Here is a 53,152-nt window from a genome sequence, read left to right as displayed (position 1 = left end):
ATGGCTGTAGCTTTTTTTAAGATTTCATTTTCCATCTCAAGTTCACGCATCTTCTTCTGAAGAGCATTATACTCTTTTAAGGAAATGGTTTTATTTTCATCAACCTTGATGGTTGCTGCATATAGCTTCTTCCATTTGTAGATGGTTTGCTCGACTAAGCCATATTCATCTGCGAGCTCTTTAACCGGTTTGCCAGATAGGTACAAATCGATAATCTGACGCTTGAATTCTTCAGAGTATCGGTTGCCGTTGTGGGCCATGTGAAACACATCCTTTCCTAATCAAGATTTTAATGTGTCGCACTTTTTGTGTCCACTAAATCATACTAACATCATGTCTTCTACAAGTATTAATTCAAGAGTTTCCCCTTTAATCAATTCGTGCATTTCAAATCGCAAAAAGAAATACATAACCTCAACTATTCCTTAAAGATTAACCTAAATCTTTTGTAGATCATCACTAATAACCTGCAAAAGATTTTTTAGTTCTTTTATTACTAATTTCATATCCGTTCCACTTTTGATAGCCCAAGATGACAGTTTTCCCCTGCAATCCCCATGATGTTCAATTCCTGATTTAGGGAAATTCATATAGTTTTCACCATAGTATTGTAGTAAATATTCTCGTCCATTTCTGGGAGCACATAACTTTGCCTCCTCAAAACTAATTGTTGTAGTTGGTAAAATATCCTCTATTTTCCATATGCGTTGATTTCCTGCTTCCTCAGGACAATATACAATTGATTTAGCCACTCTCACTTCACATATTTCCGATAAATACTTTTTCCTCATTCTAAAAGCTTCTTCTCGTGTAAGCTTCATTTCTTTCTTTCGCCATACTCTTTGATATTTGTAGCACCTATTTAGGAAATTATTTTTTTCGGTCTCATCACACACATTTATGGTCGTATATTCTGCTGGCAAAATGTCAATCCATACCCCTGTATCTTGATGTTTATAACCTATGCCAATCCTTCCAATTGTTTCCTTTTCAATAGCATCAATACCATATCTTGCCAAAATTTCCTGAAGAACTGGCCTTGCTTTTTCATATGTCTCCCGTAACATACAAATATCCACATCATCATCCCAAGGAATAAAACCATTGTGCCTAACTGCCCCTAAGTGTGTACCTCCATCAATCCAATACTCAAATCCGAAATGTCTACATACAACATCAATTATCATAAGCAAAATAGTATCTGCTTTTTGTAAATCCCCTAATCCACCAGTAGCTTTTGGGAACTGTTGTATATCACAATAATGACTCAAAATGTAATTTGTAGTATTTATCTGATCTTCTAGATATTCTACTCCTACTAGTCTTTGTGCGAAATAACGAATAACTCCTTTGTAACCATTTCTAAAAAAAGCATCTTTAATATTCTTTGCTATCATCGACCGCCAATCTCCTTAATAATAAACTTAGCCTGTGTATTCATTCCATACCATACCATGCCATATTCGTTTGCACATTTACAATATTCACTCAAATCTTTATATAATTTCTTTTTTTTCGCGCTTAATACACAGTGAGAATAACAAACCTATATATAAGTATTCTAGGTTGTTATATCCGCTAAAAGTACCCACAAGAACACCTACAATATACATCGCCGTAGATATATAAAGTGCTTCATTTTTCTCTTTTAACTTTATTAAGTTTTTAATATAACCAAAAATATATAAGGCAATACCCACAATCCCATATCTAATAATCAAAGTCCCATATCCACTATCAGGAGAAAAAACGCCTCTATTCGTCCCATATGTGTCAATTGTGTCAACAACAAGCGTAGATTGCCAATGATATGGACCAATTCCAAACAATAAAGACCCTTGATCTAATAGGTAGCTATATCTCACTAGCAATGTACTTACCCGCACCATCAAGGTAGTATCACTATCCAAATCAGTTATATTAAAAATAGCAACCACACCCTCTAACAAACGCATGAAGATACCATTTGCAAATAAAAATAAACATACCGAAATAGCAATTAAACCTCCAATAACTTTAAATATTTTTCTAAAACTCCCATATAGTGATTTTCTATTTGTCCCCCAATATACTAAAATTAAAATAATAAGAGTAGAAAACAACTCCGTTCGTCCTAGTTTTAAAATTACACCTAAAAATATAATCCCAAAGAAAATTTTATCTCTTAATAAACTACCAAATAATGTATCATGTTTTAATATTCTAATAAATAAATAGGGCAATGTAAAGTATTTAAAAAGAGCGCCTGGTGTCCAACAACGCCAAAGTGATATTCCCATTAATGTTTCATAACGATTTGGGGCGTGAAACTCACTACTAATGATAGGCCCCCCATTAGCCATCTCCATAGCATACACACATACTCCGATAACATCCAAAATAATAATACATTTAATAATCTTTTCAGTATTAAACTGAAACTGAATAAATAAATATGTAGTAAATATATATACTATATCTTTAATTGTTGCCAATGATAAAAATATGCTTTGCTGTCCTGTCCTATATAGCAATATCATATGAACGCAGGCTATCGCCAGTAGCAAACCATAAGGCCAAAAACATATATCACTTCTATGTATCTTGATTTTACCTTTGTTAGTGTATAGCGCAAATATAATCACACCTGCTACAATATAATCCGATAACACCCCTGGAAATAAAAGTGATGCCTCAAATAGTCCGAAAAAATTCGAACCAGCTAAATACAAACTTATCACTATAAGGGAGAATATCCCTATTCTGAGATTAAACGACATACATCATCATACCCCTAACACATATTTGAGAGTATTTTTCCACTTCGTCAAAAGATACTTTTTCCTACCAACTAAACCATTGTTATATCTTACTTCATTATCTTCTTGAACTCCTATATAAGTGCCAGACATCCCGCCTCTGGTAAAATTAGTAACAATTTCATAAACAGGAGTAAAATATACATCTTTTTTTATCATTTTCAGCATGAAATCAAAATCAGCCGCAGACTTATACCGTATATCATAACAGCCGCATTTTTCATATAACTTTTTTGTAACAAAGGACGCTGGATGATTAATTATTTCCTTTTCCATATTTCTATGATGGTTAAATCTAATAGCCAATTCCTCTTGCCGTTCATTAACAACCCGCATCATTCCATATATAATTTGCAATGGCTTTTGTGCATCATAATGATCCGCAATAACCTTCAAACACTTTGGTTCATAATAGTCATCACTATTTACTATTCCAACAATGTTCCCCTTAGCCATTCTGATACCTTTGTTCATGGCATCGTATATACCTTCATCGGGTTCAGATATCACCGTTAAATTATTTTTAAATTTATTTCTATAACCATTAATAATATCTAAAGTCTTATCAGTGGACCCGCCATCTATGATGATATATTCAAAATCCTTAAACGTTTGATTAAGCACTGAATTCAAAGTTCGTGCTATTGTTTTTTCACTGTTATAGCAAGGAGTTATAATGCTAAATAACATCTAATTCACCAATCCTATTAACTAAGTATCCAATAAATTACACCATTCATCTATAATTACTTTTTTTTCAAATTCAGCAAGACACATTTCTGAATTTTGTGAAAAGACACTGCGAAGCTCTTCGTGTTCTATTAAGTCACATATTTTATTTGCCATATTATCAATATCAAAGCATGATATTAAATAACCATTTTCACCATTGGCAATCACATCTGACGGTCCGCATTTACAATCAAAGCTAACCACGGGCAGGCCAGCCTTTTGTGCCTCAATAAGGACCATGCCCATACCTTCCATTCGCGATGTCATAACAAAAAAAGAATAATTGCCATATTTCTCATTAATATTGGGTTCATAGCCCTTTAAAACAACCTTTCCCCTCAGACTTCTTTCATTAATTAGTTGCTCTAATCTAACTCTTTCCTGACCTTCACCGTATATATCCCACTGCCAATCTGGATGCCGTTCAAATACTTTTTTTGCAACATCAACAAGCATATCAAATCCTTTTATTGGAGCTAAATATCCACAGCTAATTATTTTTTTTGAAGCTATATTATATGGTTTTCTTATGGCTTTAAACCCATTTAAATTATATATTTGGTTTATTTTACCCTTCGTATCAGTGTGTGTAATATATTGCATAGCATCTTTTTTTGTAATACACACTATTCTCTGCCAAAAAGCTAAGGCCCATCGTTTACCAAGCCATTCCAATCTAAATTTTGGACCTACATCAAAATTTAGATGTTCCCATTGGAACATCGAAATTGATTTTCCACTGCTCCAAACAGCAAAACTAAACGGAAGTACAAATTCCGCACCTGACACAACTATAATATCTGGTGTATAACTACTAAGAACCCTTCTTACACCTAAAATAATCTGCATCAAGTAGTTAAGCTTATTTCCATTGGCATTTGCACCAATATTGATAACTTTTATTTCGTCATTAAGGGCAATAGCATTATCTTCAGTGCCATCTACAGCCAACACTGTAATGTTATATTTACCTGTCCTGCATAGCGCATTTGTGATATTGGCCACTACCTTGGTGACCCCGCTACGCGAACTTATAGATGGTACTGTATAGCAAATCTCTTTTTTCAAAAAAAACACTCCAAATGATAAGGCTTAAATCCATATCTATATTTTCCTACCACCATTGAGCACTTTCAATAATTTAGGAGTGAATTTTCTCATGGTGTATATAACTGTAATAATGACTAATACTGTAAATAGTACGCCACCTAAAACATTTATCGAATAAATATAAATATTTCCAACTCCACCACATATCTTTGCAATAAGCTTGTTCCATAACTGCATTATTGGTTTATGCAGTGCATAAAGGAGAAAAGATACTTTAAGGAGCCATTCTGGCTTTATCTTTATCGCCACAAATAGTATTCCAAACAAGATATGGGGAAAGAATAGAGACGCTTCTGCTCTTTAATTTGTATAAATAACGCTGAATTATTGATGTAGAGTCATTCCAATCCTTGTACAGAAGAAATGCCGATATACAAAAAAACATTGGCATTGCAATACGTGTTAATCCGCTAGTAAACATATAGATTAGGTAAAAGAATATATTATCAACGATATATTTCTCTTGATGTACATAATGTATATAATCAAATGCATGATCAGATACAACCACTATCGCACATATAAATTGTGTCCATCGCAATTTCACACTCAAAGAATTGTCTATAACCATAGTAACCACCAACAACTAAAAATCTTCATATCTCATTCAATATCTGCATTCATGTATTATCGTTCCCCTGTGAACCTATAGACTATATTTCGGGGAGCAAATGTATAATTCTTTTTACACTCGTGGACCAGCAAAAGCCTTCTGTCACCCTACTTCTTATAACAAGTTCATTGCATGTGGCATTTTTAGCAACCAGTCACTTTACTTCTTCCGTATCCTTAAGCAAACAACCATTCTTTTCATGCTCTATAAGTGTGCTTGGCCCAGTTGCTTCAACAGCTCCCAAAAATATTTACAACACATAGTTAACCGCCAAACATATATCAATCACAATATTGTGCGAGAAACTATTCTTCAAATCATTCATAAACTTCATAATTACATTATAATTTCATCCATTCACCCCATTCTTTCAAATGAGTACTTGGAGTAAGTTTCATATTTCCACCAGTGGGAATGAATGTCAATTCCGAAAAATAAACATTTCCTGCTACATCATATAAATCCACTCTAACAAAAGGGAAATCCTTTGCAAGTATTCTTGAAATTTTGACCATCTCATCAAAACTTGCCGGTTTTTCATAACAATTAGGTTTATGTTGATGTCCTGCCAATGATATATCCAGCCAATTCCAGTTCATATCAAAATAATCAAGATATAAATCCTTCTCACCTTTTTCGCCATTAGCTGAAACATACATCACCTTTGGCTCTCCCCTAAAACAATAAAATTTATACGTTTTTATTGCATCCCCTAGATATTCCTCAGCCAAAATGCATTTCTTTATATCCATATACTGAGGCTCACAATAATTTTTCCACCAGTCTTCATTTAACCACTCTTTTAACTGATCAATAACATCATCTACCCGTATACTACTTTTATCATTAATTAGTATATTATAACCACAGCCATGATTACATTTTAATACCAACTTATCAGGAAATTTATCCCAATAATTCCGCAAATCATAAGGATTATCTACTCCACCAATATATAAATTGGGCAAAATATGTTCTAACCCTTTACTTTTTATATACTCACGTACCCTGTACTTATCCACGCATTTAGTAATAACTGGATTGTGATAATATTCCCTAAGTTTTAATCTTTGCAACCAATCATTAATATCTTTAGGATTATCAAAATCTGGTAACCGCTTGAAATTGTATAAATACATTAAATATGTTGTAAATCCTGGAGACAATGTAGACAAAATATTTTTTATTCTACTACGAATACCGTCTTGTTTATTTTTTGTACTCATATAATAAATACCTCAAATTTTACTCTATAGATTGATTATTTCTGCCTTCAGCTTTGTATCCAGTTAATTATCTTCTTAACTGTTGTTGCCCAACAAAAATACTCCAATACTCGACTTTGTGTTGCTTTTGCCTCACATGTGACACATCTATTTACCAGTAACTTTATCTCATCTAAATCTTCTACCAAATAACCATTTTTTCCATGCTCTATAATTGTGTTTGGTCCTGGAGCTTCTACAGCTATAACCGTTATACCTTGATACATAGCTTCTAGAATACTCATACCAAAAATTTCATGATCATTAAGGTTTATAAAATAATCACTGGCTTTATAGTACATATGAATATCCTGATTAGGAACAGATTTTATCCAACACAGCTTTGAACTTAAATTATCATTATCGATTGATTGCTGCAGTTTATCATTTAATTTACCGCTACCAATCATAACCGCGTAATAATTATCATTAAGGCTTTTTACTATTTTCAAAAATTCTAGTGGGCGCTTGTATTCATCAATTCGGCCAACAAATAAAAGTATCTTTTTATCTTGTGGTAACTTTAGGAATTCTCTGGCTTGTTCCTTGTTTTCTGCTATATCTGGAATGCAGTCCAAATCCAACCCAACGGGAACCACCTCACTATCTACTCCTAGCTGTTTTAATTCATCAGCAACAGCATTCGTTTTAGCAAAACATTTATGCTCTTTTAATACGCTGATATTACGCCTACAAAGAATATTCATAATCCAGCGCTTAAAACAGTTATCGGAATCGCTCTTAGTAGTACCGATATAATGATAGACTGAAATGCCATTTTTTTCGCAAAATTCTATACAATCATGTGCAAAAAGTTGGGTATCTGTATTACTTTGAACTATATCCACACTATATTTCTTCAGCAAATTCCAATCAAATTCTCCATGAACACCAATTTGCTTTCCTGGACAGTGGACGACCGTTACCTTGTCATTAACTTTTTCCAATTCTTCACTTGCGTTGATACCATCTGGATAGAATACAAAACATTCATATCCATATTGGGCAAATCCTTTGGCCATCCCCACTTCTTGCTGATTATAATAACTTTTTTTCCCAGAAGAACCAGAATACAATGCTACTATACCTATTCTTAACATTATTACAACCCTTATAAAAAACAACTTTTTACAAAAAAGAATCTTGTGGTTTCTTAACTAAAAAAGGTCAATGTACTCTCAATTACTTTATTTTGATCAGCCGGATCAATATTGTAATAAAGAGGAAGTCTTACAAGTTTATCGCTTTCCGAAGTCGTATATCTATCATTGCCACTAAAACGACCAAATTTTTTACCTGCTGGTGCACTATGAAGTGGAACATAGTGGAATACGCACATAATATCATGGTCTCTCATAAATTTGATATATGCCTGCCTTGTCTCTATATCTTTACATTTTATATAAAACATGTGGGCATTATGAACACATCCCTCAGGAACAGAAGGAACATCAATAATATTAGCGTCAGCAAGTGATTTAAAGGCATTGTAATATGTCGCCCATGTAGCAAGGCGGTTGTCATTTATTTCATCTGCCATCTGAAGTTGTGCCCATAAATAAGCTGCATTTAAATCACTTTGAAGATAACTGTCCCCAAAATCAACCCAATTATATTTTGCCACTTGACCTCGGAAAAATTGACTTCTGTTAGTTCCCTTTTCTCGTAATATTTCAGCCTTTTCAATGTATTTTTCATTATTAACTACAATTGCTCCGCCCTCTCCCATGGAATAGTTCTTTGTCTCATGGAAAGAATAACAACCAAAATCTCCAATAGTGCCTAAAGCCCTCCCCTTATAGGTACTCATTACTCCCTGAGCCGCATCTTCAACAACCATAAGATTATGTCGTCTAGCAATGTCCATAATTTTATCCATCTCACAGGCTACACCAGCATAATGAACGGGACAAACAACTTTAGTTTTTGATGTAATTGCCTCTTCCATCTTATTTTCATCAATATTCATTGTATCTGGACGAATATCAACAAAAACTAGCTTAGCACCTGCCAACACAAATGAATTTGCTGTCGATGAAAAAGTAAAGGAAGGCAATATAACTTCATCACCTGGCTCAATACCGCAAAGTAACGCTGCCATATCAAGTGCTGAAGATCCACTAGTTGTAAGCATTACCTTTTTTGCGCCAAAACGTTTTTCTAACCACTCATTACATTTTTTTGTAAATGGACCATCTCCACAAATCTTGTGATTCCTCACCGCTTCTTGCATATAGTCAAACTCTTTTCCCACATAGGGAGGAACATTAAAATGTATCATTATTATCTATCCTTCTAAATCTTATAATTGATTATAAATCTGCATTGTAAGTTTATATAAAGACTCTGGTGTATGGTTGGCAATGAAATACTTCTGAGCACCTAACTCTAATTCTCTTGCAAAATCAGGATGGTCATCCAAATATTGGATTTTTTTTATCAAATCAATTGGATCATCATATTGGAACCGCAGCCCGTTTTCACCATCCTTAATAATCGTTCCCACATTACCAATATTGCTTCCTATAATTGGAGTGCCAACTGCAAGACTCTCAACTATTGTCATTGGAAAACCTTCATACCACTGGGTGGGAAAGATAAGTGCCTTGGCATTATACAATAGTTCTAGCATTTCTTCTTTATTTTTAAAACCAAGAAATTCTATATTTTTTATATTATGCTTTTTTACAAAGTTATGAGATTTTTCCTCATCCGGTCCAACGCCCAGCACAAGTAATTTCTTTTCTGGCATAGATTGGAACGCTTTGAGAGCAACTTGGATACCCTTTAAATACTCGAGACGAGAAATGTAAATAAAATAATCTCTTTTTTTGTTTATAGGTGTCCTTGTTTTACTATCTGAATAATATGGTTTTAAAAAAATTTTTTTAGGATTCACGACTTTCTCTAGCAACTCGCGATTAAACTCTGTGGTAACAAAATACCCATCAACTTTATCATATGAACCTATTTTTCTATGAATACCTATTGAGGCAGCCAACACCAAACTATAAAGTGTAGAATCCTTATAACATCGATTCTTTACTGCACACTGTAATCCTTGTTTTACACAGTCATCGCACACTTTATTCTCTTTAATCATCATGCCTGATGGACACAACATTCGCATATTGTGTATTGACTGAATTAAAACACATTTCTGAGACTTTGCAGCATAATATGCAGAACAACTAATTAGAGGAACAGTATTATGTACATGAACAACATCAATTTGGTTATCTTTAATTATCTTTTTTATTTCTTTATATGTTTTTAACGAAAAAATTGTCCATAGCACAGATAATACTTTCTTGAAAAAATTCATATGCTGTATTTCTTTATTATTGCGTGTATAATAAAACACCTCGTGTCCATGCTCTTTTAAAAGATTTCCTTCATTTTCAGCAACGGTATCCTCACCACCTGCAAGCTGATAGAGATTATGAACAATTAAAACTTTTTTTTTGGGTACCACTTTTATCCCTCGCAATAGTAAAACATCTTTTCTTAGTATTTAATCCCGATAAAAAATATCCCTAGTATAGACCTTTTCTGCCACATCTTGCAGGCATTTGTCACATCTATTTGCAATAATGCATTGGCTCATATCCTTGAATTTCTCCAAATCACTAACAACTTTACTTCCAAAGAAGGTACTACCAGCTTCTAATGTAGGCTCATACACGATTACAGTTGCGCCCTTGGCTTTAATCCGTTTCATCACACCTTGTATAGCAGAATGTCGGAAATTATCTGAGTTACTTTTCATGGTCAGTCGATAAACACCAATAACACAATCCTTTTCCTTATCTTGGCTATAATCTCCACGACTGTAATAATCATAGTAACCAGCTTTTTTCAACACCTGATCAGCAATGAAATCCTTGCGTGTTCTATTGCTTTCCACTATAGCAGTTATCATGTTTTGTGGAACGTGGGCATAGTTGGCCAATAGCTGTTTGGTGTCCTTAGGTAAACAATACCCGCCGTAACCAAAGCTTGGATTGTTATAGAAATCACCAACTCTTGGATCCAAACAAACGCCCTTAATTATGTCAGTAGTAGACAGATTCTTTTGCTCAGCATAAGTATCAAGTTCATTAAAATAACTTACCCGCAGAGCAAGGTAAGTGTTGGCAAAGAGTTTTACTGCTTCCGCTTCTGTAAATCCCATGAACAAAGTATCAATATGCTCTTTTTCAGCCCCTTCTTGTAGAAGTTTAGCGAAAACCCTTGCCGTCTCCCTGCTGGACTCATCACATCCCACGATTATACGGCTGGGATAGAGGTTATCATATAGTGCTTTGGATTCTCTAAGGAACTCTGGGCTAAACAGAATTCTGTCTGAATTGAACTTTTTCCTTACACTTTCAGTGTAACCAACCGGTATTGTTGACTTAATGATCATTGTGGCTGTATTACTACTTTTAAGTACCAAATCGATTACTGACTCCACCGCACTACAATCAAAAAAATCCTTCTGCGAATCATAGTTAGTTGGAGCCGCTATAATGACATAATCAGCCTTACTATATGCCTCTACACCGTCCGTGGTAGCTATTAAGTCCAATTTTTTTTCTGCTAAAAATTTCTCAATATATTCGTCTTGAATTGGACTGATTTTTTTATTAATTTTTTCTACCTTTTCTGGTAGTATATCTACAGCCGTTACATGATGATGCTGAGCCAGTAATACCGCTAACGAAAGACCTACATAGCCTGTCCCAGCTACTGCAATATTCATAGTTATTTTCCCCTTATCACCGCATTCAAAACAAATTTGCTGTTAGTCACCACATATCTGCAAAAAAGCCTCACTGGATCTTGCATTAGTCTATATAACCATTCCAAATTATTCTTTTGCATCCATAGTGGAGCCCTGTTTATATTGCCAGCCAAATAATCAAAAGCAGCTCCTACACCAACCATAAAACCATGTACCTTTCCCTGATGTTGTGCCATCCATTGTTCCTGCTTTGGAGCTCCTAGCCCTACCCATATAAAGTGGGGCCTGACTTTATTAATGATCTCAATTATCTGTAAGTCCTCCTCATCTGTCATAGGACGGAATGGGGGACTGTACATTCCAACAATTTTTGCTCCAGGATATTTTTCATTTATTTTTGCACACAATTTATCTAAAGTCTCATCAGTAGATCCGTAAAAGAAGTGCGTATATCCCTTTTCTTGGCTGCTAGCTAAAATAGTATTTAGAAAATCTGGCCCGGTAGTACGTGACATTTCTTTACATCCACGTTTTCTTCCTACAGAAGATAGCGGACCGCCATCAGGAATAGCCATAATGCCACCATTTTGGACAGAACAGTATGCTGGGTCCTCATAAGCTGTAACAGTAGTGTGAACATTACTTACGCACATATAATCTCCAGAAAGTTTTTTTATATTTTCGTGCGTAAATCTAAGTAACCACTCCATATTGATGGCTGCAACATGAACCCCCAATATGTTACAAATTGGAATTTGATTTTTTTCAATTTTATGCTTATAGGACATTGTTTACAATTCTTCTTTTCTATACATCCAAAATCCATATATCAGGCAAATGACAATGCCTACTGCCATACCACCAAGAGTAATCAATGACCTTCTAGGGGCACTCTTCTGGACTGGCAGGTTAGCCTTATCAATAACTTGAATATCCATGCTTTCCATGGTGGCCTCAATCTTGGACTGCTCACTTTGCTTAACCAGAGCGATATATACCTCATTCTTTATTCCTGAATCTCTTTTAAGCTTCAAATATTCCAGAGCATCCTCGGAAAGCTGAGCCATGTCGGCATCGGCTTCTTTCATCTGGGCTCTTACAGCAGCTTCGCTGGCTTTGGCCACTGCCATATCCACCTGGGCCTGAGCCTGGGCCTGTACCAGTGCAGCCTGGGTAGGATTCATAGATGCTGTGCCACCGGCCACAGCATCAGCCACCTCTTGGGCCAGACTGTCTTTTAATGAAACAAGCTGCTCTCTGGCACTTATAAGGTCAGGATGTTCTTCTGTGTATTTCTGCTCCAGCTTTACTATTTCAACCTCTTTATCAGCAATCTGCTCTCGTAATTTTACTACTACAGAGCTGTCTGAAATATTAAACGCAGATAAATTTGCATTCTGTTTTCCCAGCTCACTGCCCGCAGCTTCAAGCTGGGCAGCAGAAGCCTGCTGCTTTACTACAAACTCACTTAAAGCCTTACTGTAAACGGCTTCCCGCTCAACCATGGCTTTGGATTGTTCTTCTGGTAAATAGACCTTGTGCTCTCTACCAAACTGCTCCAGTTTGCCGGAGGCTTCATCAGATTCCTTTTTAGCGGTATCTATACGCTCATTAAGGAACTTCACCATGTAGGACTGGCTGTTCTGGTTCATTTCCGTCATCAGCTTCAGAAAATTTTCCACTACACTATCAGCAATCATCTGAGCTTCTTCAGGACTACGTCCCTTACCAGTGACCTTTATAAGGTTAGTTCCTTTGACATTTTCGATATTCAAATGCCCCTTTGCAAAGCCTTCAGCCGTCATTTTCTCCCGTTCTTCCGGAGTAATATCCTCCAGCTGGTCCATAATAGGCTCCAACACAGCACGGGACTTCATTATTTCTATGTAGTTCATAGTTGCTGAAGATACACCACTGCCGCCCCCCAACATTGCCAAAGCAGCTGATGCCCCAGATATATCCAACTTGCTGGACTTATTTGTCTGCACCAGAGTATTTGATTCAAAGGTAGGTGGAATAATAAGGGAAATTATCATGGCAATAATGGTGCAGGTGGCTATTATGCCTCCTTCAATTTTTCTTCTGTCCCACAGGATGCCGAATAGCTTTCCTAAATCAATCTCTATTTCATCATCATCTCTGCGTTTGTCGTTCATAATGTATAACTCCTCTAATTATTTTACAATGCTCCTATATACAGCATAGACATTAATATAAGGTGCAATGTCCTCGCTCCAAATTACTTTGCCGGAATCCGGAACATAAATAATATCTCCATCTTCAATGGCAATATTCTGGCTCAAATCCTGTTTTTTCACGAAGGCATCAATGTTTACTTCTCTGAAATACAAGGTATCATCAATCTGGCGCATAATCTGCACATGCTTGGAGCGGCCTCTATTATCCACCCCACCGGCACTGGAAATAGCTGCATACACATTCATATTGTCTACCGACATTTCCTTAATCCCCGGGACATTAACATTACCCATCACATATACTTTCCGGACACCATAACTTTTTAGGTACACGTTAAATTCAGGAATCTTAAAGTATTTACTCAACTTTGAATGAATCAAATCCCTGGCTTCATCGAGGGTAAGTCCTACCAGCTTCACATTGCCAACGTATGGAATACAGGCCATACCATCTACACCAACAGTAACATCATTAACTCCTATACCATCACTGTGACCTAAAGCCATAAGATTAATAACATCATATTTAAAAAGTCTGTATTCCTCCAAGGTTCTTTCCGGTCTCAACGTAGCTACTTTAAATACACTATTGTCAGTAGATAATACCACTTTATTCTCAGATACTGGTGTGGCATCAGCCGTGCCACTCTGGAATCCAACAGCCACAGCTGCTCCCAGCATACATGTTATTATCATTTTTGATAATTTATTCATAATCAATACGCTCCGCTCTTTCCTAAAACGATTTTAAATGTCTTGGCAAGGAACATTATATCCCTTGCCAAGGACCAGTTTTTAACATACCAGACATCCATGGCCACCCGATCAGCAAAGGACACATCGTTGCGGCCATTTACCTGCCAAAAGCCAGTAATACCTGGCTTCGCCATGGTGATAATTTCCACGTCATCACCCATATCTGCCTTTTCCCTTGGCAGATATGGCCTTGGTCCCACCAGACTCATGGTACCCTCCAGCACATTCAATAACTGTGGCAATTCGTCCAGGCTGGTCTTACGCATCCAACGACCGGCCCTGGTTACCCGGGGGTCATAGCCTCTTAGCTTGGCAAATTCCTTCCATTCTGCCGCCGCCTCTGGATTTTCGGCCAAATATTTCTTCAGCCGCTCATCTCCATCAGTGTACATGGACCGGAACTTATAGCAGGTAAAGTTCTTACCGCCCTCGCCCAATCGCTGGGCATTATAGAAAACGCTGCCCTTGGAATCTAATTTTATAATAATTCCAAGTACAATGAGTATAGGAATTATCAAGGGCATAAATATCAGGGTAAAGAAAAAGTCAAAGAGCCTTTTCAGTACCTTGCTACGTAACCTGGCCAAATTATTATAGCTCTTAAGCAAAGTAACCTGTTCACTGAACAAGGTCTGTATCTGAACACTGCCCATGGGGGTTCCCACCAAATTTGGGGCAAACAGGATATTCCTGACATAAGGACGAATATCCGTCAGCAGCTGGTCCATTTTGTCTTTATCCATACCAGGGGCTGATACCAACACAGTGTAGATATCCATATCCTGCACTATTTTGGCTGTCTCATCCATCTTTCCCAGCAGTGGATACTCAGATGGCAATTCATCAGAAATAGGGTTATCATCGATAAGACCCACTATTTCATAACGGTAGGCCAAATCCTTGTCAAAATAGGCCTTGATCCGTTCAGCAGTTTTGCCGGCCCCGATTACTATTATTTCTTCCTTCAGCCAGCTCAAGCCCTTGATATACTTGGATACAGCATATCTCAGAGTTGCTACCCATCCCAATGAAGTGAAAACGAATATAAAGCAAAATAGTCTGGATACCCTGCCACTGACGTTGATTACAAACAGTATAATTAAGCTCATAACCATACCAAAGAGGAGTCCTTTGAACACTCCCTGGCTCACATCCAGGGAAGGCCGATTGAACTCATAACCACTTTGTACAGCAATGCATAAGATAAATACCAAAGGGATATATATAAACTGGTAGTTTATCGGCAATGCAAAAACAGTAGGCAAAAATCCCTGAAACAACGCCCTAATCTGATAAGCACTTTCCTGAGCCAGTACCAAGGCAATATAGTCTACTATGATGAAGATCAACATGGTAGCATAATGCTGCCTTGATGAGCTTCTTCCTTTTACATTGTATTGCAAATACTACCACATCCCAGCCTGCACTTTTAAATCAGCGCACAATTCTTTCATTATACATATAACCTTGGATATTGTATCACTTTTCGCTATTTCTATCAACGTATAACAGTCCTGCCTGTGTTAATAAGCTTAGTAATATTTCCTCAGCAACAAAAAAAGGTATGGTGCCAACACATCATACCTATTTTTTAACTCATATTTTATTTTTCCTGCTCACTATCTATTTTTTTCATTTTTTTTGTTGCCTTCGGTGTTGGCTCATCCTCCATGATGCCATTTGACACCTTGCGGAATTCCCTTATGGTTTTACCCAGAGATCTGCCTAATTCAGGCAGCTTGCCGGGACCAAACACAATAAGACCAATGATAAGAATAATAATAAGTTCTGGGACACCTATGCCAAACATCACGTTACCTCCGTGAAATAAACATCTCTCTTAGAATTCCCTGCCTGCAATGAAATCAGCAGCCATCACATAGGCAGCTCTCACATCCTCAGGAATGCTCTCTGGCAGGACATTTCTTGCTCGGTCCAGATATTCCTCAACCTTATTCTTGGTAAAATCAATACCATCAGTTGCCCTTACAATCTCCAGGGCTCTATCCAAGTCATCCTTGGTCATCTCGCGATTAGTGACTATGGAAAGAAGCTCATCCTTATCTGGAGAGGTTTCCAAAGCTCTGATAGCCGGCAAGGTAATAATGCCCTGAAGAATATCATTGCCTGCTGGCTTACCAATGGTCTTGGAATCACCAGTGAGATCCAGTAAATCATCAGTAAGCTGGAAAGCCATACCTACACAGTATCCATAATCGTACAAGGCCTGAACATCCTTTTCCGGCAATCCCATAACGTGGCCTCCAAGCTGACAGCTGATAGCCAGGAAATTGGCAGTCTTCATGGCAATACGCTCATAGTATTCCTCAGTATCACAGGACGCCTTGTAGATTTCCTTGTTCTGAATAAGCTCACCAGCAGAAAGGTCCGCCAGCAATCGGGAAAGCTGGTTGTTGACCCTCTCACCATAGCCATTTTCCGTTACCAGCACAAAGGCTTTCGCAAAGAGATAATCTCCTGCCAAAATAGCCAGCTGGTTACCCCACTTGGCATTGGCAGTAGCCTCACCACGACGGGTAGCGGCACTGTCCAAAACATCATCATGAACCAGTGAAGCCATGTGTATAAGCTCCAATGCCACAGCCAGTGGCATTACTCTTTTTAAATCGAAATTCTCGCTGCAACGGGCAGCCAGAAAAAACATTGCTGGGCGCAATCTCTTGCCCCCGGCCTTTATCAAATGATTGCCAATCTCGGTAATGGTGGCAACCGGAGATACAACAGATTCATGCAAAGCTGTTTCCAGCTCAGCCAAATCTGACTTTATTATTTCAAATAACTTGTTAGCCAATTCTATCCCTCACACAAATAAACTAAGCCTTAATAATTCTACTATATATTGCAGTGTTTTTCAAATAAAATGAGACTTATTCAGCAGTATACGTGTCCGCTGAATTTAGTCGAATTTTACCCAGGGCCTCACGGATGCTTAACTGCCACATTTAAAGTGGGAGTTGTAGCAGCCGTTGGCATCGGAAAAACTTTGATTATCATGCTATAGTCTTATTCGTGTCTCGTCACTTCAAACCGCTGTAATTTAATCTTTTCCTCTGGTGAAATCCCGCCTTTGCGTCGGGCAATGGATATTTGTTCCTCCACAGTATCTACGCCGTCCAGGTCTGGCAATAAAAGCCCCCGCCTGTAGCCATCCTCACTTGATACAATCACCCCATACCGCTTCACATCAAGCTGAGCAGGGCTGTCTATTTCCTCAGGCTCTGACAGTACATCCACATCATATACCAAATCTTCCAATTCATCCTCTGTTACCGCCGGGAAACGGGGGTCACCAGTTCCGGCTGATATAGCATTAGCAATAATTTCTGATGCCAGACTATCCCTCACAGGCAATATTGTGCCTATACATCCCCGGAGCTGACCTGCTTTTTTTATGGACACAAAAGCACCTGCCCGGGTATTAATCATTTCCTCCGGCAAGCCCTGAGGCACTTCTATATGTTTATGATAACGTACATAGCTTTCAAGACTTTTTCGAGCCAGCCTTAAATAATCGTCTTCCTTTCTTCTTAACTCTTCCATTTTCTTTTTATGACTATCCACAGCCTGTTCGCCTATGTTACGTTTAAGATTTTCTCCCTTAGGAATAAATCGTGCCACGCCGTAGCCAACGCCAAAAGGGCCCTCACATGATAGCAGCTCTGCATCCACATCCAGGCAATCAAAGGCTCCCGCCATTATCCAAAATGAACGCAGGCCACATTCTGCGGCACCTTCTGCCAGCTTGGGTGGAATGGTGAGCAATTCCAGAAAATCTCCTGAGGAAAAGCAATCTGCCATACGCTGGTCAAATACTGGTCCTTCCTTGGCAAAGCCATAAGGGCCATCTGCCTTTAGCTTATGGGATAAATCACCGCTTGCCACTATCATCATGCGGCGATTCATAATATCCGCCGTTTCCCTTAGAAGAACCCCTAAGGTGTAATGATGAATATTGGAAAGTCCGGAAAGACCTATCCGCACGATCTTGCCTTTATATCCAGCCTTTTGGAGAAAATACAGGGGAATCATTGTTCCATGATCCAAGTTTCTCTCCTGACGCCCCAGAGTCCCCGCAGCCAGTTTTATTTCTTCAGCGGTATCTGTCACCTTCTGAACAAATTCCTCATCGTAATCAACATGGAAGGCCAGTTCAGGATGTCCAAAATTAGCGAAGCCCCCCTCTGCTGAGTCACCTGAGGAAATTTGCATATAATCAGCATACATAGTTGCATGAGGACTGGTAATAATCACCAGATTAGGATTATTTTCCACAATCCATGCTGCTACACTCTTATATGCTTCTATAGTATCAGATATCTTATTTTCCTCACCCCTGCCAATCTCCGGCAAAATAAGCGGCGGATGAGGTACCACACAAGCTCCAAGAAAGGACATACAAACACCTCCAAATTTATTCTTTTATCATTATTACGACAGACACATTATTAATACCTTTATTTCTATAAAAAAAAGACTGCCGCGTTGAAATCAACACGACAGTCATTTCTATTCAACAAATATTCAATTACTTATTGAAAATGTTCTTAAGAGCCTGCTTATTTACATCGCGGTTCAGCTGTGCAAGATAAGTAGTCAGCTTAATGTTCTTAGGGCAAACCTCTACGCAGTTCTGGGAGTTACCGCAGCTGGTAATACCGCCCTTGCCCATAAGAGCTTCAAGACGCTTTTCCTTGTCGAACTTTCCAAGTGGATGGAGGTTGAACAAGTAAGCCTGTACAGATGGAGATGCACCAATGAAGTCGGACTGAGGACCAACGTTAGGGCAAGCCTCCAAGCAGCAACCGCAAGTCATGCAGTGAGAAATCTCATAAGCAGTGGTTGCAGTGTAAGGATTCTGAATAGGAGCATCCTTAACTTCCCAAGAACCATCAACCTCAACCCAAGCCTGTACGCGCTTGAGGGACTCGAACATTACGGAACGGTCAATAAGGAGGTCACGGATTACAGGGAATGTTCTGGCTGGCTGCAGACGAATTGGCTGCTCCAGCTCATCGATCAGTGCGCAGCAAGCCTGACGAGCACGACCGTTAATAACCATCATACAAGCGCCGCAAACCTTCTCCAGACAGTTGCACTCCCAAACTACTGGAGCAACCTTCTTGCCATCAGTAGTTACAGGGTTCTTCTGGATTTCCATCAGGGAAGCTACTACATTCAGAGCAGGACGATATGGAATCTCGAACTCCTGAGTGTAAGGCTTGCTGGTAGGGCTATCCTGACGCTCAATAATAAACTTAACTGTTTTCTTCTGTTCTGCCATTCTATTTTATCCCCCTATTACTCTTTCTTTGCAACAGCGTAGTTACGAGGACGTGCCTTAATGAGGGAGTGCTCAAACTCCTCATAAGTTACAACTGGCTCCTCAGTTGCTGCATCAAAGCTTACAACGGATGTAAACATGAACTTCTCATCGTTACGAGGATAGAACTGTAACTCGCCATCCTTCTCAATGCGCTTGCCATTTTCATCCAGCATAATCTTTGCATGTGCACCACGGGACTCATCACGGGAACGAGCAGACTTGGTGATAGCCATAGCATAGATAATCATGTTACGGAGCTGACGAACGAACATAGCCTCCTGGTTAGCCCAGTTACCATGGTCAGTTACGCCGATGTTCTCCCAACGCTTCAGGATTTCCTTCAGCTTGCCGAGGCAGATATCCAAACCGTTGTTATCACGCTCGATGGATACATACTCGTACATGATCTCGCCCATCTCCTGATGGAGCTTATGAGCATTCTCAGGACCGTTCATCTGACGAATCTTGTCATACTCATCCTGAACTTCCTTGCGTGCAGCCTCGATCTCAGCATCGGTGATTTCGCACAGCTTGGATACGTTCTCCTTAGCCCACTTCATAGCCTCTGGACCAGAAACGGTACCGGAGTAAGCAGCGGACAGCAGAGAGTTAGCGCCAAGACGGTTTGCACCGTGATACTGATGGTCGCACTCACCGGAAGCCATGAGGCCAGGAATGTTGGTGAAATGCTTTCTATCTACATAGATACCGCCCATGGAGTAATGAACGGAAGGGAAAATCTCCATTGGAACCTTACGAGGGTCCTTACCAACGAACTCAGTGTAGATCTCGATGATACCGCCCAGCTTGCGCTCCAGATAATCTGCAGGAATGTGGGACAGATCGAGGTATACACGACGGTCATGGTTGATACCAAGATCCATGTGAACGCAAACCTTGAAAATAGCACGGGATGCTACGTCACGAGGAACGAGGTTACCATAAGCTGGGTACATATCCTCAAGGAAGTACCAAGGCTTACCATCTCTGTAAACCCATACACGACCACCCTCACCGCGGCAAGCCTCAGACATCAGACGGTTCTTATCAGAGCCTGGGATTGCGGTTGGATGAATCTGAATGAACTCAGGGTTAGCAATCTTTGCGCCCTGCTGATAAACTGCAGAAACTGCAGAACCATTACAAATAGTGGAAGCGGTGCAACGGCCAAATACCTGACCAGGGCCACCGGTTGCAAGAATAACAACATCAGCCTTGAAAGCCTTGATTTCCATGGAGTTCATGCTCTGAGCAATGATACCACGGCAAACACCGTTCTTATCCTTGAAGATCTTTACGAATTCCCAGAACTCGTACTTGGTTACGCCGCCCTTAACTTCCCAGCGACGAACCTGCTCGTCAAGAGCATAGAGGAGCTGCTGACCAGTGGTGGAACCAGCAAAGCAAGTACGCTTGTTCTTCTGGCCACCGAAGTTACGGAGGTCAAGAACGCCTTCTGGAGTACGGGTGAAAGGTACACCCATACGATCAAACATCTTAATGAGCTTTGGAGCTGCCTCAACCATGCCCTTAACAGCCAGCTGGTCAGCCAGGAAGTCACCACCGTATACGGTGTCATCGAAATGCTCATAGATGGAATCGTGCTCACCCTTGGTATCCATGCAGGCATTAATACCACCCTGTGCACAGAGGGAGTGAGAACGCTTTACTGGGCAGTAAGAGAATAAATCTACTTCGCCGCCAGCTTCACAAATTTTAAGGGTAGCCATCAGACCTGATAAGCCGCCACCTACTACAATAATCTTATTTTTAGCCACGTAGGTTCTCTCCTTATAAATAAATCTTTACTACTACGACACTCTTACTCTATTACATGAAGTAAGAAGACATGAATGCCAAAGTGAACAGGCACATGAGTACGCAAAGACCCATAGCACCCTTGTCAACAACACACTGGGAACGAGGTCCCTTGGTGATACCCCAAGTCATGCAGAAGGTAGTGATACCATTGCAGAAATGGAAGATTGCAGCAAACATACCAATAGCATACAAAGCAAATACAACTGGGTTAGCCAAAGTGGACTGAACCAAAGCATAGCTGATATGCTCACCCATGATGCCCTTAGTGTAAATACGAAGGTAACCAACATGCCAGATGAGGAATGCTACGAGATACCAAGCAGTCCATCTCTGAAGAGCGAACTTCCAGTTACGGGAATAACCGTACTCACTAGGGTTGTTCTTAGCCTGCATAGCAATATATACACCGTAGATACCATGGAACAGGATAGGTACAGCGTAGAGGCAGATCTCAATGCCAAGGAAAATTGGCTGAGGAATCTGCTCCATCATTGCTAAGCCGTTATTGAACACCTCTGGGCCGCCCATTGCTGATGCATTTGTGAGCAAATGCTCAATCAGCACACCGCCGAGCAATACAAGTCCGCACAGGGAATGCAGTCGACGAAGATAAAAAGATACGTTAATCATTCTTGACCTCCTAAAATTTTCTTTCACACAGGAAAGTATTTAATATCATAACTTACGATATGGTTTCTGACCAATCTCGTAATAGTCATTACCCTCAGAATCGATAACTACGATTGCAGGGAAATCCTCAACCTCAAGAGCAGCGAGAGCCTCTGGGCCCAGCTCAGGGTAAGCAATAACGGTGTACTTCTTAACGGACTTTGCGATGAGGGCAGCAGCACCACCAACAGCAGCGAAGTAAGTAACGCCGTTCTTCTTCATGGACTCAACTACCTCTGGAGCACGGGAGCCCTTACCGATCATACCCTTGATACCCTGCTCAAGCATGGTAGGGGTATAAGCATCCATACGACCAGCAGTAGTAGGACCGCAGGAACCGATTGGATCGCCTGGCTTTGCAGGTGTAGGACCAAGATAGTAAACTATCTGATTATTCCAGTCGATTGGCAATTTCTCGCCACGAGCCAGAGCCTCAGTCATAACCTTGTGTGCAGCATCACGGGCACTGTAGATAGTACCGGTAATAAGCACGCTATCGCCAGCACGGAGCTTGCGGGAATCCTCTTCTTTAAGAGGAGTAGTTATACGAATTGTCTCAGCCATTATATAAACCTCCTATATTAAAGAACACGATGGGAATGACGGCAAGCATGGCAGCAGATGGTAACTGCTACTGGCAGGCCGGCAATATGAGTAGGACCCCACTCGATGTTTACAGCCAATGCGGAAGTAGTACCGCCAAGCTGAGGACCGATACCGGTCTTGTTAATAAGGCCGAGGAGCTCGTTCTCCAGTGCAGCGTAATCAGGATGAGCATTACGCTCAGTAATCTTACGCATGAGAGCGCGCTTGGAAAGATAAGCAGCCTGATCCATAGTGCCGCCGATACCTACACCAACAACCATTGGTGGGCATGGGTTGCAGCTTGCATGCTGGATAATATCCAGAACAGCTTTCTTAACACCCTCAACGCCATCAGCAGGAACCAGCATCTTGATACCGCCCTTGTTCTCGGAGCCAAAGCCCTTGCATGTCAGCTCAATCTTAAGCTGATCGCCTGGTACAATCTTGGTATAAATAATAGCTGGTGTGTTGTTCTGAGTATTCTTACGGTCAAATAAAGGCTCAGCAACAACGGACTTGCGAAGATAACCCTCAGTGTAGCCCTTAGCAACGCCAGCGTTGATAGCTTCTGTCAGATCGCCACCCTCGATATGAAGATCCTGACCTACCTCAAGGAAAATAATGGTCATACCAGTATCCTGGCAGATAGGACGATCCTCAGCTCTAGCAATCTCAGAGTTGCGAATGATCTGATCAAGAACAACCTGACCAACTGGAGACTCCTCTGTCTCACGGCCCTTCTTAAGAGCTTCATACACGTCCTGAGGTAAATAGTAGGCAGCTTCCTTACACATCTGCGCTACTTCTGCTGTGATCTGTTCAACATTGATCGTACGCAAATTAAACCCTCCCTAATATAATAAAAAAATTACACTCGCATACATATCTCATATTATCATACTTTTAATGTGCTTTCAAGCCAATAACCACAAGGGTTTGCCACTAAAAAGATGAATGGTATTCGTAATTTTTCTTTGGTCGTCTGACAATTCAGTGATAATCGGTGTTTATAGAATATTCGCCTTATCATTAGCATATTTTACCGACGAAAAAAAATTTTAAAACTTTTTTATTCCCGACCGACTTTCCAAACTAAATCATTACCCAAAATATCCTTTTCATAGGAAATCAGTTCATCGGTGCCCTTTTCTGCCAATGCCAGTAAATTGTCCATTTCTTCACGGCTAAATGGTCTGCCCTCGCCGGTCCCCTGAACCTCCACGAACTGTCCCATACCAGTACGCACCACATTCATATCCACAATGCAGCTGGAATCTTCCTCATAATTTAAATCAAGTACAGGCTCACCCGATGCAGAAATTCCCACACTGATGGCTGACAAGAAATCCTTTACAGGGAAAGGCTTAGTGCCGTCATAAATTGTTGCACAGGCCTCCACCACCGCAATAAAGGCACCTGTAATAGAAGCTGTACGGGTACCGCCATCAGCCTGAATAACGTCACAATCAACAGTAACGGTTCTTTCTCCCAAAGCCTTCAAATCCATTACAGAACGCAGACTACGACCAATAAGACGCTGAATCTCCTGGGTACGGCCAGTTTGCTTACCCCTGGCAGCCTCTCTGGAGGTTCGGGTATTTGTAGCACTTGGCAACAGGGAATATTCAGCTGTAAGCCAGCCCTCACCAGTCCCCTTTAAAAAGCTGGGCACACGGTCCTCAATAGTGGCAGCACAAATTACCTTGGTATTCCCCATCTCAATAAGCACGGAGCCTGCCGGGTGAATCTGAAAATGACGGTTTATCTTGTATTTACGAAGCTGGTCATTCTTACGGCCATCTTTTCTTTCCATATTTTTCCTCCTTAGAAAGCAAGATGAAAGCATACAGGCTTTCATCAGCCCTTACACGAAATCTAAAGTTCATCTGCATCCTTTGGATTTGATTCACTAAGATTTCTTAGCAAAAATCCCCGCCACCTATATGGGCGACGGGGCACAAAAATCTTAACTGTTCTGTTCCTGATACTGTCTAAAGTTCTTGATAATAACAATTGGGGTCTTCTGGGAAGCATTACCAAAAGGATTATCAATCAGAAGATTAGCCGCCATAAGACCATTGAGGCCCTTGGACTGACCAACCACCCGGGAACGCTTCAAATCATTTACGTCAGCAATCAGACCGCCAAAGCAGCCCAAACGTGCCTTGAGCTGTTCAACAACCTTGTCAGGATCCTTCGGACCATAAACAATGTGCTTATCAAATGGTGGCATAGTACCGGTAACGTCATCGATAAGAGCAGTCTGCTCACCGCCCCACTTGTAAAAGAGGCCTTTTAAACCCACAATTTTTCCCAAAAAGCCAGCAAAAAGTGCACCGGCCACACGCCACTTGCCCTCCACATCCATCAAGGACTGCATGCCGTGTGGGGTGGCCAAGGAGCCATAATCAGGGATAAACCGGCAACAAAACTTTGCCACCTTGGTAATTTTCAAATCCTCAGGACGCACGGCCCGCCCCTGGGTAATAGCCACAACACTTTCCGCTACAGAAATAACATCATCAGGACCAATCTTGTCCTTGGTATAACGCTCTACTGTATCAATAATATCATCCTTATCAGTAAGAATTCTGGTAGGGATTGGAATCAGTTCAATTTTTGCATCATTACTCATGTCAAATGCCCTCCTTATGCTTCAACCAGTTCAGTGCCGACAAGTTTGGCGATTTCCGCTGCCGGTACCTCAATACGAACCTGACGGTAATGAGCCTCCATGCGGCCAGCTTCCATCCAAATAATCAGGAAATTGAAGTCAGGCATCTTGGAAATGGCTTCCTTAATGGTCATGCCATGACGGGCAATGAGCTTAATCTGGGCCTTAATGGTAGCGCGGTCAAGATCCTTTCCATACCCCTTCCGCTGAATGATATAAGCCTCAAAATAATCATCCTCACGGGGAGCGGACAGGAGCTCCGCATGACCTCTTGTTTCAACACCATCATACTGCTCATAAGGGAGCTGTGGGCGAACAAAGCAGTCCATCACTACAGTACACTGCTTGCCCTCATTTACAAATTCAACATTGGTGCTGAAGGTCAAGCTATCCTCAGTCTGTTCATCCACTACAAAGGCGCTACGGCTATCCTTCTTTGCAATTACATTCTCCACTCCTAAATGCATAAAATACAATTTCGTAAAAAGTACAATCAGAATTGCAACAGCGACTATACACAATAACACGGTTCCCATAAATTATACCTCCAAATGTTTGAATGCCTTATGATTAATCAGTCCAGCATTGCTTTTAATTTATTGTAGTAGGTTTCCGGCAAGCGGGTAATCTTGCCAGTTTCCATTGAAGTAAAAACATTCTGTGTCCTGCCAGTTACCAGCAGGGTATCATCGGATGCCCGCAAAATACGGTATGTAAATGCCATCTTCGCCTTGGTAAGGGCTTCAGGGGTAGTTTCAATAATCAATTCATCATCAAATTTGGCAGAATTGACATATTTGGCACTAACCTCCGTAATTGGAAAAACATAACCGTCATCCATAAGCTGATTCAGAGTAATGCCAGCCTCACGAAGAAACTCCACACGACCGATTTCAAACCATCTGATGTAGTTGGAATGATGCACCACAGCCATGGCATCTGTGTCATAAAAGTTAACCTTGTGGCGTACTGTTGTAACCACAACATCATCTCCTCATTTTTTAATCTTCTACAACTTATTTAGAATAAAACTATACCAACTGAATGTCAAGGCGAAAATAAAACACCTGCGCAAAAAGCACAGGTGTTGTAATTATATAAAATTTAAAAATTAATGATCAACGTCAACAGGCTTAACCTTGGCACAGATTATAGCCATAACCACTGCCAAAATAGCCGCTGCCGCAGCCAGACCATACCAGCCGTTCATGGTATAACCATCAACCATATAGCCTACAAAGCTGGCACTGGCCACAATCAGCACATAAGGAATCTGAGTGCTTACGTGATCAAGGTGACTGCACTGGGCACCGGCAGAAGCCAAAATTGTCGTATCGGAAATTGGTGAAGCGTGATCACCGCCAACTGCACCGGAAAGAATAGCTGCCACTGTAATAGACAGCATATTTACATCGTTTGGTCCAATTACAGCTACGGCAATTGGAATAAGAATACCGAAGGTACCCCATGAGGTACCGGTGGCAAAAGCCAAAATAATCGCTACCACGAAGAAGATTACCGGCAGGAACATTACCACATCAGTATTGGCACTTACCAGCATTCCCACATAACCGCCAAGGTTAAGATACTTGTCACTGCAGATACCGGAGAGAGTCCATGCAAAGCAGAGAATCAAATTTGCAGGTGTCATGGCCTTGAAGCCCTGTACAAAGGTTTCACAGAAAGACTTAAAGGTAATAACCCTACGTGGCAGATACAGCAGAGCAGTAAACACAAATGCAGTAAAGGAACCAAATACCAAGCCCTTGGAGGAATCACAATCCGCAAAAGCATCAGCAATGGTCTTGCCCTCATTGATACCACCAGTGTAAAGCATACCATATACGCAGGCTGCGATAAGAACAATCAGTGGCAAAATGAGGTCGATAATACGGCCATTACCAGTCGGTCCCTCCTGCTCACTGTCGCGGTATTCCTTAGGCACAATGAAATTTTCCTGATTCTTCTTTACATAAGCTGCCATGGAGAAGACATCACGCTGAGAAATGATTATGAACACCATAAAGGCCATAGTCAACAAAGCATAAAGGTTAAACGGAATGGTCTGAAGAAACAGGGCAAAGCCATCAATTTCACTGCCCTCAGGCAGGGAAGAGCCTACTGCTGCAGCCCAGCTGGATACTGGTGCCAGAATGCAGATAGGTGCTGCTGTGGCATCAATAATGTAAGCCAGCTTAGCACGGGAAATCTTAAACTTATCCGTGATTGGACGCATTACAGTACCAACGGTGAGACAGTTAAAATAGTCGTCGATGAAAATAACAATACCAAGGATAGCAGTCAAAAGCATTGCACTGCGACGTCCCTTGATGTTTTCTGCTGCCCACTCACCATAGGCCCGGGTAGCACCGGAGCGGGTAATAGCCGCCACAATAATACCCAGAATTACCAGAAAGACCAAAATGTTGACATTGCCGCCTACCTTATCAGCCAGCACATCAAACATAGTCATAACAGCTTCGATAACATTGAAATTTGTATATAGCAAAGCACCGGAGAAAATACCGATAAGCAGTGACATATACACTTCCTTTGTCGCCAATGCCAGCACAATCGTGATTATAGGTGGCAATATTGACCATACAGATTCTACCATGTGTTTTTCCTACTTTCTTTTATTGAGAATAAATACTCATTTATTTTAATACAAAATACATTTTTTCTCAACTAAAAATATATATTTCGGACACTTAATATAACAATTAAGCATAACAAAAGTCCATTGACAGACTACATCAGGCAAAAATACCAGATTTCCTTACCTCATCCACAGCCCGCTGCATATCCTCCTCAGACTGTACCAGTGCCATACGGACATAGCCCTCTCCAGAAGGTCCAAAGGCACTACCAGGAGTTACCAGCACCCCAGTCTTATCCAGTAAATCCTTAACAAAGGCTTCGGAATTTTCATACGAGGCTGGAATCGGTGCCCATACAAACATAGTTCCAGGTGGCTTGTCCATCTGCCAGCCAGCTTCAATAAGGCCATCACAGAGGACATCACGACGACGCTCGTAAGCTGCTCTGGTTTCCGCCACAATGGACTGATCCCCGGAAATTGCCTCAATAGCCGCCGCCTGAATTGGCAAAAACATTCCGTAATCCATATTGGATTTCAAAGTCTTTAGCATACCAACAACTTTGGAATTACCAAGGCAATAGCCTATGCGGGCACCTGCCAGGCCGTAGGTCTTGGACAGGGAGTTGAATTCCACTCCAACCTCCTTGGCTCCAGGAAGCTCCAGAAAGCTACCCCATTCACGACCATCAAATACCAGCTCGCTGTAAGCATTGTCATGCAAAACAATGATGTCATATTTTTTCGCAAAGGCAATAAGCTCCTTGTAGAACTCTATTGGTGCCATAGCTGCGGTTGGATTATTAGGATAGGAAACCAACATGAATTTGGCCTTACGGGCCACTTCCTCCGGAATATCATCAAGCTGAATCACATAATCGTGCTCTTTTTTCTGAGGCATATAATAAAGCTCAGCCCCGGCAATTCGAGGACCATCTGCAAAAATTGGATAGCATGGATCGGGAACCATCATAATATCCCCTGGATCCAAAATTGAAAGGGCAATATGGGCCAATCCATCCTGAGAACCCAAAAGAGAGCAAATTTCCGTATCAGGATCCAAGGTTACATTGTAGCGACGCTGATACCACTGGGCCACAGCATCCAGCATAGCCTTTCTGTCAGAAATGGCATACACATAGTTAGCTGGATCCATTACAGCCTTGGCCATTGCTTCCATAATCCGCTTTGCAGGTGGAATATTAGGCGCACCGATACTCAGGTCAATGACATTTTTGCCGGCAGCCACACACTCCTTGCGCATTTCTGCTAATCTGGAGAATACCCCTTCTCCAAACTGTTCCATTCTTTTTGCAAATTCCATTATTATCACCCCAAAATTCTTGCTAAACGAAAAGGGCGAACCGAGATTCGCCCCTTGCATTATTTGATTATTATTTGAAGAGCTTACTTACAGAACCATTGTTGTAAATACAATCAATGAACTCAGCCAACATAGGAGCCAGAGAAATGGTTACAATCTTGTTGGAACGCTTCTCTGGAGCCAATGGAATAGTATTGGTAATAATAAGCTGCTTAATAACAGAGTCATTAATACGCTGTACAGCAGGATCAGTTAAAATACCATGGGAGCAGCAAGCATAAACTTCCTTGGCGCCCAGCTTCTTCAGAGCCTTGGCACCCTCACAGAGGGAACCAGCAGTATCAACCATATCATCAATCATGATACAGGTCTTGCCCTTAACATCACCAATGAGGTTCATAACCTCTGCACAACCAGGACGTGGACGACGCTTCTCCACAATGGCAATGCCAACATCAAGCAAATCAGCCATTTTACGGGCACGGGTAACACCGCCAAGGTCAGGGGATACCACAATAGCATCCTCAAGATTAAGCTCCCTGAAATACTCAGCCATTGCAGGAGCAGCAGCCAAATGGTCTACTGGAATATCAAAGAAGCCCTGAATCTGACCAGCATGAAGGTCAACAGTAACTACACGGTCCAAACCAGCAGACTGCATCAAATTCGCAACCAGCTTTGCGGAAATAGGCTCACGACCACGGGTCTTACGGTCCTGGCGGGCATAAGCATAATAAGGAACTACGGCAGTTACGCTATGAGCAGATGCACGCTTACAAGCATCAGTCATAATGAGAAGCTCCATCAGATTCTCATTAACTGGCTGGCTGGTAGGCTGGATAATGAAGATATCCTTACCGCGAATACTTTCACTGATCATAACCTGGATTTCACCGTTGTTGAAATGGCCCACCTGAGCCTCAATAAGGCTGATACCAAGGTGCTCGGCGATTTCCTGAGCCAGCTCTGGATTCGCATTACCAGCTAAAAGACGCATGTTACTCTTTGCAGATTGTGACATTTTTTATAAAGCCTCCAAACTTTAATAAAACAAATTTCTTTTTAGGTAAATTTTCCCACTAGGATTTCCCAGCAAAAAATTTCCGTATATATATTATCAGTAAACCACTGAAATATCCACTTTAATTTTTTCGTTTATCTGCCCATCCACTTATATTTTTTTGATGAGCTCTGGCAATAGCCAAATCAGAGGCTGGAATATCCTTGGTAATAGTGGAACCGGCACCAATATATGCGCCCTCACCAACTGTTACAGGAGCCACCAGAGCTGTCTGGCACCCCACAAAGGCATTATCACCAATAACAGTACGATGCTTGTTCTTGCCATCGTAGTTAACGGTAACAGTACCACAGCCACAGTTTACATGGCTTCCCACATCAGCATCACCGATATACTGGAGATGAGGCAGCTTGGTACCCTCACCAATGTTGGAATTCTTAACCTCAACAAAGTTTCCGATATGAACGTCCTTGCCAATATGGGTATTAGGACGAAGATGAACATACGGACCAAAGTCAACACCATCATCAACGATGCAGTCATGACCATAAGCGAAATGGCCTTTTACACCATCCCCAATGGTAACATTGCTAAAGCGGCAGTTAGGACCGATTTCGCAATTTGCACCAATCTTAGTATTACCTTCCAACCAGGTGAAAGGATAAATAACTGTATCAGGGCCTACCTCAACATCAGCATCCACAAAGGTGCTGTCTGGATCCATAATGGTTACGCCGTTATCCATCAGCTCAATATTCTTGCGACGACGGAGAATCTTCTCTGCCCCGGAAAGCTGAACGCGGGAATTTATGCCCAAAGTGGACTCATAATCATCTGCGGCCACAGCCCAGATTTTCTCCCCCTGCTCACGGAGAATACCCAATACGTCTGGCAGATAATACTCACCCTGGGCGTTATCACAGCCCACCTTCTCCAGAGCCTCAAACAAATCCTTGCACTCAAAGCAATAAATACCGGAGTTTACCTCCTTAACCTGGCGCTCCTCCTCAGTGGCATCCTTCTGCTCAACGATACGGGCAACATCACCCTCAGCAGTACGGATAATACGGCCATAACCAGTGGCATCTGGCATAATGGCAGTGAGCACAGTTGCCTTGGCGCCAGCAGCCTTATGTCCCTCGTAGAGCTTGCTGATAAGATCAGCAGTAACCAATGGAGTATCACCGCAAAGCACCATAACGGTACCATTCTCCTTTGAAAGCAATGGTGCTGCCTGCTTTACCGCATGACCAGTGCCCAGCTGCTCAGCCTGTACCACAAACTCAGCCTGGTCCCCAATAGCTTCCTTAACGGTGTCGCCACCAAAGCCCACGACTACAACATTGCGCTTTGAACCAGCCTTGGTTGCAGCATCAAGAACGTGCTGCAGCATAGACTTGCCCGCTACTTTATGTAAAACCTTTGGCAGCTTGGACTTCATTCTTGTGCCCTTGCCTGCCGCTAAAATTACTGTTACTAAATCCAGCATTAAAAATTGCCTCCAATATTTTTATACTCCAATATTTTTATATATAAGATTATTTTCCACGATTCTTCATGGCTTCCATGCTCTCCAAAAGAGTCTGCTCCGACTTTTCCATGTGATATTCAGCAGCCGCCCGGGCTTCTGCCACATCCCCCTGGGCTATGGCCTCCACGATGCGGCGATGCTCCTCCAGCGTTGCCTTCAGGCGGCCTGGAAAGGCCATGGAGGTGGAACGGAATCTAGTGAGCTGTTCACGAAGATTGAAAATTATACCTACCAAACGGGAATTGCGGCTTGCCTGATACAAAAGGTCATGGAACTCAGTATCGCACTCAACGATTTTGTCCATATCATTTTCTTCAATGTATCCTCCAATGGCAACCAACAGGCGCTGTAATCTTTCCAGCTCCTCATCAGTAATGCGCTCTGCAGCCAAACCGCTGGCCAAGGAATCGAGGGAAGTACGGATTTCAAAAACCTCATTTACATCCCTGATTGACAGATTAGCCACATAGGTTCCACGGCGGGGCATCATAATAACATAGCCCTCCAGCTCCAGCTTGCGGATTGCTTCCCTTACAGGGGTACGGCTGACACCTAAATCCTCTGCTAACTGGCTTTCCATAAGTCGTTCGCCGGGCTTCAATTTCCCCTTGCGAATAGCATCCCTGAGGGTTTCACAAACTACCTCACGTAGAGGCTGATAGCTATCCAATTTAATAGGTGATAATTTTGTGTCCATAATTAACCTCTATTTCTGCCAACAGTTTTCGCTGTAAACACAGCCGCCTCATTATCTATATTTTTTATCGCTGCTGCCATTTTCTCTGCCACAGACACATCAGGAGCAATGCCGAATACTGTAGGGCCGCTGCCTGACATCATACTGGCCAGTGCTCCCTTGTCCAACATTTCCTTCTTATATCTGTCGATAATGTCATGCTTTTCTATAGTAACACTTTCCAACACATTACACAACAATTTACTTGCAGATAAAATATCCCCCTGCTCTATAGCCTTTATCATGGCCTTATTATCAGGGTGAGGACCGGTATAGCCAGCATCGTAGGTCTTGTAGGCCCAAGCCGTGGATACTCCCACCTTTGGCTTGGCCAACACTATGTCAACCTCCGGAAAATCTGGCAGACGCTCCAAAATCTCCCCACGGCCAGTGGACAGCATGGTGCCCCCCATTATGCAGAAAGGAATATCGGAACCAAGACGTGCCCCCAACTCACATAGCTTTTCCTCTGAAAGATTTAGCTCATAAAGCTGGCTCATTCCCTTCAGAACAGCCGCCGCATCAGATGACCCTCCTGCCAGACCTGCAGCAATGGGTATATGCTTATCCAAGGTTATTTTCACCCCAGCATTAAGACCGCACTCCTCCATAATAAGTGCAGCTGCCCTATAGCACAGATTGGTATTATCCGCAGGCAGGTCAGAGCCCGGAATTTCAAGCTCAATACCACCATCTGTCTTTTCCATATATAGGTTATCGTGAAGGCTTACCTCCTGCATAACCATAGCCACCTCATGGTAGCCGTCATCTCTGGTACCCAAAATATCCAGTGTCAGATTTATTTTGGCATTAGCCTTGATTTCGATTTTTTCGGAACTCACTGTTCCCACTCCTTTAATTTATCTTTAAATATCCCAATGCAGATTATCAGGGTTAGGTGTTGCCTTGTCAATTTCTGACAAAATCCAGGAAATATTTTCATGGGTGGCCGCAAAGGCCTTATCCAATCTCTTTTTGTAGTGTTCAGTAATTTCCATATTATGAAGCGCCATGTGCATATAATCCTTGGCCACAAGAGGAACACCTCGCTCAGCCGCCAGCTGGGCCTTGAAACGGTAGCCATAATACAGATAGCTGTTATGTTCTATTGGAATATCCTTAAACACCTCAATACGCTCATCCACCTCAGCCTCAGCATCCTCGGTCTGTTTCATGAGGTGCATGATATTCCAGCGCTGAGCCCAAAGCTCACCTCTAAGTATATATTTGTATAGATAATCATAGGATTCTGCAGTTTCAATAGCCATATTGATGTGCTCAAGGGCCTTGTTATAAATCTTCTGATCCTTCTCCACCTGGCTGAGGTGCTGAAGGGCATAGGCCTTCTCCTCCACATCCTGACTATTTTCCTCATCGGGCTCCACGTCTAGCACAGACATAAACAGCTCCTTGGCAGCATCCAGACGATTAAATTCCGGCATGGCCAGAAAATGACCTAAACGGGCACGACAATGCCAGTCATCGTAGCCATTGGCAAAAAGCTCCTGTGGTGGACGGGCTGTATTATCAAGAACAATATTTACTAATTCTGAAAATTCTTCTTTATCCATAAAATATAACTCCTTATATATCTGACTCCATTTTTACATTAATAGCTATAAGTAAACTGATTGGCAATAATACCAATAAGGAAAAGCACTCCTGCCATAATCGGCAGCACTGGTGCAAAAAATGGTAGGGCTGACTCAGCCACAATGTAGCTGGTAATAGCACCTAAAACAAGATTAAACAACACTGTAACAATAATACCGGTTTTTCGCTTGCTGTATGTATATCTGGCAATATCCACTGCACTCATTATATTACCGAAATCAACACTGTCCACATAAACATCACACTGGTCCTTAATTGACTCATCAGTAATACTGAGAGCAAAGCTGATATCAGCTGACTGGGCCAAAACCTGGGTATTGCTGGTGGTGGCCACAGCTCCGATAAGGGAATCAGAAGTCTTCATAATGGTAATCTTCTTGGCCTTTTCCATGGTATCCATTTCAGCATTAACATTATTAATACCGGCCTGTCGGGCAATATTGCGGGCAGTGCTGCCGGCAGCACTGGTCATAATAGCAGTGGAAATCCCATAATCCCTAAGGGTTTGAACCGCACCTGGGACAGTTGGCCGCAGGGCATCACTGAACACAATAAAGCCACGGCAAAAACCACCAATGCTTACAAAGGAAACCACATTTCCCTTTCCTGCCAGCTGATCAGCCCTGGTGAGTATTTCCGCAGGGATTTTTACATCATGGTCCTGCAGAAAAGACGCTGTGCCAACTCTGACCTCCTGATGGTTAATGAGAGCCTCAACCCCCTTACCCGGAACCACATTGCTGGCAGATGCCTCAGATAACTCAAGGTGCTTTTCGTCAGCCCACTCGGCTATTGCATCAGCCAAAGGATGCTGGACACCCGCCTCAGCAGATGCTGCAAAGGTCATCATTTTAGATGGGGCTATACCGGCGGGAATAATATCATATACCATTGGCACGCCCTTAGTAACAGCACCAGAAAGGCCCATAACCAGCTGCCCTGTGAGATTTAACAACGGAAGCAGCTTGCGGCTTTTGGCACGAATCTTGAATTTCTTCAAGGTTCTCATGGCCTGCCAAGGAAGGATATACTTCAATAATAAATATGCCAAGCCGTTTACCACTATAAAAATACCGGCAATCATGCCATAAAATACAATTCTATTTTCAAGAAACATATCAAACATTATTACCAACTCCTACCAAATAATTATGGTAGCAGGTACCATAAAAGTCAATAGGTGAAGAAAAAGTCGGCCACCTTTCAGTAGCCGACTTAACTAAAAACACAGATTAAATTGTCAGTCAAGAGAATCCTTCAGATCATTGTTGGTCATAGCACATACACAGGAGTCAGACCAAACATTTTCTGCAGTTTCTATCATATCAATAATCGTGTAGATAGGAAGAATAACACCCATAATTCCCAGTGGTGCACCCATGGAGGACATAAGGGACAGGGTCAGAAAATAACATCCCATTGGTACGCCTGCATTCCCCACTGCGGCGAACACTGCCACAAAAAGCCAGGTGATCATAGTTCCCATTGAAAGCTCAAAGCCCGCATTCTGCATTACGAACAATGAAGTTACCAAAATAAATGCTGCGCAACCATTCATATTGATGGTAGTACAAATTGGCAAAACAAAACGGGAAACCTTCTTGTTTACCTTTAAGTTGTCCTCAGCAGATGCCATGGTAACAGGCAATGTTGCTGCAGAGCTCTTGGTAAACAGGGCCACTGCCAAGGCTGGGGACATCTTCTTAAATACAGTGAATGGATTGAGCCCTCTCAGGAGCAGGAAGATTGGCAAAACAATGAAGAACTGAATTACGTTTCCACCCATAACTACAGCCACATATTTACCAAGGGAGCCTACGATAACACCGGCCTCAATCTGGGCAGCCAGCTGACCAGCAAAAGCCACAATACCGATTGGCAACACATACACAATGCCCCTTATCAGAGTAAAGAGCAATTCCTGAAGGCCATTTATCACCTTTATAAGCATCTGTACATTTTCCGTTTTCGGCATATTGGCCAGACCAAGACCTACTGCAAAGGCAATTAAGAGAATAGATAATACATTGCCAGCTAAAAATGGCTGAAGCAAATTGTTAGGTATTACCGACAAGAAATGGTCATAATAGGACAGCTTCCCCAATTTATCCGGAACCTCAGCAACTCCTGCACCAATAACATCTGCCGGTAAATTTTCCGGTGCAATAAAGATGTATAAGGCCAATCCCACAGCCGCTGCCGCAATGGTTGTAAGCATGGTATATACCACAGCGTGACCAAAAATACGGCCTGTTTCCTTCTTGGTTCCCAAGGTCGCCAAGGTGGTTATAACTGCCAGAGCAATGGTTGGAACTGCCACAAACTGGAACAGCCGGGTAAATACGGTGGCAACGAAGTTGAACAGATCGTTAAGCACTGGAATATTGAGCCACCCCAGGGCTCCACCCACAATCAGTGCTGAAAACCATAAAACCATCTGCTTTACCTGAGCCTTTTGGTCAGTCTGTTTTATGGCCTCCTGTGCCTTCTTCTGAACATCATTTTCACTAGACATATCCTTCCCCCTCTTTCTCCGAATTATTACCGACCCATTTAGTTGGTAATAATTATAATATGAGTAGTATCATACTCAAAAAATATATAATTGTCAATTATTATTTTATCATTCTTTTTCAAGTGTACAAGTGTCTTTTTCTATTTTTTCACAACTCTGGGGAGTATTTTGTCTTTTCTTTTTATTCTGCTCCCTTCGCATCTTAAAAAAGTCCCTCATTATACCACAGCATCTGTCCTCCAGCACCCCGGCAGTAACCTCCGTCTGATGGTTAAGATTGCTGTTTGTCAGCACATTAAAAATGGAATGCACTGCCCCAGCCTTAATGTCTGCCCCGCCGTATACAACCCGATCAATACGACTGTTTACAATGGCCCCGGCACACATAGGGCAAGGTTCTATGGTCACATAAAGGGTAGTCCCGGAAAGGCGCCATCTGTCCAACTTTTTGTTTGCCGCCCGTATAGCCTCTATCTCCGCATGGGCTGTGGCATCCTTTGCTGTTTCACGCAAATTATGTCCCACAGAAACAGTAGTGCCGTCCTTGGCCACAAGGACGGCACCTATAGGAACTTCCCCGAGCTCGTAAGCCTTCTGAGCTTCAGCCAGGGCAAGATTCATATACTTTTCGTCATCTAATATCATTTACGCCTCAGCTCCTCCTCGAAAGAATCGCAAATCCACGCCACCCTCGTAGAACAGGGACTGGGTTACCTGCTGACAATCCAGCACATAAGCCTCTGAAATCGGAGCATCTTCCCGCTGCTGTCTCATCTTTTCGCTAAGCATCTTGTGGAACGGGGATTTACCATTATTCTGATCATCACGACTATTTTTCCGCAGGAATGGGCTGTTCACATCACAGTCAACACCCTTTACTCTTGCTACTCTTTCAATTTTCTCTAACATGATGATCACCTCACTTTATTAATTTACTAATCCATCAACCATAAGCCCCCAAATTTAACTAACTATATCTTCTTGCCACATATATCGTTACTATTTACCTATAAATTAACATTATTTTCTGAAAATTCCATGTATACTTTTCCGGTATACAAAAAAGGCCCACAGAAATCTGCAGACCTTTCATGTACATATTAAATGTGATGTTTAGAAGTAAAATTACTTCTTCAGTGCATCGCCCAGGTTGTTCTGAGTGTTGCGAGCTGCCTGTACGGACTCAGCGAAACGCTCTTTCTCCTTGCCCTCGAGCTTCAGCTCAACAATCTTCTCAATGCCGTTCTCGCCCAGAATTACTGGAACGCCGATGCAGAGGTCATTCTCGCCATACTCACCCTCGAGGTATACGCAGCAAGGAATGAGCTTCTTGCCATCAGTGATGATAGACTTAACCAGCTCGCCAGCTGCAGCACCTGGAGCATACCAAGCAGAAGTGCCCAGGAGACCGGTCAGGGTAGCACCGCCAACCTTGGTCTGTGCAATAGCATCCTCAAGCTCAGCCTCGCTGAGGAAGTGAGATACAGGAATACCCTTGTAAGTTGCGATAGATCCGAGTGGAACCATGGTCTTGTCGCTATGACCACCGATAACCATACCCTCAATGTCGGTAGGAGTTGCAGGATAGCCCTTCTTCTTCAGTGCGCAAGACAGGAAATAACGGAAACGGGAGCTGTCCAGCATGCCGCCCATACCGATAACCTTGTTCTTAGGAAGGCCGGAGTTCTTCAGTGCGAGGTAAGTCATTGCATCCATTGGGTTGGAGATAACAATGAAGATTGCATCTGGAGAATACTTAACAGCCTGCTCAATAACACTGCCTACGATGCCAGCGTTAACGCCGATGAGGTCTTCACGGCTCATGCCTGGCTTACGAGGAATACCGGAAGTGATAACAACAACCTTGGAACCTGCAGTAGCAGCGTAATCGTTAGTAACACCAGTGATGGTAGTGTTGAAGTTAAGGATCTGAGAGGTCTGCATCATATCCATAGCCTTACCTTCGGAAACACCCTCTTTAATATCGAGAAGTACTACTTCACTAGCATAACCAGCACTTGCAATAACATTTGCTGCGGTAGCGCCTACGTTACCTGCACCTACAACTGTAACTTTCATAATTTTACAATTCCTCCTTTTATTTACGACAGACTGCGTATGGTCACAATCTGAACATTGAACTAATGATATTATAACAAATACTTATGAAATAATCAATTAAATAAGGCGATTAGTCACTTTGAAATAAAAAATAGAGTGTGACAAAAATGCCACACCCTATTAATCATTTAGAATTTCTTTACATAATGCATGAAGTTAAACAAACCATCAGTTACATAGGTGAAAATACTGCTATAACCACTGTAGTACTCGCCGGAGCTGGTACGCTCATATACGCCATCCATTGCGCCATTCAACGGAGTATCAGTCAAATGGTTTTCGATATGATTTGCATCAGTAAACCACCGTTTGGCATAATTCATTATTGTTGCTCCGTCATTAGCATACATGGCAAACACATTTGTGGCCTTATCGTAGGTAAATGCAGTCCACTCGCTTGGATCATTTTCATTGGTCATCTTATACCACATAGCAGGCAGGTTTGGACGCGCTTCCACTTCCTTTTCAGGATACAGAGCTACCTCATATTTTACCCCTCGACCATCTTGCACCTCGTACTCGGCACCGATTTCACTGTCACCATTGAAAATAGTGTTACGTACCAAGGTTAAAATGTGTGGCTTAATGGTGTAATTCTGTGGATACAGAACATAAGCAGCCAATGGCTGACTGTACTCATATACGCCACTTTCCTGACTATTAACAAAATCTCTTACTATAACAGCCTCATTCGCATCGTCATAACGAACTGCCTGCTTTAAGCCGGCACCATCATAAATGAGATATTCATGGGTATCATAGTCGTAATCGAAGGAGAAGTCACCCCAAATATAACCATAATCCTGTTTAAACAGATATCTACCATGTGGACGGTCAACGAAATCCACAGTAGTTGGGCCATAATTAGCCTTCAGGTAATTGTAGGTCTTCATTGGGTCTTCATAGGAAAGGATATACCGCTGTCCCTCTGAGTAATACTTAAGGACAGTATTATTCAAGTTATAAATTTCCTCAGAACTATTAGTTGGTAACGTGGATGGTGCAGTGGCAATAGCACCGTCAGAAGCCAGCTGCGGACCGTTGCCGGTACCTGGCATAGCAGTAGGTACATTAACCTCTGAGCCCAGCTGTTCATACTGCTGCTGATATACGCCACTTTCATACTTGGATCGTACATCCTGTGGTACTACTTCCTTATAGAAATCATCAGTTTCGTTCTGCTTAATGCCACCAACAACAGATATAATAACCCCATCATTCTCCCATACAGTCTGAGCTGGGAACTGGGAAGAATTATTGGTAACGTATATAGCATCATTCAGCTTCTTTAAGTCATCCTTGTACTTATTCAGCTTGGCCTTATGACGCTGTTGCTTGGCGTTGGCGTGGTTCAAACGGGTATGTTGGAATTTGCCGATATCGTCTATGATATTAGGATCGTATTTCTCGGCCTTCCCGTAGTCAGAGTCCGCCTCACTATTCCTGCCCAATGCCTGATTGCACAGAGACCGATAATAATATGTATGAGCCGATTCATCATTTATTTCCAAGCTCTTATTAAAATCCGCCATGGCCTTATCATATTGGCCCAATGCGTAATAAATAGAGCCTCTTGTATCAAGAATATTGGCATCTTCCTTATCCTTCATTACTGCCCATTGGGCATCGTCAAGGGCCTGTTCATAATTTCCCAATAAGTAATTATGCCATGCCCTCTGGTTATACGCAGAAGCTATAGGTGCAGCCTCAATACGTCTGGTTTCCCACTCCAGGGCTTCATCGTAATTACCCAATTCCCAGCATGCCTTGCCTAAATCCCGGGCAATGGCCTGATCATGACAACCACCATCATAGATGTTTTTCAAATGTTTGTATGCCGTTTCCCAATCCTTTTCAGAAACAGCCTTTTCTGCTTGGTTAAAATCATTTTTATGGGCAGCATCGAAGGCCCGATTGTCCGCCGCCACCTCGTTGCACAGAGCTGGGAACATGCTTTTTACTGTGTCGTATACCGTAAGTGCATTACCGGAAATATTTACAAACTTGAATTTATACATTGTCCAATTATCAATGTCAATAGGAACACTATAATACGTTACCATATCGTCAGCTGTATCAAACAACACATAATCCTTACCGACTTCGTTTACCACAGGTATTCCATAAGGCAAATACTGCTCCTCGTGGGTGGTATAGGCACATCGAACATAACTGCGCCCGTAATAAGTAACCTTTTTGACATAAGGAACATCCATGCGTAAATAACCGTTTTGTGTGTCGGCTATAATTGGATTTTCCGTATTTTCCGCATAGGATGTTGCCGTCAGCATCAGCAATATCATCCAAAAAATTGCCAATACTCTTCGTAATTTCATAACCATTCCTCCATGATGTTATTTTAGCTTGCAACCCCACAAGCCGTTTACGATTATAGCACTATCAACTACCGCATACAATATAAACGGAGGATTCTAATAGGAGTATAATTGTTTTCTCATTTTATTCTAATTATTATGCACGATACTTATTAATTTAATAAGACAATAGGCCTATTTTAATTTATTACAATAAAAACTGCAGTTAAAATGATTTCTCATCTCAACCGCAGTTTTTGTACTCTTTGCACTTTTTATTAACTTAGTATTTTATTTACGCCCTATATGAGCCATTATCTTTTCATAAAATTCAAATGGCACATTCATATTGCCCTCGTGGCCAGTGCCCAGCTCTATGCCCCTGCGATTGGCGCCGTGGAAATCGGTGCCGCCGGTGGCCAGCATATTGTACTTCTCTATCATGAGGGCTGCAAATTCCCCGTCCTCCGGGGAATAATTTGGATAATACCGCTCCATGCCATCAAGTCCGAAGGACATAAGCTCTTTTAGCGATTCCTCCTTCTTCTCCCAGGACCAGCCCTTCATACCAATATCCTTATGGTAATGGGCCAAAGAAGTTACGCCACCTGCTTTTCTGATTACCGGCAGGGCTTCCTCAGCGGAAATATCACCATAAACGCCTGCTTCCTTAAGGCCTGGATTTAGATATTCATCCCACAGAGTCTGAATCTTACATGGCAGATTCATAGCTACCAGAGTACGCATAATGGCATAACGGTCCAAATGAACGGCAGCATGCTTCTTTACCTTATCCATGGTGATATCCAAGCCCTTATTCTGGATATATTCTACCACCTGGTCCATATTCTTTTCCTTGTTATGGCGAATCTTGGCATAAAGCTGTTTAAAGTCAGGATTTGCCTCATCAAAGCCCAGACACACAATATGGAGCTTATGGTCCTCATAGGCCACAGTCATTTCCATACCGTTTATGAAATTAACCCCCAGCTTTTTGGCTTCATCTGCCGCTTCCCCATTTCCCGCAATGGATTCGTGGTCGGTGAGAGTCACTGCCTCCAGGCCCTTCTCCTTGGCCAAATCCACTATATCCCTTGGGGTGTATGTACCGTCTGAAACGGTGGAATGAACATGTAAATCTATCATAAAAATCAATCCTTTTGTTGTTGACCTCATCCACCGCCCTTACAGGACTAGCTTCGCGTCGCAGGCGGTCCCCCTTCCCCAAGGGGGAAGGCAAGTGCGATGAAATTAGTGTTAACGAAACTTAAAATAATTATGTACTGCTTCTGCTGATGGGATATTCATACCGTCAAGGCCGGCCATTTCCTCCACAGAAGCCTGTTTTATCTTTTCTATGGTGCCAAAATGGTCCATAAGTATTTTTCTCCGTTTCGGACCAATTCCCTCCACATTGTCCAGTACGGAAACAAGATTCCGCTTGTTTCGTAGCTTTCTATGATAAGTAATAGCAAAACGATGGGCCTCATCACGGATACGCTGAATAAGATACAGGGCCTGACTGCTGCGTGGAAGTATCACCGGGTCGGATTCCCCTTCACGATAAACCTCCTCAAAACGCTTGGCCAAGCCTACCACGGGAACCGTAAGATGACCCGCTCCCCGGATTATTTCACAGGCGGAGCTGAGTTGTCCCTTACCGCCATCGATGATAATCAGATCCGGCATTTCCGCATCTGCCTTGCCATAACGGCGCATGGTGACCTCCCGCATAGACTTGAAATCATCCGGCTTCCCTTCCGCACTCCGTATCTTAAAGCGACGATAGTCAGATTTTTTCGGCACCCCATCCTCGAATACCACCATGGAGGCCACGGTTTCCGAGCCCTGGGTGTGGGAAATATCGAAGCATTCCATACGGGTTGGAGGATTTACCAGCCCAAGATATTTTCCCAGCTCCTGAACAGCTCCCACTGTCTGGGCATTGGCCTGCTTCAGGCGGGCACTCTCATCTGCCAGAGCCTTTTCCGCATTGCCAATGGCCATTTCCACAATATCCCTTTTTGTACCCCGCTTGGGCACATTGAGAGATACCTTGTATTTGGCCTGTTCTCCCAGCCACTGCTCCAGTAGCTCCTGCTCCTCCACTTCCATAGGAAGCAATATTTCCCTTGGAATAAAGGTGGCCTGATTATAATACTGCTTCAAAAAGGCTATGAGCAATGCTTCATCTGTTTCTTCCTCACTGCCATCAAGAAGGAAATAATCTCTGCCTACCATTTTACCACTACGGACGTAAAAAATCTGCATACAAACGCCCAAACCTGAACGGGCCATGCCAATGGCATCCTGATCCCCCACGCCGGTAATAATGCGCTGCTTTTCGGAAATCTTCTGCACTGCCAAAAGCTGGTCCCGCAGACGGGCAGCACGTTCAAATTCCAGATTGTCTGCTGCTGCTGTCATTCGTTGCTTAAGGTTATATTCCACCTGCTCCGTGCGTCCCTCAAGAAACAGCAACACCTCATCTATCATGAGCTTGTATTCCTCTGGGGATATTTTCCCAGCACAAGGGGCCAAGCACCTTTTGATGTGGTGCTCCAGACACGGGCGGTCTGAATCCATACGGCGACAGCTCCGCAAAGGGAACAGCTTTTTTAAGAGCCGCAGGCTCTCATGAAGAGCCGTAACATTGGTATACGGGCCAAAATACTTGGCGCCATCCCGTGCCACCCGTCTGGTTATATGAACACGGGGGAATACCTCGTTGGTGGTAACCTTTAAATATGGATAATTCTTATCATCCTTTAGACTAATGTTGTATTTTGGACGGTGCTTCTTTATAAGATTGCACTCCAAAATCAGGGCCTCCACCTCAGAGCCGGTGAGGATGGTTTCGAAATCCTCAATACGGGCCACCATGGATTTCACCTTGACAGAATGACTGCTGTTTTGGCGGAAATACTGGGTAACGCGGTTTTTAAGGCTGATGGCCTTGCCCACGTAGATTATTTTGCCCTTGGCGTCCTTCATGATGTAGACCCCAGGAGAATGTGGCAGAAGCACCAGCTTTTCCTCTATTGTGTTGTTCATTCTGTCACCTCCAAAGTAATATTATATATTAGGTCAGAGGCAGTTGGCTTCAGCCAATCTGCCCCTGACCTGATTTAATGCTTTTCCTCCAGCAGTGGCTTCAAGAACTTACCCGTATAGGATTTCTTGGTTTTTGCCACCTTTTCCGGGGTGCCCTCAACTACAATGGTGCCCCCCTTGTCGCCACCCTCAGGTCCAAGATCAATAATATGGTCAGCGGATTTTATTACATCAAGATTATGCTCAATGACAACTACAGTGTCTCCACCATCCACCAGACGCTGGAGAATAGCCAGCAGCTTATGTATATCCGCTGCATGAAGTCCCGTGGTCGGCTCATCCAATATATACATAGTTTTGCCGGTGGAACGCTTGGACAGCTCCGTGGCCAGCTTTACGCGCTGGGCCTCACCACCAGAAAGGGTAGTAGCAGCCTGTCCCAGCTTCACATAACCTAATCCCACATCCTGCATTATCTGAAGCTTATTGGCAATACGAGGCACATTCTTGAAGAACTCCACTGCCTCATCCACTATCATATCCAATACATCGGAGATGGATTTGCCCTTATATTTAACCTCCAAGGTTTCCGTATTATAACGGGCCCCCTTGCACACCTCACAAGGAACGTATACATCCGGTAAAAAGTGCATTTCTATCTTTATAATACCGTCACCACGGCAGGACTCACAGCGTCCTCCCTTTACATTGAAACTGAAGCGCCCTGGCTTGTAGCCCCGCAGCTTTGCCTCTGTGGTCTGGCTGAACAAGGTCCGTATCATGTCAAAGACCCCAGTATAGGTGGCTGGATTGGAGCGTGGTGTTCTGCCAATAGGGGACTGGTCTATATTGATAATCTTATCAATATTCTTAAGCCCTTTGATTTCCTTGAACTGGCCTGGCTTACCCTTGGTGCGGTACAACTTTGACGCAATACCCTTGTACAGTATCTCGTTTATAAGGGTACTCTTGCCAGAGCCAGAAACTCCAGTAACCACTATAAAGGTACCCAACGGAAACTTAACCGAAAGATTTTTCAGATTATTTTCCTTGGCCCCAATGACTTCCACAAAAAGGCCATTGCCTTCACGACGTTCCTGTGGTACCGGAATATACTTTTTACGGCTTAAATACTGGCCTGTTACGGATTCATCCACCGCCATTATTTCCTTGGCAGTACCCTGGGCCACCACTGTACCACCATTTGTCCCGGCTCCAGGACCAATATCTATAATGTGGTCCGCTGCAAACATAGTATCCTCGTCATGCTCCACAATAAGAAGGGTATTGCCCAAATCCCGTAGGTTTTTCAACGCGGAAAGGAGCCGTTCATTGTCCCTTTGATGAAGACCGATACTTGGCTCATCAAGAATATACAGCACCCCAACAAGACCGGAGCCTATCTGAGTGGCCAGACGGATACGCTGAGCCTCTCCTCCAGATAAGGTTCCCGCTGCTCTGGAAAGGGTAAGATAATCAAGACCAACTGTTACCAAAAATCCCAAGCGGGCATGGATTTCCTTTAAAATCTGGGCTGCAATTTTCTGCTCCCGCTGAGTCAGCTCCAAATTATCAAAGAATGTGGCGCAATCCCGTACAGTCATTTCCGTTACCTGCTGAATATTCCTTTCCCCCACAGTTACGGACAGGGACTCAGGCTTTAAGCGGGCCCCATTACATACAGGACACTTATGAATGGTCATGTAATTTTCCAAATCCTCCCGCATGGCATCTGAATCCGACTCCCGATAACGGCGATCCAGCAGAGGCATTACGCCCTCAAAAGGCCCAGTATGGATCTTGTACACACCAAACATATTCTCATAGCCGAAGCTATATTTCTTTTCCCCTGTTCCATAAAGAAGCTCCTCCTGAAGCTCAGGCTTCATATCCTCCCAAGGTGTATCAAGGGTAGCCCCATAGGCCTCACAAACAGAACCCATCTGACACATGGTATAGGATTTTGGATTATTGGTAAGAGGTGCAATAAGGCCCTCCGCCAAGCTAAGGGAAGTATCCGGCATCACCAGGTCTATATCAAACTCACTATGACTTCCAAGACCACTGCAAGCGGGACAGGCACCAAAAGGATTATTGAAGGAGAACATGCGGGGAGCAATTTCTGGCAAGCTGATACCACAGTCAATGCAGGCAAAATTCTGGCTGAACATAAGCATTTCCCCGTCCACTATCTGAACATAGGCCACGCCCTCGCCCAGCTTTAATGCAGCCTCCATGGACTCCGCCAAACGCTGACGAATTTCATCACGGATAACAAGACGGTCCACTACCACTTCAATAGTATGCTTCTTGTTTTTCTCCAGATTTATTTCCTCACTGGCATCCATGATTTCCCCGTCAATACGGACACGGATATAGCCCTCCTTGCGGATATGCTCCAGCAGCTTTTTATGCTCCCCCTTCTTTCCCCGAACCACCTGGGCAATTATCAGCAGCTTAGTACGCTCAGGCAGCTCCAACAGCTGGGCCAGCATCTGATCAATGGACTGCTGATTAACTGGCTTGCCACACTTTGGACAATGAGGCCGCCCAGCCCTGGCAAAGAGAAGACGCATATAATCATAAATTTCCGTTACGGTTCCCACTGTAGAACGGGGATTGCGGCTGGTGGTCTTCTGGTCAATGGAAATAGCCGGTGAAAGCCCCTCAATATAGTCCACATCCGGCTTGTCCATCTGTCCCAAAAACATACGGGCATAGGAAGACAGTGACTCCACATAGCGGCGCTGTCCCTCGGCATACACCGTATCAAAGGCCAGGGAAGACTTCCCTGACCCTGAAAGTCCCGTAACTACTACCATTTTATCACGGGGAATATCTACGTTTATATTTTTCAGATTGTGGACTCTTGCCCCCTTGATTCTGATATATTTTTCCATTTAAAAACCTCTTCTATATCCTATTATTTACTTATTTTTTCCTTCCAGCTCCCATATCATATCGCGGAGCTCTGCCGCTTTTTCAAACTCCAGAGCCCTGGAGGCCTGCTGCATTTCTCTGGTAAGGGTTTTGATAAGAGCTTCCTTGTTCTTGGCAGTGAGCTTCTTTTTCTTCTTACCATCATCAGTTTTATAGGCAGCAGCTGTCTCCGCCACCAGAGTGGTTTCAATCAGTGCTTTTACAGGCTTGATAATAGTTTTTGGTACAATGCCATGCTCCTTATTATAGGCCTGCTGAATTTCCCGACGGCGTTCTGTTTCATCCATGGCCCGCTTCATGGAATCAGTGATTCTATCAGCATACATAATAACCTTGCCTTCGGCATTGCGGGCAGCACGACCAATGGTCTGAATCAGGGAAGTATCTGAACGGAGAAAGCCTTCCTTGTCCGCATCCAAAATAGCCACCAAGGACACCTCCGGCATATCCAGTCCTTCACGGAGAAGGTTAATGCCCACCAGCACGTCAAATTCGCCGGCACGCAAATCATGGATAATTTCCGCCCTCTCAAAGGTGGCAATATCCGAGTGAAGATATCTTACTCTGATACCGGTTTCCTTTAAATACTCCGTAAGATTTTCTGCCATCTTTTTGGTAAGGGTGGTTACCAGCACCCGCTGGTCCTTCTTTACACGGAGCTTTATCTCTCCCAAAAGATCATCAATCTGTCCCTCCAAAGGACGAACCTCCACCTCCGGGTCAAGGAGCCCCGTTGGACGGATAATCTGCTGTACCACCTGCTGGGCCCCTGACAGCTCATACTTGGCAGGAGTAGCAGATACATAAACAATCTGATTTATTCGCTGCTCAAACTCCTCAAATCTTAATGGACGATTATCAAAGGCAGATGGCAGGCGAAAGCCATTATCCACCAAGGATTCCTTTCGGGAGCGGTCCCCGGCGTACATAGCCCTGAGCTGTGGCAAGGTAACGTGGGACTCATCAATAACCATCATAAAATCTTCCGGAAAATAATCCAACAGCGTATATGGTGCCTCCCCGGGAGCTCGCTGAGTCAGATGACGGGAATAATTCTCGATACCCGAGCAATAGCCCATTTCCTGTATCATTTCCAAATCATAGTTAGTGCGTTGTTCAATGCGCTGGGCCTCAATGAGCTTGTCGTGCTCCTTGAAAAACTTGACCTGCTCCTCCATCTCTGCCCTGATGGTGCCCATGGCAATCTCCAGATCTTCCTTGGGGGTTACATAATGGGATGCAGGGAAAACCATGGAGTGAATGCGCTCGCCAAATATTTCTCCCGTCAGCACATCAAATTCCACAATACGGTCAATCTCGTCACCGAACATCTCAATGCGTACCCCGCGGTTATTGTAGCCAGCCGGGAAAATCTCCACCACATCACCACGAACCCGAAAATGGCCACGCTCCAGTACCACATCATTGCGGTCATACTGCATATTTACCAGCCTTCGCAGAATATCGTTTCTGTCTATCTCCTGCCCCTTATGAAGGGACAGCACCATTTCGTGATAGCTCTCAGGGGAGCCAAGGCCATAGATACATGACACACTGGCCACAATAATAACATCACGCCGTTCAAAGAGAGAGCAGGTGGCAGAATGGCGCAGCTCATCGATTTCATCATTTATGGACGCATCCTTCTCTATGTAAGTATCAGTGGAAGCAATATATGCTTCAGGCTGATAATAGTCGTAGTAGGAGACAAAGTATCCCACATAATTGTCGGGAAAGAATGTCTTAAACTCGCTGGCCAGCTGGGCCGCCAGTGTCTTATTATGGGCAATAACCAGCGTAGGCTTCTGCACCTTTTCAATGAGCTTGGCGATAGTAAAGGTTTTTCCGGTACCAGTAGCGCCCAACAGCACCTGGGCCTCCTGACCATTTTCGATACCTCCGGCCAAATCCTCAATAGCCTGATTTTGGTCACCCATAGGCTCAAATGGAGCTACCACCTTAAAGGGAATTCCCTCACCAAAATCCATATTATTTAATTTAGGGACCTCTGCCATTTCCTTACCTCCCTAACTAATAACAGAACATACTCTCGTTATTATACTCCATCCATTAAAATTTTGCCACCCTGAAGAAATCTATTTTTTTAAGAAAATCATTATTAATAACTAAAAAGACAGGAAACAGCCACTTACCGAATTACTGTCTCCTGCCCCATTATTCACGCAATATCAAAGGACATGGTTACGGTTACGATGGTTCCCAAATCTACGGCACTGTATACTGCTATGGTACCGCCGATTTTTTCCAGCAACTGCTTTGCCACATAAAGCCCCAAGCCTTGTCCGTTGGCCCAAGGGTCCACCTGGCGATTCTCCTGGGTATAGGCATCGAACATATTATTCTGGAATTCCTGTGATATTCCGATTCCTTCATCAGATATTTTTACCTTGCAGTTAATCCTGCCACCATGAGCCTTAGCCTCAGCCGAGCAATGAATTTCCGTTCCCTCCGGACTATATTTTAACGCATTATGCACTACGTTATACAGAATACGCTTCACATAGAGCATATTTCCCACCACTTCTGAATACTTAAGGGAGCTGATATTCTCATCAGCATACAGCCCAATATTTTTCTTTTCAGCTATAGGCTCAGCAAAGGTCTTCACATATTTGTATATGTCATAAAGATCAAAGGTTTCAGGTTTAGATTTATCCTTTACACTCTTTAGCTCGCTGGCCTTCTTAATATCCTGAGCCAGCTCCTCCATAAGTGCAAAATTCATACGAAGATTACTTATATCTTCCGCGTTAAATGATTCCTTACCGTCAATAATATGCTCCAGAATGTACACAACATCGGACATATTGTCCCCCATATTATTGATAACCGCATTATTCACATCCATATCATCACTAAAGTTCTGAATATCCAGCCTCAGCTTATCCTCAGTTTCCATCTTCAGCTTCATCACATCATCCACATTGCGGATAGCGATAATGGCACTCTTTTGATCAGCCATGTTAAAAAGACGGCACTGCATATATACTGTCTTTTGTTTCCGGACAATACGATAGCTATGGGTGAAATCATGCTCGTTTGCCAAAATATTCTTTATGGAATCAAGAGAAAACAATTCCTTCATTTTAGGAACATCGGCATCAAACACATAATTCTCCAAATAATCCTCTCTTATATCCTCGAAGCTGAAGGTTTTGTTTTCATAATACAGATTCTGAACCTGAACTGAGGAATCATGCCCAACATTAAGCACCTCAGTTTCACCTGAATCCAAATCAACCTTTAATACAGTAGCGTACTTCATGGTAAGGGATGAAATTATCTCCCGTAGCTGTGACTCCTTTTCGTTGTCAACAGCAAGGGTAGCTGAACCGTAGGCCTTTATAGGCTTTCCATCCTTGTCAAATTCCGTGATATAGCGAACATGAAAGGGGATCCTGTCAGGTGTCAATGGGATAACTCCTTGAATTTGTGCCTCTCCCTGTGCCAGCCTCTCGTGCCAGTTGCGGTACATATCCTCGTAATCCCGTGGGAAAATACCATTTTCAAAAACAGGATCAGGATAATTTTCCACCACTGGCGGCAATCCCAAATCCCTCATACATCTGGTACAAGGACGCATTTCATGGGTGGCAATATCATATTCCCATGCATATATATTGGCCTGCTCTGCTGCCATACGGAATTTTGCTTCATTGTCGGATATGCTCTTAAAGGAGTGCTGCATTTCCGTGTCATTGTACAATAAAGCACAGTACAACACCTCATTGCCCTGCTTGGCAACCATACGAAGCTGGAAGTTCAAACAGCATTCCTGATAACCACAACACTGAGAAAATGAGCGGAACCATATTTCCTCTGTTTCGTAGCTTTTACTCCTCTCAGCACGCTTTAACAGCCTTTTAAATTTCTGCTTTTCCTCATCATCAGAAAACTGCCACTGCCCATCAACCCCTACCCTGTCAAGAGAAGCCTGGGGAAGAATATTTTCTTCATATTTGTCATTTGTCATTTCCAACCGCATAATATCATTGTCATAGGTGAAGTAAATCACTGCATCCATATACTGGTTCAGCAGATAACTAACCGTATCATCCTCACCGGAAAAAATCTTGAATTCCTGAGGATTAATAAAGGCTTCTGGTCTGCTCAGCCACACAGAACTTGCACTTGAAACACTCATGATGACCTCTCCTGTCCTACCCGAATATATTTAATAATTCATTTCATTCTTAATAACATTTTACTTTCGAAAATATTTTTCCAATCAAAAAGGATTTTCTACCGCCAAGATAGAAAATCCTTCTTTTTTCTTATTAAATTTCAAATGAATTTATACATTAAAAATTCATGTTTACTTCCTCACCACGATTAAGGCGTTCCTTAAATTCCGCAGTTGCTGCAAAGAGAGCATCCGTGGAAGAATTAAGGGCCGTCTCACAGGAATCCTGAATTACGCCAATGATGAAGCCTACACCTACAGCCTGCATGGCAATATCATTGGAGATACCAAAGAGAGAGCATGCCATAGGAATCAGGAGCAGTGAACCACCGGCAACACCTGAGGCACCGCAGGCACCCACAGTAGCCAAAACAGAAAGAATAATGGCAGTAGGAATATCTACCTGAATACCAAGAGTATGAGCCACAGCCAGAGTCATAACAGTAATGGTGATAGCAGCCCCCTCCATATTGATGGTAGCTCCAAGAGGAACGGATACAGAATAAAAATCCTCATCCAATCCAAGTTCCTTGCACAGCTCCATATTAACCGGAATGTTGGCTGCAGAGCTTCTGGTGAAGAAAGCAGTCACACCGGAGGTACGGAGACATTTCCAGTTCAGAGAATATGGGTTCTTACGCAGAAACATAAACACAATCAGCGGATTCACTATAAAGGTCATAATAAACATGGTACCCACCAAAACTACCAGCAGCATACCATAATCCACGAATATAGACATACCGTTCTCTGATACAGCAGAATAAACCAGGCCCATGATACCGAATGGAGCCAGCTGAATAATCCAGGTTACGGCACGGGATACTACAGCAGCAAGCTCTGCCACCATTTCTCTGGTGCCATCAGAGGCCAATTTCTTGAAGCCCATACCGAAAATTATAGCCCAACAGAGAATACCTACATAGTTTGCATTCATCAATGCTGCAACAGGATTCGCAACCATATTGGCAAGGATGGTCTTGATAACCTCCCCAATACCACCTGGAGGGGTGTTGGTTGCTGCATCAGTAAGTACCATCCCCACAGGCATAGCAAAGCTGAAGCAAACTGCAGCCGCAGCTGCCAAAAGTGTTCCTACTACGTAAAGGAATACTACTGTTTTGAAGCGGCCACCAATGTCACCAGAGGCATTGGCCAAAGCACTGATTACCAAAACGAATACCAATATAGGGGCAATACCCTTCAACAGTCCTACAAACAGGTTACCAAAAATTGGAACCACACCATTGTCCGGCAAGGAAAGAGCCAAGATAACGCCCACAGCCAGACCACATACAATACGCAGAATCAAGCTAATGCTCTGCCATTTTCTGAATGCTGTTACCATAAAAAATAAACTCCTTATATTTAGAATATAAAACCTAGGTGGTACACCACCTAGAAACATATTCTAGTGGTACGAGACATCTATGTCAAGCAAAATCCACTCTATATGGACACATATACTAAAAATCTTTTCTATGTGGATATCCTCCACAAAAACAAGTGGCCCTGCCAAAGATACACATTCTTGGCAGGGCCCATCTATCAATGTTTTCAGGTAGCACTCATTACTTTACAACTACGTTTACAAGTTTATCAGGAACGCAAATCATCTTTACAATATTTTTGCCCTCGGTAAGCTCCTGAACACGGCTGTTGTTTTTGGCAGCCTCCTCCATTTCCTCACGGCTGATGCCAGTGGCAATCATAATGCGGTCACGAACCTTGCCGTTAATCTGGAGAACGATCTCCACCTCAGACTTAACAGTGGCAGCCTCGTCACATACAGGCCACTTCTGGGCATGAACACTGCTGTCCTCACCAATAAGCTCAGACCACAGCTCCTCTGTCATGTGTGGAGCAAATGGAGCCAGCATCTTGAGG

General features: G+C 42.6%; 47 protein-coding genes and 1 pseudogene (1 of these 48 only partly in view). All 48 read right to left on the bottom strand.

Annotated features, from left to right (window positions below):
* Positions 1-260, bottom strand: a 260-nt coding sequence (locus T355_RS0108255; protein WP_027397343.1) for a transposase, incomplete at its 3' end; no start/stop codon positions are given.
* 177 nt (positions 261-437) lie between these two features.
* Entirely contained in the window at positions 438-1,397 is a 960-nt protein-coding gene (locus T355_RS0108250) for a LicD family protein (RefSeq protein WP_027397342.1), read from the bottom strand.
* Positions 1,398-1,496: 99 nt separating this feature from the next.
* Positions 1,497-2,759, bottom strand: coding sequence for a hypothetical protein (locus tag T355_RS0108245; protein ID WP_027397341.1), 1,263 nt, complete (start codon positions 2,757-2,759; stop codon positions 1,497-1,499).
* 6 nt (positions 2,760-2,765) lie between these two features.
* Positions 2,766-3,488, bottom strand: coding sequence for a glycosyltransferase family 2 protein (locus T355_RS13985; protein WP_051555473.1), 723 nt, complete (start codon positions 3,486-3,488; stop codon positions 2,766-2,768).
* Between the two features lie 21 nt (positions 3,489-3,509).
* The gene (locus T355_RS14775; protein WP_051555472.1) at positions 3,510-4,598 is read right to left on the bottom strand and encodes a glycosyltransferase family 4 protein; all 1,089 of its coding nucleotides are present in this window, start codon (positions 4,596-4,598) and stop codon (positions 3,510-3,512) included.
* Between the two features lie 36 nt (positions 4,599-4,634).
* A complete protein-coding gene (locus T355_RS15425) occupies positions 4,635-4,889 on the bottom strand; it encodes a hypothetical protein (protein ID WP_027397340.1) in 255 nt (84 codons plus the stop codon).
* Positions 4,855-5,211: an acyltransferase family protein gene (locus tag T355_RS15600; protein ID WP_071997186.1), complete on the bottom strand. Its 357-nt coding sequence runs from the start codon at positions 5,209-5,211 to the stop codon at positions 4,855-4,857. Before T355_RS15600 ends, T355_RS15425 begins: the two co-directional genes overlap by 35 nt.
* A 383-nt stretch (positions 5,212-5,594) precedes the next feature.
* Positions 5,595-6,479 (bottom strand): ATP-grasp fold amidoligase family protein, encoded by an 885-nt coding sequence (locus T355_RS13975; protein ID WP_051555471.1) that lies wholly within the window; start codon positions 6,477-6,479, stop codon positions 5,595-5,597.
* 47 nt (positions 6,480-6,526) lie between these two features.
* Positions 6,527-7,618 carry a glycosyltransferase family 4 protein gene (locus T355_RS0108220; protein ID WP_027397339.1) on the bottom strand — a complete coding sequence of 364 codons (1,092 nt, stop codon included), beginning with the start codon at positions 7,616-7,618 and terminating at the stop codon, positions 6,527-6,529.
* A gap of 53 nt (positions 7,619-7,671) precedes the next feature.
* Entirely contained in the window at positions 7,672-8,799 is a 1,128-nt protein-coding gene (rffA, locus tag T355_RS0108215; RefSeq protein WP_027397338.1) for a dTDP-4-amino-4,6-dideoxygalactose transaminase, read from the bottom strand.
* A 21-nt stretch (positions 8,800-8,820) separates the two neighbouring features.
* Entirely contained in the window at positions 8,821-9,993 is a 1,173-nt protein-coding gene (locus tag T355_RS0108210) for a glycosyltransferase family 4 protein (protein WP_037330029.1), read from the bottom strand.
* A 39-nt stretch (positions 9,994-10,032) separates the two neighbouring features.
* Positions 10,033-11,262, bottom strand: a complete 1,230-nt coding sequence (locus T355_RS0108205; RefSeq protein ID WP_037330028.1) for a nucleotide sugar dehydrogenase — start codon at positions 11,260-11,262, stop codon at positions 10,033-10,035.
* Between the two features lie 2 nt (positions 11,263-11,264).
* Positions 11,265-12,032: a WecB/TagA/CpsF family glycosyltransferase gene (locus tag T355_RS0108200; RefSeq protein WP_027397335.1), complete on the bottom strand. Its 768-nt coding sequence runs from the start codon at positions 12,030-12,032 to the stop codon at positions 11,265-11,267.
* A gap of 3 nt (positions 12,033-12,035) precedes the next feature.
* Entirely contained in the window at positions 12,036-13,400 is a 1,365-nt protein-coding gene (locus T355_RS0108195) for a GumC family protein (protein WP_027397334.1), read from the bottom strand.
* An 18-nt stretch (positions 13,401-13,418) separates the two neighbouring features.
* Complete coding sequence (locus T355_RS0108190) at positions 13,419-14,156, bottom strand: polysaccharide biosynthesis/export family protein (RefSeq protein ID WP_027397333.1); 738 nt, start codon at positions 14,154-14,156, stop codon at positions 13,419-13,421.
* Positions 14,157-14,158: 2 nt separating this feature from the next.
* Entirely contained in the window at positions 14,159-15,601 is a 1,443-nt protein-coding gene (gene wbaP / locus T355_RS0108185; protein WP_027397332.1) for an undecaprenyl-phosphate galactose phosphotransferase WbaP, read from the bottom strand.
* 242 nt (positions 15,602-15,843) lie between these two features.
* A pseudogene (gene tatA, locus T355_RS13970) lies at positions 15,844-16,008 on the bottom strand (twin-arginine translocase TatA/TatE family subunit); the annotation flags it as partial.
* Between the two features lie 30 nt (positions 16,009-16,038).
* A complete protein-coding gene (locus tag T355_RS0108175) occupies positions 16,039-17,010 on the bottom strand; it encodes a polyprenyl synthetase family protein (protein WP_027397331.1) in 972 nt (323 codons plus the stop codon).
* Between the two features lie 212 nt (positions 17,011-17,222).
* Complete coding sequence (gene amrA / locus T355_RS0108170) at positions 17,223-18,614, bottom strand: AmmeMemoRadiSam system protein A (protein WP_027397330.1); 1,392 nt, start codon at positions 18,612-18,614, stop codon at positions 17,223-17,225.
* Positions 18,615-18,744: 130 nt separating this feature from the next.
* Positions 18,745-19,500, bottom strand: coding sequence for a succinate dehydrogenase iron-sulfur subunit (gene sdhB / locus T355_RS0108165; RefSeq protein ID WP_027397329.1), 756 nt, complete (start codon positions 19,498-19,500; stop codon positions 18,745-18,747).
* Positions 19,501-19,517: 17 nt separating this feature from the next.
* Positions 19,518-21,272, bottom strand: coding sequence for a succinate dehydrogenase flavoprotein subunit (sdhA, locus tag T355_RS0108160; RefSeq protein WP_051555479.1), 1,755 nt, complete (start codon positions 21,270-21,272; stop codon positions 19,518-19,520).
* Positions 21,273-21,372: 100 nt separating this feature from the next.
* Positions 21,373-21,993, bottom strand: coding sequence for a succinate dehydrogenase (locus tag T355_RS0108155; protein ID WP_027397327.1), 621 nt, complete (start codon positions 21,991-21,993; stop codon positions 21,373-21,375).
* Between the two features lie 45 nt (positions 21,994-22,038).
* Positions 22,039-22,596 carry a Fe-S-containing hydro-lyase gene (locus tag T355_RS0108150; RefSeq protein ID WP_027397326.1) on the bottom strand — a complete coding sequence of 186 codons (558 nt, stop codon included), beginning with the start codon at positions 22,594-22,596 and terminating at the stop codon, positions 22,039-22,041.
* A 17-nt stretch (positions 22,597-22,613) separates the two neighbouring features.
* Positions 22,614-23,456, bottom strand: coding sequence for a fumarate hydratase (locus T355_RS0108145; protein ID WP_027397325.1), 843 nt, complete (start codon positions 23,454-23,456; stop codon positions 22,614-22,616).
* A 230-nt stretch (positions 23,457-23,686) separates the two neighbouring features.
* The gene (gene rph, locus T355_RS0108140) at positions 23,687-24,430 is read right to left on the bottom strand and encodes a ribonuclease PH (RefSeq protein WP_027397324.1); all 744 of its coding nucleotides are present in this window, start codon (positions 24,428-24,430) and stop codon (positions 23,687-23,689) included.
* Positions 24,431-24,583: 153 nt separating this feature from the next.
* The gene (locus T355_RS0108135) at positions 24,584-25,252 is read right to left on the bottom strand and encodes a coenzyme F420-0:L-glutamate ligase (protein ID WP_027397323.1); all 669 of its coding nucleotides are present in this window, start codon (positions 25,250-25,252) and stop codon (positions 24,584-24,586) included.
* Positions 25,253-25,266: 14 nt separating this feature from the next.
* A complete protein-coding gene (locus tag T355_RS0108130) occupies positions 25,267-25,827 on the bottom strand; it encodes a hypothetical protein (protein ID WP_027397322.1) in 561 nt (186 codons plus the stop codon).
* A gap of 38 nt (positions 25,828-25,865) precedes the next feature.
* Positions 25,866-26,273, bottom strand: coding sequence for an acyl-CoA thioesterase (locus T355_RS0108125; protein ID WP_027397321.1), 408 nt, complete (start codon positions 26,271-26,273; stop codon positions 25,866-25,868).
* Between the two features lie 129 nt (positions 26,274-26,402).
* On the bottom strand, positions 26,403-27,908 hold the full coding sequence (locus tag T355_RS0108120) for a Na+/H+ antiporter NhaC family protein (RefSeq protein ID WP_027397320.1): 1,506 nt from the start codon (positions 27,906-27,908) through the stop codon (positions 26,403-26,405).
* 139 nt (positions 27,909-28,047) lie between these two features.
* Complete coding sequence (locus tag T355_RS0108115) at positions 28,048-29,214, bottom strand: aminotransferase class I/II-fold pyridoxal phosphate-dependent enzyme (protein WP_027397319.1); 1,167 nt, start codon at positions 29,212-29,214, stop codon at positions 28,048-28,050.
* A gap of 70 nt (positions 29,215-29,284) precedes the next feature.
* Positions 29,285-30,235: a ribose-phosphate diphosphokinase gene (locus tag T355_RS0108110; protein ID WP_027397318.1), complete on the bottom strand. Its 951-nt coding sequence runs from the start codon at positions 30,233-30,235 to the stop codon at positions 29,285-29,287.
* 121 nt (positions 30,236-30,356) lie between these two features.
* Positions 30,357-31,724 carry a bifunctional UDP-N-acetylglucosamine diphosphorylase/glucosamine-1-phosphate N-acetyltransferase GlmU gene (gene glmU, locus T355_RS0108105; RefSeq protein WP_027397317.1) on the bottom strand — a complete coding sequence of 456 codons (1,368 nt, stop codon included), beginning with the start codon at positions 31,722-31,724 and terminating at the stop codon, positions 30,357-30,359.
* Between the two features lie 49 nt (positions 31,725-31,773).
* A complete protein-coding gene (locus T355_RS0108100; RefSeq protein WP_027397316.1) occupies positions 31,774-32,463 on the bottom strand; it encodes a GntR family transcriptional regulator in 690 nt (229 codons plus the stop codon).
* A 2-nt stretch (positions 32,464-32,465) separates the two neighbouring features.
* Positions 32,466-33,344 carry a 4-(cytidine 5'-diphospho)-2-C-methyl-D-erythritol kinase gene (gene ispE / locus T355_RS0108095; RefSeq protein WP_027397315.1) on the bottom strand — a complete coding sequence of 293 codons (879 nt, stop codon included), beginning with the start codon at positions 33,342-33,344 and terminating at the stop codon, positions 32,466-32,468.
* Positions 33,345-33,368: 24 nt separating this feature from the next.
* Positions 33,369-34,073 carry a hypothetical protein gene (locus T355_RS0108090; RefSeq protein WP_027397314.1) on the bottom strand — a complete coding sequence of 235 codons (705 nt, stop codon included), beginning with the start codon at positions 34,071-34,073 and terminating at the stop codon, positions 33,369-33,371.
* 38 nt (positions 34,074-34,111) lie between these two features.
* Positions 34,112-35,242 (bottom strand): HAD family hydrolase, encoded by a 1,131-nt coding sequence (locus tag T355_RS0108085; protein ID WP_027397313.1) that lies wholly within the window; start codon positions 35,240-35,242, stop codon positions 34,112-34,114.
* 114 nt (positions 35,243-35,356) lie between these two features.
* On the bottom strand, positions 35,357-36,631 hold the full coding sequence (locus tag T355_RS0108080) for a dicarboxylate/amino acid:cation symporter (protein WP_027397312.1): 1,275 nt from the start codon (positions 36,629-36,631) through the stop codon (positions 35,357-35,359).
* 108 nt (positions 36,632-36,739) lie between these two features.
* Positions 36,740-37,276: a tRNA adenosine(34) deaminase TadA gene (tadA, locus tag T355_RS13965; RefSeq protein ID WP_071997185.1), complete on the bottom strand. Its 537-nt coding sequence runs from the start codon at positions 37,274-37,276 to the stop codon at positions 36,740-36,742.
* Positions 37,277-37,540: a hypothetical protein gene (locus T355_RS0108070; RefSeq protein ID WP_027397311.1), complete on the bottom strand. Its 264-nt coding sequence runs from the start codon at positions 37,538-37,540 to the stop codon at positions 37,277-37,279.
* Positions 37,541-37,756: 216 nt separating this feature from the next.
* The gene (locus tag T355_RS0108065) at positions 37,757-38,710 is read right to left on the bottom strand and encodes a malate dehydrogenase (RefSeq protein WP_037330027.1); all 954 of its coding nucleotides are present in this window, start codon (positions 38,708-38,710) and stop codon (positions 37,757-37,759) included.
* A 170-nt stretch (positions 38,711-38,880) separates the two neighbouring features.
* Positions 38,881-41,088 carry a tetratricopeptide repeat protein gene (locus tag T355_RS0108060; RefSeq protein ID WP_027397309.1) on the bottom strand — a complete coding sequence of 736 codons (2,208 nt, stop codon included), beginning with the start codon at positions 41,086-41,088 and terminating at the stop codon, positions 38,881-38,883.
* Positions 41,089-41,358: 270 nt separating this feature from the next.
* Entirely contained in the window at positions 41,359-42,213 is an 855-nt protein-coding gene (locus tag T355_RS0108055) for a PHP domain-containing protein (RefSeq protein ID WP_037330025.1), read from the bottom strand.
* 111 nt (positions 42,214-42,324) lie between these two features.
* The gene (uvrC, locus tag T355_RS0108050) at positions 42,325-44,121 is read right to left on the bottom strand and encodes an excinuclease ABC subunit UvrC (RefSeq protein ID WP_027397307.1); all 1,797 of its coding nucleotides are present in this window, start codon (positions 44,119-44,121) and stop codon (positions 42,325-42,327) included.
* Between the two features lie 74 nt (positions 44,122-44,195).
* Positions 44,196-47,021 carry an excinuclease ABC subunit UvrA gene (gene uvrA, locus T355_RS0108045; protein WP_027397306.1) on the bottom strand — a complete coding sequence of 942 codons (2,826 nt, stop codon included), beginning with the start codon at positions 47,019-47,021 and terminating at the stop codon, positions 44,196-44,198.
* A gap of 27 nt (positions 47,022-47,048) precedes the next feature.
* Complete coding sequence (gene uvrB, locus T355_RS0108040; RefSeq protein WP_027397305.1) at positions 47,049-49,076, bottom strand: excinuclease ABC subunit UvrB; 2,028 nt, start codon at positions 49,074-49,076, stop codon at positions 47,049-47,051.
* A 164-nt stretch (positions 49,077-49,240) separates the two neighbouring features.
* The gene (locus tag T355_RS0108035) at positions 49,241-51,226 is read right to left on the bottom strand and encodes a sensor histidine kinase (RefSeq protein ID WP_027397304.1); all 1,986 of its coding nucleotides are present in this window, start codon (positions 51,224-51,226) and stop codon (positions 49,241-49,243) included.
* A 157-nt stretch (positions 51,227-51,383) separates the two neighbouring features.
* Entirely contained in the window at positions 51,384-52,613 is a 1,230-nt protein-coding gene (sstT, locus tag T355_RS0108030) for a serine/threonine transporter SstT (protein WP_027397303.1), read from the bottom strand.
* A 223-nt stretch (positions 52,614-52,836) separates the two neighbouring features.
* On the bottom strand, positions 52,837-53,152 hold the end of the coding sequence (gene leuS, locus T355_RS0108025; protein WP_027397302.1) for a leucine--tRNA ligase. 2,168 nt of this gene lie beyond the right edge of the window; 316 of the gene's 2,484 nt are visible here — the last part of the coding sequence; its start codon lies off the right edge, out of view — the gene reads right to left on this strand; it ends in the stop codon at positions 52,837-52,839.

It is taken from the genome of Anaerovibrio lipolyticus LB2005, from assembly GCF_000621545.1.
GTDB lineage: Bacteria > Bacillota > Negativicutes > Selenomonadales > Selenomonadaceae > Anaerovibrio > Anaerovibrio lipolyticus_A.
The sequence above is the reverse complement of the archived record's forward strand: the minus strand, read 5'-3'. Positions and strand labels throughout refer to the sequence as shown.

Coding starts and splice junctions, on each gene's coding strand:
- T355_RS0108250 (WP_027397342.1), bottom strand. CDS start 1,397: ATGATAGCAAAGAATATTAAAGATGCTTTTTTTAGAAATGGTTACAAA.
- T355_RS0108245 (WP_027397341.1), bottom strand. CDS start 2,759: ATGTCGTTTAATCTCAGAATAGGGATATTCTCCCTTATAGTGATAAGT.
- T355_RS13985 (WP_051555473.1), bottom strand. CDS start 3,488: ATGTTATTTAGCATTATAACTCCTTGCTATAACAGTGAAAAAACAATA.
- T355_RS15600 (WP_071997186.1), bottom strand. CDS start 5,211: ATGGTTATAGACAATTCTTTGAGTGTGAAATTGCGATGGACACAATTT.
- T355_RS13975 (WP_051555471.1), bottom strand. CDS start 6,479: ATGAGTACAAAAAATAAACAAGACGGTATTCGTAGTAGAATAAAAAAT.
- T355_RS0108220 (WP_027397339.1), bottom strand. CDS start 7,618: ATGTTAAGAATAGGTATAGTAGCATTGTATTCTGGTTCTTCTGGGAAA.
- rffA (WP_027397338.1), bottom strand. CDS start 8,799: ATGATACATTTTAATGTTCCTCCCTATGTGGGAAAAGAGTTTGACTAT.
- T355_RS0108205 (WP_037330028.1), bottom strand. CDS start 11,262: ATGAATATTGCAGTAGCTGGGACAGGCTATGTAGGTCTTTCGTTAGCG.
- T355_RS0108200 (WP_027397335.1), bottom strand. CDS start 12,032: ATGTCCTATAAGCATAAAATTGAAAAAAATCAAATTCCAATTTGTAAC.
- T355_RS0108195 (WP_027397334.1), bottom strand. CDS start 13,400: ATGAACGACAAACGCAGAGATGATGATGAAATAGAGATTGATTTAGGA.
- T355_RS0108190 (WP_027397333.1), bottom strand. CDS start 14,156: ATGAATAAATTATCAAAAATGATAATAACATGTATGCTGGGAGCAGCT.
- amrA (WP_027397330.1), bottom strand. CDS start 18,614: ATGTCCTTTCTTGGAGCTTGTGTGGTACCTCATCCGCCGCTTATTTTG.
- sdhB (WP_027397329.1), bottom strand. CDS start 19,500: ATGGCAGAACAGAAGAAAACAGTTAAGTTTATTATTGAGCGTCAGGAT.
- sdhA (WP_051555479.1), bottom strand. CDS start 21,272: ATGGCTACCCTTAAAATTTGTGAAGCTGGCGGCGAAGTAGATTTATTC.
- T355_RS0108155 (WP_027397327.1), bottom strand. CDS start 21,993: ATGATTAACGTATCTTTTTATCTTCGTCGACTGCATTCCCTGTGCGGA.
- T355_RS0108150 (WP_027397326.1), bottom strand. CDS start 22,596: ATGGCTGAGACAATTCGTATAACTACTCCTCTTAAAGAAGAGGATTCC.
- rph (WP_027397324.1), bottom strand. CDS start 24,430: ATGGAAAGAAAAGATGGCCGTAAGAATGACCAGCTTCGTAAATACAAG.
- T355_RS0108135 (WP_027397323.1), bottom strand. CDS start 25,252: ATGAGTAATGATGCAAAAATTGAACTGATTCCAATCCCTACCAGAATT.
- T355_RS0108130 (WP_027397322.1), bottom strand. CDS start 25,827: ATGGGAACCGTGTTATTGTGTATAGTCGCTGTTGCAATTCTGATTGTA.
- T355_RS0108120 (WP_027397320.1), bottom strand. CDS start 27,908: ATGGTAGAATCTGTATGGTCAATATTGCCACCTATAATCACGATTGTG.
- T355_RS0108115 (WP_027397319.1), bottom strand. CDS start 29,214: ATGGAATTTGCAAAAAGAATGGAACAGTTTGGAGAAGGGGTATTCTCC.
- T355_RS0108110 (WP_027397318.1), bottom strand. CDS start 30,235: ATGTCACAATCTGCAAAGAGTAACATGCGTCTTTTAGCTGGTAATGCG.
- glmU (WP_027397317.1), bottom strand. CDS start 31,724: ATGCTGGATTTAGTAACAGTAATTTTAGCGGCAGGCAAGGGCACAAGA.
- T355_RS0108100 (WP_027397316.1), bottom strand. CDS start 32,463: ATGGACACAAAATTATCACCTATTAAATTGGATAGCTATCAGCCTCTA.
- T355_RS0108090 (WP_027397314.1), bottom strand. CDS start 34,073: ATGGATAAAGAAGAATTTTCAGAATTAGTAAATATTGTTCTTGATAAT.
- T355_RS0108085 (WP_027397313.1), bottom strand. CDS start 35,242: ATGTTTGATATGTTTCTTGAAAATAGAATTGTATTTTATGGCATGATT.
- T355_RS0108080 (WP_027397312.1), bottom strand. CDS start 36,631: ATGTCTAGTGAAAATGATGTTCAGAAGAAGGCACAGGAGGCCATAAAA.
- tadA (WP_071997185.1), bottom strand. CDS start 37,276: ATGATATTAGATGACGAAAAGTATATGAATCTTGCCCTGGCTGAAGCT.
- T355_RS0108070 (WP_027397311.1), bottom strand. CDS start 37,540: ATGTTAGAGAAAATTGAAAGAGTAGCAAGAGTAAAGGGTGTTGACTGT.
- T355_RS0108065 (WP_037330027.1), bottom strand. CDS start 38,710: ATGAAAGTTACAGTTGTAGGTGCAGGTAACGTAGGCGCTACCGCAGCA.
- T355_RS0108060 (WP_027397309.1), bottom strand. CDS start 41,088: ATGAAATTACGAAGAGTATTGGCAATTTTTTGGATGATATTGCTGATG.
- T355_RS0108055 (WP_037330025.1), bottom strand. CDS start 42,213: ATGATAGATTTACATGTTCATTCCACCGTTTCAGACGGTACATACACC.
- uvrC (WP_027397307.1), bottom strand. CDS start 44,121: ATGAACAACACAATAGAGGAAAAGCTGGTGCTTCTGCCACATTCTCCT.
- uvrA (WP_027397306.1), bottom strand. CDS start 47,021: ATGGAAAAATATATCAGAATCAAGGGGGCAAGAGTCCACAATCTGAAA.
- uvrB (WP_027397305.1), bottom strand. CDS start 49,076: ATGGCAGAGGTCCCTAAATTAAATAATATGGATTTTGGTGAGGGAATT.
- T355_RS0108035 (WP_027397304.1), bottom strand. CDS start 51,226: ATGAGTGTTTCAAGTGCAAGTTCTGTGTGGCTGAGCAGACCAGAAGCC.
- sstT (WP_027397303.1), bottom strand. CDS start 52,613: ATGGTAACAGCATTCAGAAAATGGCAGAGCATTAGCTTGATTCTGCGT.